Below are 57671 nucleotides of genomic sequence, written 5' to 3' on the forward strand. Positions count from 1 at the left end.
TTCATCGCACAGCTTTGCGTCGACGCGATCCGGCGACTGATCGGCAGCATGGGCACCGCCGTGGCATTCGACGCCCATCCTGCACAACGTCACTGGCGCGACCTGCAGGTCATGGCGGCGCACATCGACGTCGGCTGGGACGCGGCGGCTGTTGCGTATGGCGGCCACGCGATCGCGCATTCGACGGACACGTCCCGCGAGTCTCCGCCGGTGTATCAATGAATACCGCGATGCCGGACGACGAAACGGAGACGATCGACATGAACCGGGACGCGATATTCCGCGGCATTGCCGATGCGCTGGGACTCGCCGTGGACGAGGATTTTGGTGCGGCCGGGCGGTACGCGCCGCTCGTGCGCTGTGACAACCAGATCTTCGTCAGTGGACAAATTCCGAAGCTCAACGGCGAAATCGCCGTTCGCGGTTTGATCGGATCGGACGTGTCGGTGGACAGCGGTCGGCGCGGCGCGATGATCTGTGCCGCTCGCTGCATCGCGCTGTTACAACGGTCGCTCGGCACCCTCGAGCGGGTCCGGGCCGTTCCGCGCCTCGGCGTCTATATGCAAAGCGATCCTGAATTCGAAGAACACAGTGCCGTCGCCGATGGCGCGTCGGAGGTGGTGCATTCCGTGTTCGGCGAAGCGGGCGTGCACGCAAGAACGTCACTCAGTGCATTCCGGCTGCCTCGATACGCTGCGGTCGAAGTGGATCTGGTTGCGTTCGTCTGGCGGGATTCCGGCGGAGGGAGGGGTACGGCGAGGGGTAAGGGGCAGACGTAAAACTCCAAAAATTGCGGCGGTTAAAGCAGATTATTTCGAGGCGTTTTCATCATCAATTCAAAGACAACAGATTGGGACTGCGGACGCGCGTTCCCGTCCTTCTAGATTCGACGCTACGCGACGAACCGGATCGCGCCGTTCTCGATGGCAGCCTGGTTGCCGTATTGCCAAGTGATGTTGCGGTGTTCATGTCCGATCGGCAGACCCGAGTAGATCGGCAGGCCGAAGCCGCCCAGCACGTCGACAAGCATCTGCTCGAGCGTGAAATCCGCGCCATCCGGGATCGGGCAGCGCGTGAACTGCCCGAGCACGAACGCGCGGGCCCCGTCGAACGCGCCGCTCAGACGCAGTTGCGTCAGGCTGCGGTCGAGCCGGTAGCCGAATTCCGTCACGTCTTCCAGCAGTACGATCGCATCGCGTGAGCGAAGCGACCAGCGTGTACCCGCGACGCTCGCGAGCACCGTCACGTTGCCGCCGCACAGATGTCCCCGCACCGCATCAGGGGCGCCGGACACATGCCGCAGGCTCAGCGGTGCGCGTTTGCCACCGGTCAGCACGGCGCGCATGTCGGCACGCGTCGCGTCGTCGACCTTGGTCGCCAGGCTGTGGAATGTCGGACCATGCAACAAGCGCACGCCGGGCCGGTCTGCAAGCGCGCAGAATAGCGACGTCGCGTCGGAAAAACCGACGATCGTCTTCGGCGTCGCGATCTCGTCGGGCAGGCGCTCGAGCAGATGCGCGCAACCGAATCCCCCTCGCGCGAGCCAGACGATATCGATTGACGGATCCATCAAGGCGCGCCGCAGGTCGTCCGCGCGCTCCTCGGCGGTACCGGCAAAATAGCGGTACCGATTGCCGAGATGCGCGCCCGTCGTGACCTTGAAGCCCCAGCTTTCGACGAGCGCGATGCCGCGCGCTATTCCTTGCGGATCGGGCACACCTGCAGGCGCGACGACGCACACTGTCTTGCGTCTTGATTCCATTGAACGGATACCGTGAGGACAAGAACCCGCTGAATATACCTGATACCACTCGCGAGCCGCTCACACCTGCGAGGCGCCACGCTCTCGCACGCAGCAAGCGATCGCCGCCCCCTTCCCGTACCGGCATTCGTCACTCCAACTGTACCGGTACTGTACAGAAAACCGTCGCTACACTGACTCCATCCCAGCCTCGAACACAAATGGAGAATCCGCGATGGAATTCCTCACCGTCAGCGCGCTGCCGGCCGGCATGCTGTTCGCGCTCGTCACGTCGATCACGCCCGGCCCGAACAACACGATGCTGCTCGCGTCCGGCGTCAACTTCGGTTTCCGCCGCACGATGCCGCACCTGTTCGGCATCAGCATCGGCGTCGCGATCCTGATGCTCTGCGTCGGCTTCGGCCTCGGCGAGGCGTTCAAGCGCCTGCCGCTGCTGTACACGATCCTCGAAGCCGCGAGCGTCGCCTATCTGCTGTACCTCGCCTGGCGCATCGGCACGTCGGGCGAAGTGAAGGCACACGGCGCCAAGCCGCGGCCGATGACGTTCATCGAAGCCGCCGCGTTCCAGTGGGTCAATCCGAAAGCGTGGATGATGGTGCTGACCGCCGCGACGACGGTCCAGCTGTCCGCCGACTACGGGATGAACGCCGCATGGATGTCCGTCGTGTTCATCCTGATCGGCTTCCCGTGCATCTGCCTGTGGGCGGCATTCGGCCTCGGCTTGCGGCGCTTCCTGTCGAATCCCCGCGCGCTGCGCATCTTCAACGTGACGATGGCCGTGCTGCTGATCCTGTCGCTGTACCCGCTCGTCGCCCATCTGCTGCCGCAGTAAGCGCTCACCAGCGCGCCCGTTGAGCTTCGCGTGCGGCAGGCGTACCCTTTCGGTACGGGCGCGTGCGACCGCTTCGGCGGTTGCACCGCTGCTCTGCATGGAGATTGCTGATGAAGCCAATGCTGAGAGCGGGCGAGCACATCGAGGGCATGCACTGGATCGCCGAGTATCACCCGCTCACGCACGACATCCGCGTGCTGCGCGAGAACATCGAAGTCGGCACTTACTGCGCGCCGCCGACGCTGTTCGGCGACGAGGAGGAAATGGGCGCCGCGAACCACGACGATCATCGCAGCCGGGAAGCCGCGTTGCGCGCGTATCTGCGCAACTTCGTCAAGGAACACGACGCGGAGGAGTAACGGTGCGACGGCCGGAATGCCGACGGGCCGCGAAGGCGGCCCGGTCTGCTGTCGTGCGTCGGTCGATTGGCTTGCAACCGATCCGAATCCGTCATGCACTGGGCCGGCGCACCGCACCGGCCCGCACGCCGCTCAATGCCCGAGCGACTCGATCTTGCCTGCCGGCTGCGCGACGCCATGCGGCCGCGCCATCTGCTTGATCAGTAGCGCAGCGCAGGCCAGCACGCCCGCGACGGCGATCGTCGCGAACACGCCCGCGAACGAGAAGTGCCGGCGCGTCAGTTCGGCGACGAGGAACGACCCCGCGATCCCGCCGAAACGACCGACGCCGAGCATCCACGCGACGCCCGTGCCGCGCCCTTCGGTCGGATAGAACGCGGCGGCCAGCGCCGGCATCGACGATTGCGCGGTATTCATCAGCACGCCGGCCACGAACACGACCAGCACCAGCAACCCGACGTTGCCGGCCGCCTGCCCGATCGCATATACGCTCACAGCCGTCAGCGCGTAGCACACGGCGATCACGCGGTTCGCGTTGAAGCGGTCCATCAGCACGCCGCACAGCACCGCGCCCACGCCGCCGAGCGGGAACAGCGCGGAGATCAGCGTCGCGCTCTTCGGCGTCAGGCCCGCATCCTTCAGCAGAATCGGCATCCAGTTGATCGACGCGTAGAAGATCACGAGGCCCATGAAGTATGCGAGCCACAGCATCACCGAGCCGACGAGGTACGAGCGCGACAGCACGACGCCGAGGCCCTTGCCGCCGGTCTGCGGCGCGGCTTCGGTCAGCACGAACGAGCCGGCGTTCAGCGCGTCGCGCGAGATCCGTGCGAGCGTGGCGCGGATCTTGTCGATGGACCGGCCGCTCGCGACCATGAAGCGCACCGATTCCGGCATCTTCAGCAGCAACAGCACGCCGAGCAGCAGCGGCGTCACGCCGCCGAGCATCAGCACGCTGCGCCAGCCGAAATGCGGAATCATCCATGCGGCCAGGAAACCGCCGAACGCGGCGCCGAGCGGAAAGCCGCAGAACATCAGGTTGATCACGGTCGCGCGGCGCTTGTCCGGGCAGAATTCGCCCATCATCGTGACCGCGTTCGGCATCGCTGCGCCGAGCCCGACGCCGGTGATGAAGCGCAGGATCGTCAGGTGTCCGATCGTGTTCGAGAACGCGGACATCAGGCATGCGACCCCGAACAGGAACACTGAACCGAGCAGCAGCGAGCGGCGGCCGAGCCGGTCGGACAGCGGGCCCGACACGAGCGCGCCGCACGCCAGGCCGAACAGCGCGGCGCTGAGCACCGGCGCGAGATCGGGCTTCGTGAGGTTCCATTCGCCGAGCAGCGACGGCGCGATGAAGCCGATCGCGGCCGTATCGAAGCCGTCGAGCAGCACGATCACGAAACACATGAGGAATACGAGCCATTGAAAGCCGCCGAACGGCTGCTCGTTGATGAAGGTCTGGACATCGACCACGGGTGTGCGATTCATCGCTTGTCTCCTTGTCGGCCGGCGTGGGCGCGTCAGCGCTCGATCCGGTCGCATCCAACATTGATATAGATGCAACAAGCGCGGCCTCGTGGCCGCGCCTTTCCTTCGTTCACGCACCGATTCGCTGCCGGCGCGTTCTTCATCGACGACGGCCCGCCAACCTCGGCGGGCCAATCGATCAGATTACCGCCGGCACTTAACCGGCCCCATCTTGTTCCTTGAAGATCTTGTCCGCGAGATGGAACGCGGAATTCGCGGCCGGCACGCCGCAATAGATCGCGGTCTGCAGCAGCACTTCCTTGATCTCGTCGCGCGTCACGCCGTTGTTGCGCGCGGCGCGCAGGTGCAGCGCCAGCTCCTCGCCGCGGTTCAGCGCGACCATCATCGCGATGGTCAGCAGGCTGCGCGTATGGCGCGGCAGGCCGTCGCGCGTCCAGATCTCGCCCCACGCATAGCGCGTGATCAGGTTCTGAAATTCCTCCGTCACTTCGGTACGATTCTCGAGCGAACGGTCGACGTGCGCGTCGCCAAGCACCGCGCGACGCACCTTCATCCCTGCTTCATAACGTTCCTGGTCGTCCATCGCCGGTGCCTCACGCAGTCAGGAAATCGAGCAGCGCGCGGTTGAAACCGTCGGTGCACTCGATGTTCGAAATGTGCGCGGCGTCGAATTCGACGTGCAGCGCACCGCGAATCGCGGCGGCGAGCGCGCGGCCCTGGTCGGGCGGCGTCGACATGTCCTTCGCACCGGTCACGACAAGCACCGGCAGTGCGATGCCCTTCACTTCCTCGCGCAGGTCGGCCGCGTTCAGCGCGTCGCAGTTCGCCGCGTAGCCGTCCTTGTCGGTATGCACGAAGGTGTCGCGGATCGCGTCGAACAGGCGCGGCTCGCGGTCGACGAATGCGTCGGTGAACCAGCGCGGCAGCACGGCGTCGGCGAGCGCGGCCATCCCTTCGGCGCGCGCCTTCTGCGCACGCGGCGCCCACACTTCCGGCGAGCCGATCTTGGCCGAGGTATTCGACAGCACCGCGCGCACGATGCGCGACGGGTAGCGCGCGGCGAGCGCGGCGCCCGTCAATCCACCCATCGAGATCCCGCAGAAATGCGCGCAGTCGATGCCGACGTGGTCGAGCAGGCCGATCACGTCGCCGGCCAGCTGTTCGATCGTGTACGAACCGGCCGGCGCGTCGGAATGGCCGTGGCCGCGCGTGTCGTAGCGCAGGATATTGAAGTGCTGCGTGAGCGGGCGAATCTGCGGCGCCCACATCTGCAGGTCGGCGCCGAGCGAGTTCGAGAAGACGAGCCACGGCGCGTCGTCGCGTGCGGCACGGTCGATCCGGTAATGCAGTTTCACGCCGTTGACAGTGGCGAAAGGCATCAATGTTCTCCTGGTTGTTTCGCGCCCGCGTGCAGCGCGAGCACGGCGTCGACATAGGCCCGCGCCTCGCCGACGTAATGGGCGGGATCGAGCAGCCGCGCGAGCGCGTCGCGCGACAGGTGGGCCGACACGGTCGCATCGGCGGCGAGCACGTCGAACAGCGTCGCCCCGGTGCGCACGGCTTCCTTCGACGCATGCTCGACGACGTGGTGCGCATCGAGCCGGCCGATCTTGTCGCCGAGTGCGAGCATCACGGCTTCGCCGAGGATCAGCCCGTGCGTCAGGTCGAGGTTCGCGGCGAGGCGGTCGGTATTGACGTCGAGGCCCGCGACGATCTGCGCAATCTGCGCGAGCGCGCCGCCCGTCAGGCGCGCGAGATCGGGCAGCGCATCCCATTCGGCCTGCCAGCCGCCGAGGGCGCGCTCGTGCTCCTGCACCATCCCCGCGAACACGGTCGCGACGAGGTTCGGCGCACGCACGGCGGCCGTCAGCACGGCCGCGCAGCCGACCGGGTTGCGCTTGTGCGGCATCGTCGACGAGCCGCCCTTGCCGGCGGCCGCCGGTTCGCCGAGCTCGCCCACTTCGGTCTGCATCTGCAGCGACACGTCGCGTGCGATCTTGCCGAGCGTGCCGGTCAGCATCCCGAAGCACGACGCGGCTTCCGCGATGCGGTCACGCTGCGTATGCCACGGCACGGCCGGCAACGCGAGCTTCAGGTCGGCCGCGAGCGCGGCGCTCACGCCGGCCGCATGCTCGCGCAGGCTCGCGAGCGTGCCGGCTGCGCCGCCGAACTGCAGCACGAGCGCGCGCTCGCGCAACTCGACGAAGCGCGCGCGATGGCGCAGCAGCGCATCGAGCCATTGGGCGAATTTGAGGCCGAGCGTGATCGGCAGCGCCTGCTGCAGCCACGTGCGGCCGATCATCGGCGTCGCGCGGTGCGTGCGCGCGAGCGCCGCGAGCGACGCGCAGGCTTCGTCGAGCAGCGATTCGAGCACGTCGAGCGTGTCGCGCAACTGCAGCACGGTCGCGGTATCGATGATGTCCTGGCTCGTCGCGCCCCAGTGCACGAACTTCGCGGCCTCGGGGTCGTCGGCCTTCACTTGCGCGGTGAGTTGCTTGACGAGCGGAATCGCGAGATTGCCGCCGAGCGCAGCGCCTTGCGCAAGCGCATCGGCGTCGAGCAGAGCGGCATCGCACGCGCGTTCGATCGGGGCAACCGCGGTGGCGGGAATCACTTGCTGCGCGGCGAGCGCGCGCGCGAGCGCGGCCTCGACGTCGAGCATGCGCTGGATCGTCGCGCGGGGCGACCAGATCCGGTTGAGCGGCTCGGTGCCGCAGATCAGGGAGGTGAGGCGGGCGCTGTCTTCGAGCATGGCATCGGAATGGGGAAACGGCGTGCGCCTATTGTCTACCCAAGCGTGCCGGCGTGCGCACGAAAGCGCGCACCGGCACGCTTGCCGTTCAGGCGGCTGCCTTCTGCGTCGCGTCGATCAGCGGCACGCCGGTCAGCTTCTGCAACTCGTCGAACGACAGGTCGGTGAAGATCTCGCTCACCGCGAGGCCGTCGGCCGTCACGTCGAGCACGGCGAGATCCGTATAGATACGGCTCACGCATTGCACGCCGGTGACCGGATACGAGCACTGCGCGACGATCTTGCTCTCGCCCTGCTTCGTCAGGTGCTCCATCATCACGAACACCTGCTTCGCGCCGATCGCGAGGTCCATCGCGCCGCCGACGGCCGGAATCGCATCGGGCGCACCCGTATGCCAGTTCGCGAGGTCGCCGTTCGCCGATACCTGGAACGCGCCGAGCACGCAGTAGTCGAGATGGCCGCCGCGCATCATCGCGAACGAATCCGAGTGGTGGAAATACGCGCCGCCGGTGAGCAGCGTCACGTGCTGCTTGCCGGCGTTGATCAGCTCGTCGTCTTCCTCGCCGGGCGCGGGCGCCGGGCCCATGCCGAGCAGGCCGTTCTCGCTGTGCAGGAAGATCTCCTTGCTCGGGTCAAGGTGGTTCGCCACCAGCGTCGGCACGCCGATGCCGAGGTTCACGTACGCGCCTTCGGGGATGTCCTGGGCGACGCGCTTGGCCATTTCATCGCGGGTCAGTCGTTTCATGTCGGTTTTCCTCCAGGCGGTCAGGCGGCTTGCGATGCAGCGTGTTCGGCGGCCAGCTCGGCCGCGTGCGCGGCCTGCGGCACCTCGACGATCCGCTGCACGAAAATGCCCGGCGTCACGATGTGTTCCGGGTTCAGCCCGCCGAGCGGCACGACTTCCGACACCTGGACGATCGCGACCTTCGCCGCGCTGGCCATGATCGGCCCGAAGTTGCGCGCGGTCTTGCGATACACGAGGTTGCCCCAGCGATCGCCCTTGTACGCCTTCACGAGCGCGAAATCGGCGTGGATCGGCGTCTCGAACACGTACGGCTTGCCGTCGATCACGCGCGTTTCCTTGCCTTCCGCAAGCTTGGTGCCGTAGCCCGTCGGCGTGAAGAAGCCGCCGATGCCGGCGCCCGCCGCGCGGATGCGCTCCGCGAGGTTGCCCTGCGGCACGAGCTCCAGCTCGATCTCGCCCGCACGGTACAGCGCGTCGAACACCTGCGAGTCGCTCTGGCGCGGGAACGAGCAGATGATCTTGCGCACCTGCTTCGCCTTCAGCAGCGCCGCGAGACCCGTCTCGCCGTTGCCCGCGTTGTTGTTGACGATCGTCAGGTCGCGCGCGCCCTGTTCGATCAGCGCGTCGATCAGCTCGGACGGCATGCCGGCCGTGCCGAAGCCGCCGATCATGATTGTCGCGCCATCGTGGACGTCGGCAACCGCCGACTGAAGCGATTCGAAAATCTTGTTGACCATGTCTCTTCCTGATGCGAACCCGCGGCTCGTGCGCGGCCTGTCGAGGGGACACGCGCGTGCCGCGTGCCGCGCCGGAGGCCTTCGTCGACCCTCGGCTTTTGTTCGCTATTCGAACCTTGATTCGATTAGCGAACGATGGCCGATCATAGAGTCGCGCACAGCGCGTTGTCAAGGCGGGTTCGCTCGGGGGGCGTCGCGTCGTCGAACGGCAAGCCGACGTAGTTTTCGGCGAGCGACTGCGCGGCGGCCCGCGAACGCGTCACGTATTTCAGCTCGGCAAACTTCAGGCGATTGACGAACGGGGAGTCGTCCGGCGACGCATGCAGCATGTTCGTCATGAAGTAAGAAAAGTGCTCGGCGCGCCACACGCGTTCGAGGCAGGTCGCCGAATAGCGCTCGAGCGGCGTCGCGTCGCCCGTCCGGTAGCGCGCGCCGAGCGCGCGCGACAGCGCGCGGACGTCGGCCACCGCGAGGTTCATCCCCTTCGCGCCGGTCGGCGGCACGATGTGCGCGGCGTCGCCGGCGAGGAACAGGCGGCCGTGCTGCATCGTCTCCGACACGAAGCTGCGCATCGGCGTCACGCTCTTCTGCGTGATCCGGCCCTCGGTCGGCGTCCAGCCGGTGTCGTTCGAGAAACGCGTGTGCAGTTCGTCCCAGATCCGCGCGTCGGACCATTCGGCGAGGTCTTCATCCGGCTTGCACTGCAGGTACAGGCGCGTGACCGTCGGCGAGCGCATCGAGAACAACGCGAAACCGTTGTCGTGATGCGCATACACGAGCTCGTCGAGCGACGGCGCCGCGTCAGCGAGGATGCCGAGCCACGCGAACGGGTAGACGCGCTCGAACGTGTTCAGCCGCTCGGCGGGAATCGTCTGGCGTGCGATGCCGTGGAAGCCGTCGCAGCCGGCGATGTAATCGCAGTCGATGCGGTCCGCGCGGCCGTCCGCGTGCTTGAACGTGACGAACGGGTGCTCGCTTTCGACGTCGTGCAGCGCGACGTCGCTCACTTCGAAGTGCATCTGATGGCCGTGCTCGACGCCGGCCGCGATCAGGTCGCGCACGACTTCATGCTGGCTGTAGACGGTGATCGCGCGCCCGCCGGTCAGTTCGGACAGGTCGATGCGGTGGCGCTGGCCATCGAACAGCAGCTCGATGCCGTGATGTTCGAGCCCTTCGCGGCGCATCCGGTCGCCGAGGCCGGCTTCGTTCAGCGTGTCGACCGTGCCCTGCTCCAGCACACCGGCGCGGATGCGGTTCTCGCAGTATTCGCGCGAGCGCGCTTCGACGAGGATGGAATCGACGCCTTGCAGGCGCAGCAGGTGGGAAAGCAGAAGGCCGGACGGACCGGCGCCGATGATCGCGACTTGGGTGCGCATTGTTCGTCTCCAGAACTTTGGTTCGAATAATGGAACACATTTGAGCGCTTTCCCGACTATGCGGCAACGCGATTCAGGAGATATGTTGTATACGTTTTGAAGATACCGGCCCCGGCGATGGACCCGCTCGACCTGAACCTGATTCCCTACCTCGTCGCACTCGACGACACGCGCAACGTCAGCCGCGCGGGCGACCTGCTCGGCGTGAGCCAGCCGCGCGTGAGCACGGCGCTCGGCCGGCTGCGCGAATACTTCGGCGATCCGCTGTTCGTGCGCACGTCGCGCGGGATGGAGCCGACGCCGCGCGCGCTCGCGCTGCTGCCGGCCGCCCGCGACGCGCTCGCGCAGATCGAGCGCGGCCTCGTCGCGCCGCACGACTTCGACCCGGCCGCGAGCACGCATACGTTCTCGATCGCGCTGTCCGACGTCGGCGAGATCGTGTTCCTGCCGAAGCTGCTGCAGGCGTTCGCGACGCTTGCGCCGCACGCGAACCTGCGTTCGGTCTCGCTCGCGCACGACGAAGTCGGACGCGGCCTCGAAGCCGGGTCGATCGATCTCGCGGTCGGCTACTTCCCCGATCTCGACGGCAACAACTTCTTCCAGCAGCGGCTGTTCACGCACCGGTTCGTCTGCCTGATGCGGCGCGGCCATCCGTTCGAGCAGACGCCGCCGTTCACGGTCGAGCAGTTCCTCACGTGCGGCCACGCCGTCGTGCGCGCCGAAGGCCGCAGCCAGGAGGTGCTCGAGAAATATCTGGCGAAGCAGCGCATGCAGCGCCGCGCGGTGCTCGAAACGCCGCACTTCATGAGCCTGCCGTTCATCCTGAGCCGCACCGACCTGATCGCGACGGTGCCGCATGCGATCGGCTATGCGTACGCGGCCGAGCACGCGTTCATCGTGCCCGTCGAGCCGCCGCTCGCGCTGCCGCGCTTCGACCTGAAACAGCACTGGCATCGCAAGTACCACAACGATCCGCGCACCGCATGGCTGCGCGGCGTCGTCGCGTCGCTGTTCAACGACGAGCAGGACGAATGGCCGAAGTAAAGAAGCGGGCGCGGCGGCCCGCACACACGACCGGCGAAAGCATGAAACAATGGCCGGATATCGGCCGCCGCAGGCGGCCTTCGATGGAGCCACTACATGGGTAAGGGAAAGAAAACCACACAGCCCGAGCCGGTCGCCTCGCGGCCGAGCCGTGAAGAAGCAGAAGACGCCGTCCGCGTGCTGTTGCGCTGGGCCGGCGACGATCCCGCGCGCGAAGGCTTGCTCGACACGCCCGCACGCGTCGTGCGCGCCTACGAGCAGTTCTTCGCCGGCTATGCGCTGGAGCCGCGCGACATCCTCGCGCGCACGTTCAGCGAGGTCGACGGCTACGACGAAATGATCGTGCTGAAGGACATCCGCTTCGAGAGCTACTGCGAGCATCACATGGTGCCGATCATCGGCCGCGCGCACGTCGCGTATCTGCCGAACCATCGCGTCGTCGGCATTTCGAAGCTCGCGCGCCTCGTCGACGCATTCGCGAAGCGCCTGCAGATCCAGGAAAAGATGACCGTGCAGATCGCCGACACGCTGTTCGACGTGCTGCAGCCGAAGGGCGTCGGCGTGATCCTCGAAGCCGCGCACCAGTGCATCTCGACGCGCGGCGTGCACAAGCCGGGCGTCGAGATGGTCACGTCGCGCATGCTCGGTACGTTCCGCACCGATCCGTCGACGCGTCGCGAATTCCTGTCGATCGTCGCGAATCCTTCCTCGGTCAACCTGACGAATACCTGATGGAGCAGACGAAGCAAACGGCGCACGCGCCGGTCGTGCTCGTGACCGGCGCCGCGCGCCGGGCCGGGCGCGCGTTCGCCGAGTATTTCGCCGCGCACGGCTATCGCACCGCGGTGCACTACGACCGTTCGGCCGATGCCGCGCAGGCCGCTGCGCGAACGATCGCCGAACGCGGGCACGATTCGGTCGCGCTGCAGGCCGACCTGTCCGATGCCGCGCAGATCACCGCGCTGATCGACCAGGTGTATGCGCGCTTCGGGCGCCTCGACGTGCTGGTCAACAACGCGTCGGTGTTCTGGCAGGACCATTTCCCGAGCTTCGATCTCGCGGCGTTCGACCACGCGTGGGCCGTCAACTGCCGCGCGCCGATCCTGCTCACGCGCGCGTTCTACGAGCGGGCCCGCGCGGCCGGCACGCAGGGCGTCGTCGTGAACGTGGTCGACCAGAAGATCAAGGAAAACTTTCACCGCGACCATTTCAGCTACACGGTCGCGAAGGCCGCGCTCGGCAACCTCACGCAGATGCTCGCGCTGTCGTCCGCGCCGGTGTTGCGCGTGAATGCGGTGTTCCCGGGGCTGATGCTGCCGAGCGACGACCAGACGCAGGCCGACTTCGAACACGCGAGCCGCGCGTCGACGCCGCTCGCGCGCATCGCGGGCCCCGACGACGTCGCGAGCGCGATCCTGCTGCTGACGGGCAATGCATACAACGGCGTGGATTTCGTCGTCGATGCGGGCCAGAACCTGATCCGCGTCGATCAGGACGTGCTGTACAAGCACCGCTCGCCGGACGGCAAGCACTGACGCTTCGATGAACGAAGGCGGCTGCGCGCCGCCTTCGTGCGACGGGTCGAACAAGCTTCGCGCCGCTCACGCCCGATAACGCCCGACGGCGGGCCGGCCGCCGATCCATTACGCGTCATGCGCCGCGTTGTGCAGAACCACCCCCGCGCATTCGCCCGCCGCCACGTTACGGCTTCTCCGCGCTCCCGCCCTCGCGAACCTTGCCCTGCGCGACGCTCGTGCCGGGCGGCACGCTGTGCGTGAGCCACACGTTGCCGCCGATCACCGAGCCGCGCCCGATCGTCACGCGGCCGAGAATCGTCGCGCCCGCGTAGATCACCACGTCATCCTCGACGATCGGGTGCCGCGCATTGCCCTTCACCAGCGCGCCTTCGCCATCCGCCGGGAAACTCTTCGCGCCGAGCGTGACGGCCTGGTACACGCGCACGCGTTCGCCGATGATCGCGGTTTCGCCGATCACGACACCGGTGCCGTGGTCGATGAAGAAGCTCGGGCCGATCTGCGCGCCCGGATGAATGTCGATGCCGGTGGCCGAGTGCGCGATTTCATTGATGAACCGCGCGAGCAACGGCACGCCAAGCTGGTGCAGCGCGTGCGCGAGCCGATGGTGCATCATCGCGAACACGCCGGGGTAGCACAGCAGGATCTCGGTGATGTGCTGCGCGGCCGGATCGCCCGCGTACGCGGCCTGGATATCGCTGACGAGCAGCGCGCGGATCGCCGGCAACTGCCGGCCGAACTCGCGCGCGATCTCGAACGCGCGTTCGTCGAGCTCGGCGAACGGCGTGTCGACATGCTCGGGCAGGAACGGCAGCGCGCGGCGAATCTGCTCGGACAACACGCGCAGCGTGCTTTCGAGCGTGTGGCCGACGTAGTAGTCGACGCTTTCGTCGGTCAGGTCGGGCGCACCGTAGTGCGTCGGAAACATCGACGCGCGCAGGCCGGTCACAATCTTGCAGATTGCATCGCGCGACGGCAGCTCGCGGATGCCGCGCGGATGGCGCGTGCGATGGAGTTCCTCGCGCGACTCGCGCAAGCCGGCGACGATTTCTTCGAGGCCCCACTGACGGGCGGGTGATGTCGACATAGGCCAATGCAGACAGCCGAGCGCGGTTGCGCGGCCGCTAATAAAGTGACGGGTTCCGCAAGATTACCGCGTTTTTTGTCCGGGAGCGGCGCCCCCGGGGATCGGCCGGACGGCCGACGCTGCTCGCGGGCGACGGCGTCACATCGCGATGCTGCTCGCGTCGATCCAGCGCACGGCCCAGTCGCGCGCGTGCGCGATCGCGTCGCCTTCGTCGTTGAACTGGAGCTCGATCGGAAAAAACCGGTTCGCCACGAGTTCCCCGTCGCTCGATCGGGAGATCACGACGTAGGGCTTGAACGAACCGTCACTGGCGCGTGCGGGCGCGCAATTCAACAGATAACCGCGATGCGTGAAGGCAGTAGTCGCTTGCATGAGTCCGCCACCTCTAGTCCCTTGCTTTGTTGTTCGCTACCCGTCTTTAAGGGTGCTGCGGCGCCCCGGCGCGGGCAGAGGCGGCGAGACTTCATCCCCTGTCGCCGCTTCGCAGGAAAAGAATCATACTCTGTAGAAAACGCGTCTTCTAGCTGAAATAAATCATGACAAATCAGTGCGCGTCGCGCGACCGCGGCGATCGCCCGCGCGCCTTTTCCCGTCGTGCCCGGAACGGGATTTGCTTCGATCCGGAGCGTGTCGCCGCCAGGAGAGCCGCGATGGAATCGTCCGCTCAAACACGGGGTGCGCATCCGCGCAGCATCGAACTCGACAACGACGACACGCACGACAGCACGGTCGACACCGACGGCAAGCACCGCGAAGCGTCGCGCCTCGCCGGCGTCGGGCCGATCTCGCCCGACCAGATCACGCGCAGCAACGCGTCGCTCGTCAATGCGATGCCGGAAGCCGGCGACGGTTTGGCCGGATTCGACAGCCGCCCCGACGGCAACCATCCGGCGTTCGCGCTGCGCGCCGGCTACGTGGTGATCGAGAAAGGCTTCGACGCGCCGTCTGCAGGCGACACGCCGTTCGGTCCCGTTCACCGGATGTACGGCAGCGCGTACGGGCCCGGCCACGGCCGCCGGCCGGAGCGCGTCATCGAGTTGACCGTTGTGCCGGGATAGCCGGCGCGGCGTTTGAATCGATCGTTCGATTGGGAATCGCGATCGGTTGATGACGGTGATCGATGGCGGTGCATTCGCGCGCGCGACCGGACCGCGGGCCGGGACTCGTTCGCACGATGCAGCAGTGAACGATTCCGCGTATTGGTATCGGGATTCGCAATCATGCATGCCGTGCATCGTGTCGACGCGCATGCGTTGACCGAAGTCATCGCGTCACGGCGCGATTGCGATTCAATGGCGAGACGTACGGCGCATCGGCATGGTTGCCGGGCCGGGTCGATGCGCGCGCATGCGTTTTCGCCGACGACGCAGCCGAACCATACGACACCCATCGCGCGATGCAGCACGCGTTGCGCGCATGGCCACGCAGGGCCGGCACAGACAGCGACAGCGCGGTCGCACGGCCCGGCAGGCGCCTCGCTGCACGATCGCGACCGTTGGTTTACCCTGCCTCGCAGCGTTGCGTATTGCCCACCCCGATCGGCCATCCGGCCGACTTCGTTTCAACCCGCCACTCGGAGACACTATGTACAAGCGAATTCTGGTTGCCGTCGACGGCAGCGACACGTCCCGCCATGCGTTCGATGCCGCGCTGGCGCTCGCGAAATCGCACGGCGCGGAGCTGCAGCCGTTCTACGTCGTCGAGAACGCCGCGATCTACTACAACGTGCCCGGCTACGATCCGTCCGTGCTGCGCGATCAGCTCGTCGCGCAGGGCAACGCGCTCGCGCAGGATTTCGCGAAGCTGATGCAGGCCGCCGGCGTGAAAGGCGAAACGCGGCTGAACGAAGCGACGTCGCTCAACGACGTGTCGTCGCTGATCCTCGACGGCGCGAAAGCGTTCGGCGCCGATCTGCTCGTGCTCGGCACGCACGGCCGCCGCGGCTTCCGCCGCCTCGTGCTCGGCAGCATCGCCGAACAATGCGTGCGCCACGCGACGCTGCCGGTGCTGCTGATCCCGGCGGCCGCCAGCGCGGACGAGCCGGCTGCCTGAGCGGCGTTCGGCATGCGCGGCCGGTCGCGACGTTTTGTCACCCGACAGCGGCAACTTGCGGTGGGACAATGATTTCGTCGATCCAATGCCGGAGTAAACGATCATGCTGACGCCCGTCGCCACCCGCCCCGCCGCCGTGCCCCATACCGGTAGCTGGGCTCCCCGCCAGGCCGCACACTGCTCGTCGTGCGCGATGCGGCACCTGTGCATGCCGCAGGGCCTGGCGCCCGAAGCGCTCAGCCGCCTCGAGTCGGTCATCTGCGCGGCGCGCCCGGTCAAGCGCGGCGAAGCGCTGTTCCGCGAAGGCGACGCATTCGACAACCTGTACGCGGTGCGCTCGGGTTCGCTGAAAACCGTCGCGACGCGCCATGACGGCCGCGAACAGGTCACGGGCCTGCATCTCGCCGGCGAAGCGCTCGGCCTCGACGGCATCTGCGACGATACGCACCCGCGCACCGCGGTCGCGCTGGAAGACAGCTCGGTCTGCGTGATCCCGTACAGCGCGCTCAAGGCGCTGTGCTCGGAAGCCGGCTCGATGCAATTGCGCATGCACAAGCTGATGAGCGAACAGATCGTGCGCGAAACGTCGCAAACGATGCTGCTCGGTTCGCTGAATGCCGAAGAGCGCGTCGCCGCTTTCCTGCTCGACGTGTCGTCGCGCTACCTGAAGCGCGGCTACTCGCCGTCGGAATTCAACCTGCGGATGACGCGCGAGGACATCGGCAGCTATCTCGGCATGACGCTCGAAACGGTCAGCCGCACGCTGTCGAAATTCCAGAAGCGCGGCCTGATCGAAATGCAGGGCCGCCACGTGCAGATCGTCGACTTCGACGGCCTGCAACACGTCTGACGCCGCACGGCGCGCATCTCGCGCGCGCCGCCTGCATCATGTCGCGGGTCAATCGAGAAACAACGCGGCGCGCGCCTTCAGCGCCGCGCTGAAATCGTCGAGCCAGCCGATCGACAGACGCCAGCTCTGCCAGTACAGATCGATGTCGATGGTGCGCCCGCGCGACATGTCGATCAATTCACCCGCCGCCAGTTGGCGGTCGACCATCCGGTCCGGGCACATCCCCCATCCCAATCCCGTTTCGCATGCGCGCAGATAGCCCGCGACGTGCGGTATCCAGTGCTGCGGCGGATCGAGATCCGCGCGCGTCACGCGCCGGATGAAACGCGCCTGCAACCCGTCCTTCGGATTGAACATCACGCACGGCGCGCGGCGCAGCGCATCGCGCGTGATCCCCGCGTCGAAATAGCGCGCGTAAAACGCCGGCGAGCACACCGCACGATAACGGATCCGACCGAGCCGCTCCGACCGGCACCCCTGGATCGGCTCGGCCTGCGCGGTCACCGCGCCCTGCACGCTGCCGTCGCGGATGCGCGACGCCGTGTAATCCTGATCGTCGATCACGAGATCGAGCAGCGTCTCGCGCTCGGTGCAGAACGGGCCGACCGCGTCGATGAACCACGTCGCGACGCTGTCGTCGTTGACGGCCACGCGCAACGTCGGCCACGCGCTCGCGATCTGGCCCGGCAATGCGGGCATCCGGCCGCCCAGTTCGGCTTCCAGCAGTTGCACGCGTTCGGTATGCCGGCACAGCAGCGCGCCCGACGTGGTCGCGACACACGGCTGCCCGCGCTTGACGAGCACGCTGCCGACCCGCTCCTCCAGCAGCTTCACGCGCTGCGACACGGCCGACGGCGTGACGTTCAGCTCCTTGGCCGCCCGCTCGAACGAACCGTGCCGGATCACGGCCGCGAGGGCATCGAGCAACGCGTAGTCGAGCATTAGATTTCCTTAATCCGCATTAGGTGATTTAGCTTCTCTTATTTTCGTGCCGATCGCAGACTAGCGCTACCCGATTGATTCGTCTACTGCTTCCACGGCTGTCCCCTCATGAACTGGCTCGCTTTTTCCCACGGCGTCGCACTATGCGCGTCGCTCATCGTCACCATCGGCGCGCAGAACGCATTCGTGCTGCGCCAGGGCATCATGCGCTCGCACGTCGGCAAGATCGTGCTGCTGTGCGCGGTGTCCGACATGATCCTGATCGGCGCGGGCGTCGGCGGCGCTTCGGCGCTCGTCGAGCGCTATCCGACCTTCGTCCATGCGGTGCTGTACGTCGGCCTCGCGTATCTCGCGTGGTTCGGCATCAACGCGCTGCGCCGTGCGTTCAAGCCGGGCCACGACACGCTCGACGTGCGCGGCAACGCGGTCGCGCCGCCGCCGCAGGGCGCGCTCGCGATCGTGCTGATGACGCTCGCGTTCACTTGGCTCAACCCGCATGTGTATCTCGACACGTTCCTGCTGATCGGCACGGCCGGCGCGCGCGAGCCGGAAGGCGCGCGGCTCGCGTTCGCGATCGGCGCGATGACGGTCAGCGTCGTGTGGTTCCTCGGGCTCGGCTATGGCGCGCGATTGCTGGCGCCGTGGTTCCGCAAGGCGGTCGCGTGGCGCGTGCTGGATGGCGCGATCGGCAGCATGGTGCTGTTCCTCGCGGCGGTGCAGTTGCGCTGACCGAACCTTCTGCAAACGGGCGGCGCCCTGCCGCCCGGCTTTCCCTCCGCGTGGGCACCACGCCAGCGCAAGCTGCGTGATTCCCGTCGCGCACGTCGCCGCAAAATTCGCTCCCGATCCAACGCAACCGCACGGAATACGCATGCAGCGGACGCGGTCTCCGCCATCTGCCGCAAGCCGTCCACCATCGCGGCGTTACTGCGCCTGCACGAATCGAAACGATCGGCGAGAATGTCCGGTGTCCCGCGACCACGGCGGAACCGCACCGCGCATCCTGCCGTCCCGCCGGGATCGTCTCGACCCATCCCGCAGTTCAATCCCGTTACCTGCCGTTATCGGAGAGGAACGTGGCACATCGCACCCTCGGTACATCCAGCATCCAGGTTTCGCCGCTCGCGTTCGGCGGCAACGTCTTCGGCTGGACCGTCGACGAGAACGCATCGTTCGCATTGCTCGACGCACTCGCCGACACCGGCATCAACTTCATCGACACGGCCGACGTCTATTCGGCCTGGGCGCCCGGCAACCAAGGCGGCGAATCGGAAACGATCATCGGCAAGTGGCTGAAGCGCTCCGGCAAGCGCGAGCAGGTCGTGATCGCGACCAAGGTCGGCATGCTCGGCACGCGCGCGGGGCTGTCGAAAGACAACATCCTGAAGGCCGCCGACGATTCGCTGCGCCGCCTGCAGACCGACTACATCGACCTGTATTTCTCGCACCGCGATCTGGCCGACACGGCCCCGCTCGAAGAAACGCTCGGCGCGTATCAAACGCTGATCGACGCGGGCAAGGTACGCATCCTCGGCGCGTCGAACTACAGCGGCGCGCGCCTGCGCGAAGCCGCCGCCATCAGCGCGCGCGACGGGCTACCCGCGTACCAGGTCATCCAGCCCGAATACAACCTGCTCAACCGCGCCGACTACGAACGCGATCTCGAGCCGGTCGTGCGCGACCTGAAGCTCGGCGTCGTCAACTACTACGCGCTCGCGAGCGGGTTCCTGTCGGGCAAGTACCGCAGCGAGGCCGACCTGAAGAAGAGCGTGCGCGGCGATCGCGTCGCCGGCTATCTGAACGAACGCGGCCTGCGCATCCTCGCCGCGCTCGACGCCGTATCGGCGAAGCACGGCACGCAGCCGGCCGCGATCGCGCTCGCATGGCAGATCGCGCGGCCGACGATCACCGCGCCGATCGCGAGCGCGACGTCGCTCGAGCAGCTCGCGCTGCTCGGCGAAGCGATCCGCGTCACGCTCGATCGGGACGACATCCGCCGGATCGACGAAGCCAGCGCGCCTTGAAGCCGCCGGCGGCAGGCCGACGGAATCGCACGGGCAGGCGGTTCCGCGGCTTGCCTGCGAGTCATGCAGGACGGATGGATGCAATGGCGAGCATCCGATGGCCGCGGGGCTCGACCGGGCTTCTTCGCGCCGAATCAAAACCACACATAAAAACCGCCGATGAACCACCTTGCCCGCCGTTCCCGTTACGTCCGTCATGGCCGTCCGCTCGTCGCAACGATCGCCGCGCTGCTCGCCTGCGCACCGGCCGTATCCTTCGCGGGCTGGTACGAAGTCGCGAACTACACCGGCACGATCGGCAACGCGCCGGTGCACGTGTCCGTGCAGACCTACGACGCGATCAACCACAACGACGCGGGCCGCTGGCGCGTCGACGGCAGCTACTACTACGACGCGCATCGCAAACCGATCCCGTTGCGCGGCCACCGCGAGCCCGACGGCCGCCTGACGCTGTGCGAAGCGTCATCGCCCGCATCGAATGCCGACTCGCCGGTCGTGCCGGCCGCGGCGCCGTCACGGCCGAAGCCCTGCCCGATCGCGCTCGTCGTCGTCGGGAAAACGGCAACCGGCACGTGGGACGACGGCCGCAAGACGCTGCCGATCACGCTGAACGAAGTCGGCCGGCTGAACGACACCGATACGCAGCACCTGCAACTCGACGGCAGCGTCGATATCCCGATGTGGTATCGCACGAAGACGCACATGCTGGTCGGCGTCTACGCGCTGTCCGACAAGTGCGGCATCGCGATGCGGTCGCTGCGGGCCGTGAACATCGCGACGGGCCGCATCGATCGCACGATCGCGCTCGACTGCGACGCGGGCATGGTGATGACGTCGATCTACGCGAATGTCGCCGACACGCGGCGGGCAGGTTACGTGAGCGTCGAATTCCGTGGCGGCAAGATGGGCTATCAGGAGGACGTGTCGCTCGGGCTGCCGTCGTCTTCATCGAAGTCGAAGTAGGCCGGTCACGCTTACCCCAAAGCCGCATACGTGTCTTGACTCGCCCAGCCGCGTTCGTTGACCCGGACGGACATCGACCGCGCAATCGCCCGCCGCGCCCCGCTGCAAGCGCGTCACGCGCGTGCCCCGGGTCTTTCACGGATTGACCGCGGCGTTCGGCGTGCCCGAGACTGCCCCGCTCGGGCCGTCATCGGGAGAACGTCATGCCGGACACCAGCACGGAGATCGCCACGATCTCGACGCGCGCCGTACGCGGCGCCGAGCGCGTCGACTTCTGGGTCGACCATGTCGCGCGCACGCTCGTGCGGATCGAATGCAGCGGAAGGTCGTCCGAAGGGATCGATGCGTCGCTGCGCAAACGCGATCTCAGGTTGTTCCGAGCGTGCGACATCGTCGCGAACCGGCACGCGGTCGTGCGCACGCCGCACAACATCCACGCGGACCAGCGCGACGCCGTGTTCATCTGCGTGATGCACGAGGGGCACGGCTATACGTTCCAGGACGTCGACTGCATGCAGCACGGGCCCGGCGACCTCGTGCTGTACGACACGTCGATGCCGTACGGTCACGGCTTTCCCGCCAACATGGCGATGACCGTGCTCGACGTGCCGCGCGACGTATTCGAGGCGCGCGTCGGCCCGTGGCGCTACCGCAGCCTCGTCAAGATCGACCGCGGCGACGGCGTCGCGTCGTGGGCCGTGCGGCAGGTGGTTGCGCTGCTCGCCGCGCCGTCCGAGCCGACGCCCGACGCGCGCGAACGGCGCGCCGCCGCGATCCTCGACCTCGTGCAATCGATGCTGCGGCTGCACGACGGTGACGCGTCACCGACGAAGTCGACGGTCCACACGCTGTCGCGCGCGAAGGCGTTCATCGACAGCCATCTCGCCGACGACGACCTCGACAGCCGATTGGTCAGCCGTGCGATCAACCTGTCGCCGCGCCAGCTCGCGCGCATCTTCGAGATCGAGGGGATGCCGCTCACGCGCTACATTCTCGCGCGGCGGCTCGAACGCTGCCGCGCCGATCTGCGCGACCGATCGCTGAAGCACCTGACGGTCAGCGAGATCGCGTTCCGCTGGGGCTTCAACAACAGCGCGCACTTCAGCCGCAGCTATCGCGCGCGGTTCGGCGAGACGCCGAGCGACACGCGCGCGCCGGCCGGAGCGTGCTAGGGCGTGTTCACGCCCTAGGCCGATACTCGCCGCTGCCACCGCCACTCCCTGCGATGTCCCGGCGAGGCAAGCACGGCGTCCGCCTCGGTCAAATAGGGCCCCAACCTGCTCGCTAAGCTGGCTTCGTGCGCGGCGGCATCCGTTCCGCCGCCCGACAGCCAGGAGAAGAAGCGGGATGGAGACGTACGACCACATCGTCGTCGGCGGCGGGTCGGCCGGCTGCGCGGTTGCGCACCGGCTGGTGAAGGCCGGCCGGCGCGTGCTGCTGCTCGAGGACGGCCCGAAGGACGACAGCCTGTTCATCCGGATTCCGGCGACGTTCATCCGCGTGCTCGGCACGCAGCGCACGGTCACGTTCGAGAGCGAGCCGCAGCCGGGCGCGGCGGGACGCAAGACCTACGTGCCGCAAGGCCGCACGCTCGGCGGCGGCAGCTCGGTCAACGCGATGCTGTACGTGCGCGGCACGCGCGACGACTACGACGACTGGGCCGCGCTCGGCTGCACCGGCTGGGGTTGGGACGACGTGCTGCCCGTGTTCAAGCGCGCCGAATCGCATCTGCGGCTCTCGGAGCCGTACCACGGCACCGACGGGCCGTTGAAGGTCGGCGACACGCGCTTCCGGCATCCGCTGAGCCTCGCGTTCGTGAAGGCCGCGCAGGAAGCCGGCATCGCGTACAACGACGATTTCAACGGCGCCGCGCAGCATGGCGTCGGCTTCTATCACACGACGATCTTCGACGGGCAGCGCGGCAGCACCGCGGCCACCTATCTGGCCGACGTGATCGCCGATCCGAACCTGCGCGTGCTGACCGGCTGCCGCGTGACGCGCATCCGGTTCGACGGCCGCCGCGCGAGCGGCGTCGAATGGCGCACCGCGAGCGGCGCGACGGGCTTGGCCGCCGCGCGCGCCGACGTCGTGCTCGCGGCCGGCGCACTGAGCACGCCGAAGCTGCTGATGCTGTCGGGCATCGGGCCCGGCGCGCATCTGCACGCACATGGCATCGACGTGCTGCACGACAGCCCGGAAGTCGGCGCGAACTATCAGGACCATCTTGAAGTGTCGATCTACGGCCGCAGCGATGCGCCCGTCAGCCTGCTGGGCGAGGATCGCGGGTGGAAGGCCCTGCGGCACGGGCTGCAATGGATGCTGTGCCGCTCGGGCCTGCTGACGTCGAACGTCGTCGAATCGGGCGCATTCGTCGACACGACGGGCAGCGGCCGCCCGGACATCCAGTTCCACGTGCTGCCGACGCTGGTCGGCGACGTCGATCGCGAACCGCTGCCCGGCCACGGCCTGTCGATCAATCCGTGCCTGCTCCGGCCGCGTTCGCGCGGCCGCGTGCAACTGCGCGGCAACGATCCGGCCGCGCCGATCCGGTTCGACAGCGGCGCGCTGTCCGATCCGGCCGACGTCGACGGCCTCGTGCGCGGCGTCGCGCTCGCGCGGCGGATCCTGCGCGCACCGTCGCTCGCGCGCATCGTCCGCGAAGCCGAGCCGCTGACCGATGCCACGCTCGCCGACTACGTGCGGCGTCGCGCGAAAACCGTCTATCACCCGGCCGGCACGTGCCGCATGGGCAGCGACGCGCACGCGGTCGTCACGCCGCGTCTCGCGGTGCAGGGCGTCGACGGATTGCGGATCTGCGATGCGTCGGTGATGCCGCGCATCGTGTCCGGCAACACGAACGCGCCGACGATCATGATCGCGGAGCGCTGTGCGGCGTTCATGCTGGCGGAGTGACGCGATGCGCGCTACATCGCCCCGAAAACGAAAGCGGCGCGTCATGCGCGCGCCGCTGCCGCCGAACCCACCGGAAAACCGGCGTCAACTGCCGGCCTCACGCGCCGCATCGCGCAGCGTCATCGGCGACGCGCCATAGCGCTCGCGGATCGCGCGGCTGAAGTGTGCCTGGCTCGAAAATCCCCAGCGAAACGCGATCTCGCCGATGCTCGTCTTGCGCAGCCGTGCGTCGGTCAGCTCGCGGTGCGCGTGCGACAGCCGTTCCGACCAGATGTGCTGCGTGATCGATTCGCCTTCCGCCGCGAACAGGCGGCCCAGATGCCGCAGCGACAGCCCGACCGCATCGGCGACGGCTTGCGGCGCGAGCTCCGGCTCGCCGAGATGCGTCGCGATGTACTGCTTCGCGGTCAGCAGGTACGACAGCGACGCGCGCGATGTGCCCGCGCCGTTCACTTCCGTGTCGACGAGTTCCGCGATCAGCGTGCGCGTGTGCTCGGCGAACCGCGCGGCGTCGCGCTCGACCGGCGCCTTCATGAACCGCTCGACGCTCGCGCGCAACGTCGCGCCGAGCATCGCGCCCGCGCCCGGCTTCGGCGCGATCCGCAGCGGCAGCGCGGCCAGCGCCGCATCGAGGCGATCGTCGAACGTGGTGATCGGGATATCGATCAGCAGCTGCCGCATCGGCGTCAGGAATCCGAACAGATAGGGCACGCGCGTGTCGTAGACGACCACATCGCCGGCTTCCGCGAGCAGACACCGGTCGTGCTGGATGAAATAGGCGCGCCCGCTCACGATCTGGCACGCGAACAGCGACTCCTTCGGCAACTGGCGCACCAGCGCGGGGCTGCGTTCGATCACGTGGTCCTGCCCGCTGATGTCGGCGATGCCGAGGCCCGGCAGCGCGATGTCGGTCTTCTCGGCTTCGAGCCCGGCCGGCGACAGCGACGAGCAGCGCAGGCCGACCAGCGTCGCCGCGTTGAATGCATCCCAGTACGCCATCCTGTCGCGCGCCGGCACGTCGGCCGTCGAGCCTCGCGTGCATGAAAGAACGGTCGAATTCGTCACATCGCCTCCTGCGGGCGCCTGTCGTGCGGAGCGGCACGGATTGGGGGATGGTTCGTCTGGATTTTTGGTGCGCTGCAATGTCCGGCGCGGTCAAGCAATTCGTCCAGCCCAGTCAAGAGCGGCGCACACCGGCTGGCTAAAGTCGAGCCCACGACAACCCATACAAGGAGACAACCGTGGTCGACAAAGCCGTATCCGAATTCTGGCAAAACATCCCGGCGATTGCCAATCCGTTCAAGCCCGATGCGCTGCCCGAGGCCTACATCCCGAACGCGGCCACCGACGACGAGCGCTATTACGTTCCGTTCACCGAAACGGTTTCGTCGCGGCCGCTGTGGATCTCGCCGTCGCAGAACAAATGGTGCGACATCCTGATGGCGAAGGAAGCGGGGCTCGTGAACCGGCACTATCACCCGCACGAGGTGTTCGCGTACACGCTGTCGGGGAAATGGGGCTACCTGGAGCACGAATGGACCGCGACGCGCGGCGATTTCGTGTACGAGACGCCGGGCGAAGGCCACACGCTCGTCGCGTTCGATCACCCCGAGCCGATGCGCGCGTTCTTCATCGTCACGGGCCCGCTGATCTGGCTCGACGACGAAGGCAATCCCGACGGCTACTTCGACGTGCATTCGTACATCGCGATGTGCAAGGCGCATTACGAGAAGGTCGGCCTCGGCGCGCAAGCGATCGAGAAGCTGTTCCGCTGACGCGCGGCGAGGCTCACGATGACGTCCCCTTCCTTTTGCAGACCCGCCTTGACGTACGAGAACCGGCTGCTGCTGATCCTGTTCATGACGTTCGGCTTCGTGTTCTTCGACCGCCTCGCGCTGTCGTTTTTGTTCCCGTTCATGTCGGCCGAGTTGCACCTGACGAACACGCAGCTCGGCATGGTGTCGTCCGCGCTCGCGCTCACGTGGGCGCTGTCGGGCGCCGCCACCGGCGCGTGGTCCGACGCGCGCGGCACCCGCAAGCCGCTGCTGGTCGCGGCCGTGCTCGGCTTTTCCGTGTGCTCGGCGCTGTCGGGCCTCGTCGGCGGCTTCGCGAGCCTGATCGCATTTCGCGCGCTGATGGGCATCGCCGAAGGCCCCGTGCTGCCGCTGTCGCAATCGCTGATGGTCGAGAGTTCGACGCCGAGCCGCCGCGGGCTGAACATGGGCCTGCTGCAAGGCTCGGCCGCCGGCCTGCTCGGCGCGATGATCGGCCCGCCGGTCGTGATCGGCATCGCCACCGCGTACGGCTGGCGCGAGGCGTTCTACGTGTCATGCATCCCGGGCTTCCTGATCGCGTTCTGCATCTGGCGCTGGGTGCGCGAAGTACCGCCCGGCGGCGTGCGCCACACGCAGGCGGATACCACTGCAATACCGGCCGCAAGCGGCGCGGCGGTCAGCCGCTGGGCGCTGCTGAAGGAGCGCAACATCCTGCTGTGCGTGCTGATCAGTTGCTTCTTCCTCACGTGGTTCGTCGTGATCATCTCGTTCGCGCCGGTGTTCCTCGTCGAAAGCCGCCACCTGTCGCCGTCCGCCATGGGCGCCGTGATGACCTGCCTCGGCGCCGCGTGGGTGTTCTGGGGCTTCGCGGTGCCGGCGATCTCCGACCGGATCGGCCGCAAGCCGACGATGATCGTGTTCGCGCTGGTCGCGGCCGCGTGCCCGGTCGTGCTGATCCACGTCGGCTCGGTGTGGGCGCTCGGCGCACTCGTGTTCGCCACGTACACGGGGCTCGGCTGCTTCACGCTGTTCATGGCGACGATTCCGGCCGAAACGGTGCCGCCGCGCGCGATCGCGAGCGCGCTCGGGCTGATCATGGGCGCCGGCGAGCTGATCGGCGGCTTCGTCGCGCCGACCGTCGCCGGCTTCGCGGCGGACCGATACGGCCTGCAGTTCGCGATGTGGACGTCGGCTGCCGGCGCGATCCTCGCGTGCGTGCTGTCGTTCGGCCTCGTCGAAACCGCACCGGCCGTGCTGCGCAAGCGCGCGCTCGCAGGCGCTGCCGCAGGCCGTCTCGACACGCAGAACCTCGGAGGACGCTGACATGCGCGCACTTCAATGGCATGGCCCGCGCGACGTCCGTCTCGTGGAAATCGACACGCCGCGCGTCGGCCCCGGCGACGTGCGCATCGCGGTCGCGTATTGCGGCATCTGCGGCAGCGACCTGCACGAATACGCGGACGGCCCGCACGCGATTCCGGTCGATGCGCCGCATCCGCTGTCGCGCCGCACCGCGCCGCTGACGCTCGGCCACGAGTTCTGTGGAACCGTCGTCGAAGTCGGCGAACGCGTGACGACGCTGCGCGCGGGCGACCCCGTCGCGGTCGAGCCCGAGTATCGCTGCAGCCAGTGCGCGTACTGCCGCTCCGGGTCGTACAACCTGTGCGTGTCGATGGGCTTCGCCGGGCTGATGGGCGACGGCGGGATGGCCGACTTCGCGGTCGTGCCGGCCTACATGCTGCATCGCCTGCCGGACGGCGTGAGCCTCGAACAGGCCGCGGTGATGGAGCCGGCCGCCGTGGCGCTGCACGCGCTGCGGCGCGGCGAACTGCGGCTCGGCGACACCTGCGCGGTGTTCGGGCTCGGGCCGATCGGCCTGCTGCTGATCATGCTCGCGAAGCTGCAGGGCGCGACGACGATCGTCGCCGTCGACGTGTCGCCCGAACGGCTCGCGGCCGCCACGCGCTTCGGTGCGACCCATGCGTTCGACGCGCGCGAGCTCGAAGCGGCCGCGTTGCAGGACGCGATTCGCGCGGCCACGGGCGGCCTCGGCGTCGATACGAGCTTCGAAGCGGCCGGCTTGCAGGCCACGTTCGAATCGGCGATGCGGGCATTGCGCAAGGGCGGTCGCGTCGTGATGGTCGGCCTGATGCCGCACGCCGGATTCGACGCGTTCCGCGCGGTCAACGACGAGCTTACCTTCACCGCGAGCGTCGGCTACCGGCATGCGTACGAAGACCTGCTGCGCATCGTCGCGTCGGGCGCGCTCGATCTCACGTCGATCGTCACGCGCACGGTCGCGCTCGAAGATGCCGTCGCCGACGGCTTCGACGCGCTGCTCGCCGACCGCACGCAGATCAAGATCCTCGTTTCACCCGCGCAGCGGCCGGCCCGCCGCGCCACCACCATCGGGAGTGTCCAGCATGAGTCGTCTGTGGACGTTTGAAGGGCAGTCCGTCGTCGTGACGGGCGGCACGTCGGGCATCGGCGCGCGCACCGCGCTGCGGTTCGCGCAGGCCGGCGCATCGGTCGTCGCATTCGGGCTCGACGCAACCGGCCCGCATGCGCCCGTGCATGCCGGCATCCGTTGCGTGGAGCTCGACGTGGCCGACAGCGCGGCACTGACGCGCACGATCGCCGCGCTGCCGCGGCTCGACGTGCTCGTCAACGGCGTCGGCATCAGCCGCCACGCGGACGAATACCGGATGGATCAGTTCGAGCACGTGCTGAACGTGAACCTGACGTCGGTGATGCGGGCATCCGACGCCGCGCAGCCCGCGCTGGCGGCGCACGGCGGCAGCATCGTCAATATCGCGTCGATGTACACGTACTTCGGCAGCAAGGACCGGCCCGCGTACAGCGCGAGCAAGGGCGGCATCGCACAGCTCACGCGTTCGCTCGCGCAAGCGTGGGCCGATCACGCGATCCGCGTGAACGCGGTCGCACCGGGCTGGATCGACACGCCGCTCAGCAGCGGGCTGATGGCCGACACGCTGGCGTCGCGTCGCATCCTCGAGCGCACGCCGCTCGGGCGCTGGGGCACGGCCGACGAAGTCGCGGAAGTGATCCTGTTCCTGTGCTCGTCCGGCGCGTCGTTCGTCACCGGCGCGGTCGTGCCGGTGGACGGCGGGTATTCGACGGTCTAGCGCATGGCGCGCGGCGCATCGGAGGATCGACGAGGCCTGCTGATGCCCGTTGCGCGCCACGGCTTGCTTTGACTGTCGCTGAACCGGGTTCGCCCGGTTCATGTTTCTTCATATCAATCAGTAGTCCGACTAAAAATATTCCGGCTCGATCGGATCATGTGAGGAGCACTTTGGAGATGACGAAAAAGACCTTTCTGGCGGTCGCGGCCTGCGCACTTCCGGCGGCGGCGTTCGCCCAGAGCAGCGTGACGATGTTCGGGCTGATGGATGCCGGCATCAGCTACGTCAGCAACCAGGGCGACCACGGCGCCGCGAAATTCGACGACAACATCTTCTTTCCGAACCTGCTCGGCTTCGAGGGCAAGGAGGATCTCGGCGCGGGCACGCGCGCGATCTTCCGGCTCGTCAACCAGTATTCGCTCGGCAACGGCTCGATCATCGGCGGCGGGCTGTTTGCGCGCACGGCCTATGTCGGGTTGCAGAACGACCGGTACGGCACGCTGACGCTCGGCAACCAGTACGAGTTCATGGTCGATGCGCTGGCCGCCAGCGGCAACGAGATCGCGCAGGATCTCGTCGGCCTGTACGGCTTTCGCAACGGGCCGTTCGACCGGCTCGCGCTGCCGAACAATCCGACCGGCGCATTCGACTGGGACCGCGTCGCCGGCAGCAATCGCGTCGCGAATTCGATCAAGTACACGAGCCCGTCGCTGTCGGGCCTGAGCTTCGGCGCGCTGTACGGCTTCGGCAACGTCGCGGGGTCGATCGGCGCGAACAACACGGTCAGCGTCGGCGCAAGCTACGACCACGGCCCGTTCGGCGCGGGCGCCGCCTATACGAACCAGAAATACGGCGCGGCCGACGGGCTGCCGCCCACCAGCGTGCGCAACTGGGGCGCGGGCGTGCACTACACGGTCGGCACGGTCACCGGGAAGGCGCTCTTCACGACCGTGCACAACGCGCGGAATGGCGCGCTCGCGTGGTCGGCGGAAGCCGGTGCCGCGTGGCGGCCGTCGCCGGTATGGGTGATCGGCGCGAGCTACACGTACATGAAGGGCAACGACACGCTCGACAACGCGCATGCGCACCAGGTGCTCGCCGCCGTCCAGTACTGGCTGTCAAAGCGCACGATGGTGTACGTCGCGGGCGTGCATCAGCGCGCAGGCCACGGCAGCCACGCGCAGATCAACGGCGTGATGGATGCGAACGGCGCGTCGAGCGGCGCGTTGCAGTCGATCGCGCGCATCGGCTTCAGTACGCGGTTCTGATGCGGCGCGGGTTGTCGGCGTTGGGCAGCCCGCGCCGTTCGCCGACCACAGGATTCCGCAGTCAAGGTCACAGAAACAGCAGCGCCGGATTCAGCGCCGTTTCGTCGCACGGCTGCGTGCGCCAACCCCGCTCCACCGGAACCGAATACAGCCGTCGCGCGCCGAAACGCGGCCAGAAATGGCACAGCCCCGGCGCGATTACCTGCACCACGGACAAGCCGATGTCGGGCCGCGTCTTGTCGACGACGAGCACGTCCATCCCGGCCGCCGCGATGCGCCCGACGCACTGCGCGATCGCCGCCGGCAACGACGCGGCATCGGCCAGTTGCCACGTCGAATGCGTCGTGGCGGGCGTGCCTGCCGCCGGATACAGAAATCCGGTCGACGAAAGCTTGTCGCGATCCCATGGATCGGGCGCATCCGCCGCGATATCGAGCAACTGGTTGACCTCGGTCAGCGCCCGCTGCACCGCGATCCGGCCGTCCGGATGGCAACCGAAACCGATCGAGAAACGCCCGTCACGCGGATTCTCCGCGAGCGCGACCACGGTCGGCACCGCGAGATCGGTGGTGATGTCGAGCGCCCACACCCGCCATCCGAACGTCGCGTATTCGTGCACGAGCGCGTCGAAATACGGATCGTCGAAACTCGCGAGATCGATGCCGGGGCGTTCGATCCGGTTGTACCACCAGATCGCGACCGCATCGCGCTCGATCAATTCGAGCATGCCCTGCAGAATCGCTTCGTCGAGGCTCGACCCGGCCGCGCAGCCGTTCGGGTTGTGCACGCAGGCGGCCGGTACCCGCGCACTGTCGGGCGTTTCCGCGTAGCAGTAGCTCAGCGGCACGAGACGGCGCCGGCCGGTCACGAGCGACCACGCAGGCGTCCAGTCGATCGCGTCGCACGACGTGAAGCGCGGCGGCACCTGCTTGCGGACATCGCGTGTCAATGCGTTGATCGCGTCGCGCGTGTCGAATTGCCGTTCGCTGAATTGCTGAAGATCGTTCACATGGATCGGCTCGGCGTCGCAAGCCGGATCGGCACGCAGGCTGTCGATGCTGCCGGTCACCGTCGCCTCGTCGCCCTGGTACACGCTGCTGAACCGTTCGAGCGCTTCGCACAGCGCACTCGTGCGAGCCTGCTCGTCGGTGCGGCCCTTGCCGGAGCAGAGCCTGTCGAACCGGTTGCCGTCCGGTACGGCAGCCGGGCACACGAGAAAACCCGATGCATAGACCTTGCGCAGGCCCGCGTGCCGCTTCGGCATCGGATGCAGATACGCGATTGCGCCGCTGACCGGCGAAATCAGATGCGCGTGGCGCGCGAACACCTGCTGCGGCTCGGCGGCCCGGTAGCCACCGTCGGCGCGCGCCAACGGCACCGACCCGGCGAGCCGCGGCGCACGCGCCGCCTGCTCGCGCATCCACGCGGGATTCCCGCAGCACGGGCATTGCGGTCGCCGGATCACGCGGTGCGGTTCGACGGCCAGCGTGTCGAGGCGATGCGCGACGATGTGCGTTTGCGCACGTTCCGCGATCGCGCGATTGACGGCGATCTGCTCGACCGTCGCGGCCAGGAGCGCCGCGGCCGCCGCGGCCCCCGCACGCGAGGTGGCCGGCGGCACATGCGTCGCGTCGCTGCCATGATGGCGCGCCAGCAGCGCCTCGACCGGCCGGTTGATGCGAATCCAGTAGCGCACGCATTCGATGCACGGCGCATCGGCGAGCGCGCCGACGCCACTGCCGTTACCGCTGCCGGCCAGCAACGGCCCGATCAGCGTCTGCACGCCGCCGGTCGCCACGACGAGCAGCGCACCGCCGCGCGCCGCCACGCGGGCGGCGCACGCGGCGAGATCGTCACGGTCGTGCGTATCGACGATCGCGACGGTCAGTTCGGCATCCTTCACGACGCCGATGCCGGCCGTGTCGAGTGCGCGCCGGAGCGCCGCGCCGTCCGCGCCGAACGTCTCCACCGCGACACGCAGTTGCGCCACGCGCGCGCACGCGGCGTCGCCGTCGAGCCCGGCGCGCTCGAAGAAACCGCGCGCCGCGTCGTCGCCGTGCGGCGGATCGGCGCGCACGTAGCCGCGCCGCACCAGATGGTCGAGCCGCGCAAGCACCTCCCATTCGCCGAACGTGCGGGCAAGCGACGTCACGATCTCGGCAGTCGTCATGCGCGCCCGCAGGCACGCGGCGATCCGCACGAAGATTGCGCCGGACAGCATCGCGCGCTTGAATTCGTCGACGACGAACAGGGTCTCGGGCCCGGCATCGAGCACGAGCAAATGCGGCTTGAAGCGCAATACGCGCGAGAGATCATCGAGCATCGTCGGGTTCCGTGCGACGGGGTCGGACAAACGTCGCGCGGCCCGGCAACCCTCCCGGGCCGCGCGACGGTGCGCGGGTCGGCCGCGCCCGGTCAGCAGCAGGTGAACAGGTAGCACGGCCCCGCGTCGCAGTAGGCCGCGAGCGCCACCGCCTCCTCGTCCAGGCGTGCCGGCTGCGCCGGTATGCCGACGGTCATCACGTTGCGTGGCAGGTTCCAGCTCCCGCCGCCTTTCCCGTCGCTCGTCCAGCCATGATCGGCGCCCGTCTTCTCGATGTCGATGTCGATGATCCACGGACACTGATAGCCGAAGTATTTCGCGAGCGTATCCAGCGGCCGGTCCAGCAATTCGGCCTTGAACGCCGGATCGCGCCACGAAAGCGCGATCGCACGCAGATAGATCTTCTGAAACTCCAGCATCGATTCGAGCGTCGGATTGGCGTTGTCCTTTGCCATGTCGGTTTCTCCGGAGTCATTCCATGATGGTGATGTGGTCCGCGTTGTACGCGGCCAGCGCCTGCGCGAACTGCGTCTCGTCGGCCGGCGCGGGCGGCAGGTACAGCGTCAGCTTGTTTTTCTGGCCGGCCGTCCAGTCGCCGTTGACGGTTGGCGTCCATTCCGACGATTTGACCTGCACCTTCAGGTCGAGCTTGAACGGAAAGTGATAGTCGAACTGCTCGCGCAACGCATGGACCGGATCGGCCTCGAGCTTGTCGAGAAACGCCGGCGAATGCCAGGCGAGGGCGATCGCCCGAATGACGGTCGCGCGGTATTCGAGAAACTGTTCGTACGTCGGCAATCGAAGATCCTTGCTCATCGGTCTGTTCTCCTGAATGACGGTTTGAACTGCTTACGGCAACGACTGCAACATCGCTTCGGCGAGCCTGGCGATCCGGCCCATGCCCGCCGTCCTTGCAATTTCGACTGCGCGCCGGCACGCGTCCAGCGCGGCCACCCCGCCGCAACGCGGATCGGCACGGCGCAAGTACTCGCTCCGCTTCAGCCACAGCTGGGCTTCGTAATACCGTTCGCCGCTCGAATTGCACCAGGCGAGGCACGCCCCGATCTGCGCGAGCGCCGCGTCGTAGTCGCCGCGTTCGGCATCCAGCTCCGCAAGCAGCGACGCGTAGTAGGTCAGCCCGAGCAGGCCGCCCGACTGCCGCTGCGCGTCGAGATGCGCGACGACGCCCGCGCGATCGCGTTGCGTCCACGCGTGAATGATCGCGGCGTAGTGCCCGACCGCGCGCAGCCGGTGCGCGTCCGCCAGCCGGAGAATCGCTTCCGACACGGATCGCGCCGCATCGCGGTCGCCCGCGAGCTGATGCGTGCGTGCGAGGTACATCATCGTGACGCCCAGCGTCGGCAGATGATCGAGGCAGGTCGCGCAATACACGGCTTCGCGCGCCATCGCGAGCGACGGCTGGGGATCGTCGTCCATGCACCAGCGCACGCTGGCGAGCGACGCCATCGTCCACGCGCGCGTATCGAGCCCGAGGATGCGCCGGTGCCCCGCGTCGCGTCGCACGTCGTAGCCGGCCAGCACCGCGTCGAACGCGACACGGGCGCGCGCATAGTCGCCATCGACCCACAGGCTCATGCCGCGCATCGCGTCCGCCGCCACCTGCACGCCCGCATCGCCGCGCTCGGTCGCGAGCGTGTCGAGCCGCTTGCCGATCCGGCGCACGGTCGGGCGGTCACCGGCGACGTGGTAGCACGTCGACAGCGTCCACAACGCGCTGATCTCGAGTTCGGGATCGTCGAGCGTCTGCGTCTGCCGCAGCAACTGCTCCGCATGCTCGCGTACCTGCGGATCGGCCCAGCCGAATCGCGCCATCGTCGCGTGCGTCAACGTGGCGCGGATGCGCGCGCTGTCGTGCTCGCGCTGCGCGTGGTCGGCGGTGGCAAGCCAGTCGAACACGGCCTGCCCGTAGCGGATCGCGTCGTCGTATCGCGACCGTTCGAGCGCGCGACGCGCCGCGTCGATGCCGTGCGCGATCGCGTCCGCGCATGCGCCTGCCCGCGCGAAGTGCCCGGCGATGCCGAACGCATGCGCACCGGCGCCGCGATCGGCGTGCGCGAGCAGCGCGCGGCCGACACGCGCATGGTTGCCGCGCCGCACGGCAGGCGGCATCGATTCGTATGCGGCGTCGCGAATCAGCGCATGGCGAAACGCATAGAACACGCGATCGCGCCGATGTTGCGCATACACGATCCGTTCTTCGAGCAGGAGCCGCAGATGGGCGTCGAGTGTGGCCCGGTCGTGCGGCGACGCATCGGCGAGCAGTTGCGCATCCACTTCGAGCCCGATGGTCGCGGCGAGCTGCGCGGTACCGCGCGCATCGTCGAGCCGGTCGAACGCCAGACCGAGCATGCCGCCGAGACTGAGCGGCAACGGATACGGGTCCGTTGCCGATGGCTCGATGAGCAGACCATCCGCGCCGCTCACCGCCAGTTCGCGCGCGACAGCCTCGATGAACAGCGGGATGCCCGCCGTGCGATCGGCGAGCCGGTCGAGCCACGCCGGATCGGCCGCGCCCGGGCCCAGATGCGCCGACATCAGGCGCTGCGCGTCGTCGCGCGGCAGGCGGCGCAGCACCACGCGGTCGGTCGCGCCGCGCCAGCGCGCGAGCTTGTCGGGGCGCGACGTGAGCACGATGCACAGTGCCGCTGCGCGCGGCGAGCGGTGCAGATACGCGAGAAAATCCTCGGTCGAGCGATCGAGCCACTGAACGTCCTCGATCACGAGCAGCACCGGCGCGCCGTTGCCGAGCGACACGATCAGTTGTTCGAGGACGTCGAACAGTGCGTGCTGCTCGCGCGCGCTCGACCACAGCAGCCCATTCGCATCGCAGGGCAGCCCGAGCCAGGTCGCGAGCGCGACACGCGCCGCCGCATGATCGCAATCGAGCGGCGCGATCATCGCGTCGATCGCCGCGAGCGCCATGCCGGGCGCGCGCTCGGCATCGACATGCCAGTGCGCGGCAATGAACCGCAGGATCGGGAACAACGCATGATTCTCGCGTTCGGGCAGGCACCCGCACTGCGCGAACGCGTGGCCGCGTGTCCGCACGGCCTCGCACAGCTCGTGCACGAGCCGCGACTTGCCGAAGCCCGCGTCGCCGACGACGAGCCTCGGCACACCGAGCGGTACCGGCTCGCCACGCGCCGCGCGGCGATGCCGCCCATGCGTGTCCTGCCACGCGCGCAGCAGTGCGTCGAGCTCGCGTGCGCGGCCGACCATGGGCGTCCGCCTGTCGGCATCGAGCGAATCGAACGGCGTATCGGCATGCCGCTCGCCGAGCAATTCATGAACCGGCTGCGACACGAGGCCCGCCCGCGCCAGCCGCAACGCGGTCGGCCGGGCATCGGCATGCCGTTCGAGCACGAGCCGCGCATCGTCGCTGATCAGGATCTGTCCGGGGCCTGCCAGCCGGAGCAGCCGCGACGCCGCGGCGGCCGTCGATACGCCCGACATGTGCGACGCATGCGCGAGCACCCGCCCGACATGAATCGCGGCCGCCACTTCGACCCGCCAACCTTCTGCCGCGCCGGCCGCATGCCCGCCGGCAGCCGTCAGCGCCGGCAACCGCGCGCGCTCGGCCACGCGCACCATGTCGAGCGCCGCCCGCGCCGCACGGCGGGCGGGCCGGTCAATGTCGCCCTGCAGACCGAAATGAAACAGCAGCGTGTCGCCGAGCTGTCCGCCCGCATGCGCGCCATACCCGACCGCGATATCGGCGCACTTCGTCAGCCACTGCTCCTCGTAGCCGTCGAGCGCGATGCCGTGCTCGGTTCCGGCATGGCGTTCGCGGCCCTCTCCGGCAATCGTCACGCAGCAGCACAGCGTGGTGATCTGCCGATACTCGCCCGCCTCGACGATCGTTTCGCCGCGCGGCGCGAGCGGGCGCGAGCGCGTCTGCCGGCCGGCGCGAGCGGTGTCGAACTGGCCGACGAGCGCGGCGAAGTTGAGCGCACGAAACCGCGCCGCGAGCGCCTCGGCCGACGCGGCGCGCTGGCGCGGATTCTTGTTCAGCGCATCCCGCAATACCGCGCCAAGCGGAAGCGACGCGATCGACGGCGGAAGCGCGACATCCACCGGGCTCAGTTGTCGATAGACGATCTCGGCCACACTGGCGCCCTGCATGACCACCTCGCCCGTCAGGCATTCGATCACGATCAGGCCCCACGCATACAGATCGCTGGCGGGCGTCGGCGGCTCGTTGCGCAATTGCTCCGGCGCGCAGTAAGGCGGCGAGCCGAGCACCTCGGTCGCGAGCGTCGCCGTCTCGCGCGCGATGTCTTCGGCACCGGGCAGCAATGCACCGATGCCGAAATCGAGCAGCTTCGCGTGCGGCCCGTCGTCGGCCATCGCGATCACGATGTTCTGCGGCTTCAGATCGCGATGCACGATGCCGCGCCGATGGGCGGCCGCGAGCGCGTCGAGCACCTCCGTCATCAGCCGCCCGGTATCGACGGCCGACAGCGGCCCGTCCACCGCGAGCCGGTCGCGCACCGTCCGGCCTTCGACCAGTTCGAATACGGCGAACAGCCGCCCGTCCGGCGCTTCCCCCTGGTCCAGCAGCGCCACGATGTTCGGATGCCGCAGCGCCTCGCACAGGCTCGTCTCGCGCCTGAAGCGCGCGCGCCGGCGCATGCGCTCCCGCGCGATCAGCGCGGCGTCGTCGCGCATCAGCTTGATCGCGACGGCTTGCCCCGTCTCGTCGCAGGTCGCGCGAAACACCACACCGTTGCCGCCTTCGCCGAGCAGCGCGCCGAGCCGGTAATGCCATTTACCGGCAAGCGTCGCGAAAGGCACCGCGTGCCGCTGCGGTTCACGCGCGAGTGGTCCCGCGGCGGTGCGGGGTGCGCTCGTCAGCACGGCCGGTTCTCCCGCGTTCACGAGCACTGGACGACCGGGGCCGGCACCGCGCGCGGCAGGCCGATACGCGGCCCGACGGCCGGCACCGACTCGCATTCGAGATGCTCGCCGCGCATGATCCGGAACGGAACATCGCCGAAGCGGACGCTGCCGCGCCGACGCTCGACGAGCTGGCTCGCGCCCAGCCCGGGCAGCGCCGCGAACTGGCTTCGGGCGCGATGAATCTGCACGTTGACATGGGACGCGTCGATGCCGAGCATGCGCGCGAGCCGGTCGAGTTCGATCCATCCCTGCGTGGCGGCGTCGTACCCGGCCTGCATGTCGGCCGAGCGGGCGCGGGCAAGCGTGACGAGACCATAGTGATGGGCGCGCTCGCCGAGGTCGACCACGCCGCCGCGGACATGCAGCAGCATGCGCACGTGCTCCTCGTTCCGGCTGACGAAGAATTCGAGCAATTGCGCCGGCACGGCCGGATCGGCGCGGGCGGCGAGCATCACCGTCGAGCCGTGGCGCGCGAGGGCGAGGCGCCATGCGAAGTCGCCGGTCGACACTTCGTCACCGTCATGGAGCGCGCGCGGCGGCAATGTGTCGTCGCATAGCCATTCGCCGGCCGGCGAACGGACGATCGTGACCGGCTGCGCGGCGGGGGGCGGCAGGATCTGGCGCGGCGCGAGCACGATCGGCGCGGCGGCGCCGCGTATCGGCCACAGTGTATCGGCCGGATCGTCGAGCGACTCGACGCGCCACGGCGCGACACCGGCCCTGCCGAAGCGGATCACGTCGCCCCGCTGCAGCACCGCATGCTCGCCGTCGCGCAGCGATACGCCTGATACCGATGTGCCGTTGCTGCTGTGATCGTGGAGCTCCCAGCACCCGCCGATCCAGCGGATATGGGCATGGACGCGGGACACCGAGCCGTCCCGGATGACCGTGTCGCAGCGTGCGTCGTCGCGACCGAACACGTGATACGCGCGGAGCAGGCATGCTTCTCCGGACGCGTCTTTCTTGAGTATCGCCATGGCCGCCCCGTGTCGGATTCGCCCGGCTCGTTCGAGTGACGCATCGACGCTGCCGGACAAGCGATTGATTCAATGATCGCGAACGGTGCCGCCCGTTCGCCGTCTCGTTACCTGTTTTTCTAGCCAGCTTCCCTGCCACGGGGTGCCAAGCGTCGCGCGTTATTTCGGTAAATTGAATTGTCGACCGCTTTGTTGTTTTAAAATCGTGCCCCTCGATGAAAATCCTGCCAAATAAAATCACGCGTCGCAATCGGAATTCGCGGATCATGGTTTTATATTGCAATACTTTACATTTTCGATGAATTTTCGGGGTGTGAATAAAGGGTCACGCCTCTTGCCTCCGCTAGAATCTGCGCCAGTCATAAATCACACAAACATCATGACATTGAACGATGGGGTGGATCTAATGGGTTTTGGTGCTGCGGACATCTTGTTTGATCGAGCGAAAATAAAATCGAACAATTTCTATTATTTAAATAATTTTCATCGTCGTTCTTACAAACGACGCTGTTTAACTTATTCAGGAATCACGTGCCGGCGGAATAGCCAGCGATTAATCGCAAACGCAGACGGGCCGGCACGACCATGCGCAGAGGCCAATGGCTGCGCGGCACGCGTCAGACGGAGCACGACGGGTCGTGCCGATCTTTCGCACCAGGACCGACGGGAAACTTCATCGCGCCGTCGAAGGGATTTTTCTATCTTGGGTTACCACTGCGCGAGGCACCCGACCATAGCAACGCAAGCAATTGCCGCGAAGACAGAACCGGCTCGTCAGACGCACGCAATTCGGGCAGGCGATGCCACGCCACGCCGGGTTCGCGATGATGTTGTTGGTGATAGTTAATGTTGTACGGCCAGATAAAGAAGCGGCCAAGTAACCCGACGCGCCACGAATAAGTCCAGTCATTCCAGCCAGCCGTGGCACCAGGCCCACCACTGTGCTCTGCAATACTACGGATCTTCTGCACTAACGCCCCGATTGTCACGAGAGGGACGAACCAAAGCGCCGCAAGCGTCAACAGTTCGCGTACTGTGCATGCATGCACGAGCGACAAAAGCAGGATACCCCACGTCGCTATCGCCGTAAGCAGCGGCAGTGACATGGATGCACCACGCCCGTTCGCACGCCGATATGCGCGCATGTTTTTCACCATGTTGACCAGGAGCAAATCACCGAGCAGTTGCCGGACGAGGGGGAGTGTGTCGAGTGGCTCGAATTTCCATGGCTGCGCGTGGTACAGATAATTCCGCTCAGGATCTTCCGCCGTCCCGACATGTCGATGGTGGGCAAGATGCAGCGGGCGATAAAATTCGATGGGCACGAGCCCCGGTACGCCAATTGCCAAGTTGATCAGAAAGTCGTTCGCGGAACGGCGGCGGGTTAAGTGATAGTGGGTCGCGTCGTGATACAGAATGAATAATGCGTGTTGCCGAGTCGCGACAACAACGGCGGCGACAAGGTAGCCCCCCCAATGCCCCACCGATAACGCAACTCGAAGCGCAACTACGATACATAGCCATTCAAGCAGTAATGCGGCGGCCGTACGCAGGTCGACGTCGAGACGAATGAGTACGGTCGTCGCACAGCCGACGCCGATGCCGAGTGCGAGTCCCACGAGCATGTCCGCGAGCAAATGCTGTCCGGTCGTTAAGACGGTGATCGCCAGCATCGTGCTCCACGCAGCGTAATAGCGCGCTGCCCGGACGCGTAGCGCAGCCAGCACCACGGTTACAGCCACAGGCAGCGCAACATGCCCGCAGGGACTCGCCGCGAGCGGCGTGTCGATCCGATACAGCCACGCGATCCATCCTGCCGCTGCCGGCGACCGGCTCACGGCAGTCGGCCATAACAGATGACAGACGATACACAGGCCTGCGGCAAGTGCCCCGGCGAAAAATGCGGGCAGCAGCCAATTTCGGCTGCGGCCGAACCAGACAATCGACGGCATCACGAGCGCGTAGCTCAAATAAAGCGGTACGCTGGCAGACACACGCGGAATGACCGCATCGTACGGTCCCGGACGCAACAGCGTCACGGGTGCCATCGGCGCGTGTGTGACCCAGAAGTACAGTGCACCCGACACGACGACATAGATCGCGAGCCAGCGCCACGCGTCGAACGCCGACGGTATATAGGAGACGGAAACAGGAGGTATGGCACGCATGTGAAAAAAGGAGCGGCTCAATCGCGTATCATGATAAATCGTTTCAGCTCGCATGAATAACGACGCTATGCCGCTTCGAGCCAGTTCCATGACACGTGCGCAGCTGCGCGACGTCGATGTTGCACATATGTACGCGCTCTACTCGACCTGTTACCGGGATACGGAACAGGCACGCTTCGAACACGATCTCGACGACAAGACACATTGCGTCATCATGCGTGACGACACCGGCAAGCTACGCGGCTTCTCCACGTTGAAACTATATGAACAGCAGTGGCAAGACACTACACTGCGCATCCTGTTTTCCGGTGACACGATTGTGGATCCGGCCTGTTGGGGCAGTCAGCAACTCGCGTTTTGCTGGATTCGACTCGCCGGTGAACTCAAACGCAACGTGCCTGACGTCGCACTATACTGGTTTCTAATCTGCAAGGGGCATCGTACGTACCGCTACTTGCGAGCGTTCGCACATGATTTCACCCCGCGATTCGACCGACCGACTGAACCCGTAAATCAGGCGCTACTGGATCATCTGGCAATTGAGCGCTTCGGGTACGCATACGACGCCGCGTCCGGCGTGCTCAAGTTTCCGGTACCGCAAGGCCGCCTCGCCCCAGCCCTCGCCGAAGTGCCGGACGCGCATCGACGGCTGCCGGATGTCGCCTATTTTCTGAAGCGCAATCCAGAATACGCGTGCGGCAACGAGCTCGTATGCCTGTGCGAACTGACGCCGGAAAACCTACGCCCGATGGCAAGACGAATCTTCACCGGTGAATGAGCCAATGACGCGGATCCGGCTAGCCACAGCGGTCGACAACGAACGGCTCCTCGCGTTTCAAACACGTTACGCGATGCTCAGCGGGATGCCACTTCGCTTCGATCGTTCACCGGATTACTTCGCACTGCATCGGTGTCATTCGAACGACTGTCGAACGTGGCTCGCGGAGGACAGCGCAGGGCGCGTCAAGGGAATAGCCAGCATGGTCGTTCGCGACGGCTACCTCGCCGGCGAGAAACAGCGCATCGCTTACCTCGGCGACTTGCGCATCGCACCCGATCGCGAACTAGCGCACACTTGGGTCGACTATGTCGTCGACCGCCTCGCCGATCTCGCCCGACACGAAGGCGTACAGCATACGTACTGCTGCATCATTCGCGACAACCGGATCGCGACGCAATCGCTATTCAGGACAGGCAAGCGGCCCCGGCTCGGATTTCGACATTGGCGCGGCTACAGTAACGTATCGATCTATGCGCGGCGTATTGCTGCGCGGAGCGCCGGCTTGGTCAAGATCACGAACGCGTCGGCTGCCGATGCCGACGCACTCCGCGCATTCCTGGACCAAGAGTCTCGTTCCCAACCCTTCGGTTGCGTCTTTACGGCGGACGAATTCGCGCGCCGCCTGAACACCTGGCCCGACTTCGGAATCGAGCGCTTTCTGGTCGCACGTAACGCGCAGCGGCGTATCGTGGGCTGCGTTGCTCCGTGGGATGCAGAGCGTATCAAACGCATCGTGCTGGAACGTCTGCCGCGCTCGCTCGGTGCGCTGCGTCACAGCTTCAACGCCATCGCACCCTTGCTCGGCCGCCCTCCCATCACAGCTCCCGGCCAGCCGCTCCGGGATATCTACCTGACTCATCTGCATGTGAGCGGACGCGACCCGGACATTGCACAGGCGTTGCTCGATGCGGTCTGGCAACAAGAGCGGAGCCGCTATGCCTTGCTGCAGCTTTGCCTGTACGATCACGATCCGCTATGGCCCGCCTTGCAGGGTTATCGATACACCGCATTACCGATGGATCTATACACGCTATCCGCGCCCGGCACGAGCGCACTCGATTCGGGCGCCACCGAAGCAATCCCCGGGTTCGAGATCTATCTCGTCTGACCGCTTGCGACCGCTGCCGCCCGCGCGTCGTTCAGGAGCGCAACGAGTGCAAGCCAGAAACGCCCCGCATCGAAGCCGGCGCCGCCGAGCACAGGCTGGCCATGGTCGAGATGTGGCATGCAAACTCGCGGTATGCCGCGAAACGTCTGGTGGTCGAGGTAGAACTGTCCGTCATGCGCACAGCCGGGACGGTAGCGGTCGAGGCGTGAGTGATGTGCATCGAACCGCGACGTGCGTTCTATCGACCAGCTTACGACATGCACACAGTGCAGGCCACCGGGCACCGCAGACAACAGATTCGCGATGTCGGCGCCGCGCCCGCTGCCGATATCGCGCGAGCCTGCATACAACCAGCGTGTGCGCAGCAATCTCCCGGCGGCTCGACCCAACCATGCGGGATCGATGCGCGCCCCCCGTTGCTCGAGCAAGCCATCGATGATCGCACTCGGACCGACGGGCGGCTGAACGAGTGCGATACCGTCGCAGCGAGCACGAAGCCCTGAATCCGCATGCAGCGCCGCCAATGCATCGAGTCCCCCTTTGCTGTGGGCAAGGACGATAAAGCGGCGATCAGCGGGTAAGCGCGCATACAGATTGCGAACGATATGCGCGCCCTGCTCGGCAACCGCGCGCGACGAGCGGACCGGCACACGCAGGACTGAGTACCGCGCGGCACGCAACGCCTGCGCAGCATGCCGGAAGCAGGCGGGTATCCACTCGGAATAGAGTCCCGCAATCAGCACGATGACGATGTTCGAGGATGCATGGGCGTCATGCGCGTGCCAACATTCGATGAAGCGCTCGGTCCAGTCGAGTGCTGTGGGCGCCGGTTCGAACGGCGTCAATGGGTAGTGTTGCCGCCACTCGTCGAAGCCGGACGGCGACCATGCCGGATACCGTGCACTCATGCCGGCTCCGTTGTCACGCCATCGGCAGCGAGCGCCGCGCGGGCAGCAGCCAGCGTGGCTGGATTCCCGATTCGGTCAGGGTGAAAACGCGGCGAGAACCATGCCAGCCACGCGGGTAGCACGCGGGTAACGATGCCCCGCGCGCCGAACAGCCACCAGCCAAGCTGTGCCCAGCTTCGCCAATTGCCGGCGTCGCGGTCGGCACGCGCGAGACGGACGATGAAATACCCCAGATCGACGATGAAGCATGCCGTGACACCGAGCATCGCCGCCGCCCGTATGACATAGCGCTTGATCGCGCCGCCGCCGCAAGCGCGAAATACGTCGAACGCGACAGACTTGTGTTCGGTTTCCTCTATCGCATGCCACCGCCAGATCGCGGCCATCGATGGGTCGGCACCGTCGAAAATGGCGGGGTCGCGCAACAGCAGATCGGCCAGAATGGCGGTGTAGTGCTCAAGACATGCGGTGAAGGTCAATTGAAGCAGCGGCGACGCGACACGCCGGCATTGTTCCTGCCGTCTCCTCATCAGCGCCTCGAGTGCGTCGACCGGCATGCCTTGGCGAGCCAGGCGTCGGTTGTACGCGCGGTGCTCGCGGATATGAGTGGCTTCCTGGTACAGGAATGCATCCACTTGCGCGGCGAGCGTGCCGTCGGCCGGCAGCGCGTCGCAGTACTGCCTCACGCTATCGACAAAGAACTTCTCGCCAAGCGGAAACATGATCGAGAACGCGTCGAAAAAGCGCGTCACCCTGCGGTTGTCACGATACCAATAGCGCGGAATGTCGTCGGCAAAACGAAACCGCGGATTGCGCCGACGGATGTCTGCCGCGTCGTTGCGGCGTTCATGCATTGAATCGTCGGTTCGTTTGGCGTACATGGTCGTGGCCGATCGTGGCGTAACGCGCAGGGTCAGCGCAGGCGGGCGTATTGTTCGACGATGGCGATCGAAGGTATGCTCTGCGTCGCTGCCACCATCCATGTCCGAATTGTATGTTCGATGCCAATGCAAGCGCCATAGATAATCGTTCGCGACGGTTCGATCGGCTGAATCTCTGCGTGCTCGCGCTACAGAGCGTTATATGGGCGGGCATCCTGACGTGGCTGTCGCACGGTACGAGCCCGTGGCGCTGGGGGGCGCTCGTACCGTTCTGCCTGATCATGCAAGGCGTGTTTTCGATGATGCACGAAACATTCCACGGTTTCGGGCATCGGCGCGGGAAAATCAACTACTTGATGATGTGGTGGGCATCGACGATGTTCGGCGCCGCGGCAACGCTGATTCACGTGAATCATCTCGGTCACCACGTGCGAAATCGAACGCCTGCGGAGCGGGTGGACTTCGTCGAGCCGGATGCTTCGCTGTGGCGCAAGCGAGTCGCATACTACGCGGCGATCGTCGGCGGCATCTGGTTCGCGAGTTTCGCGGGCAGCTTCGTCCTGGCCGTGCTTCCGAGTCGCATTCCGTATGGTTGGGCCAAGTACGGACACGACAACACCTATGCGGCCGCGTTCAGAGACTTCGGCCACGCGGAATTCCGACGAATTCGATACGAAACCCTCGCAGGCGCGGCCGTATGGATTGCACTGGGGACATTGCTGGACTGGCGCGTGCTCGACATCTCGCTTGCCTACCTCGCATTCGCGTTTTCGTGGTCGTCGCTCCAATGGGTTTATCACATGCACACGCCGCTCGACGTTGTGGAGGGCACATACAATATGCGTGCCCCCATACTGATCCGCTGGGCATTCCTCAACTTCAACTACAACCTGACGCATCACCGGCGTCCGAGCCTGCGCTGGCAGGAGCTTCATGCGTGCTCCGACGCGGCGGAGACGCGGCCGCTGTGGTACGGTTGGCTGCATGTGTTCGAAGCGCCCCGGCGTTTGCCGAGCGATCCGACACAACTCGAAAAAACCTATTTCTAACGAGAGGACGCACGTGCGTGCACAGGATGCGTGGGCCGCGTTCGGCGCTGCTGCAGAACCCTTTCGCCGCGTGTGGCTCACGGCGCTCGACGCGCCGGGTGACGCGCAGGCGACCTATCTGTCACGCTTGCTCGCCGCCAATCGGAACACGGCGTTCGGCATCGCCCACGGGTTTGCCGATATCGCGGATCCGGCACAATTTCGCGAACGCGTGCCGGTTGCCCCCTACGCTGGCGTGTCCCGATGGATCGATCGTGCACTCCAGGAGTCCACTCCGATCCTGACCGCGCAACCGCCACGTTTCTTCGAGCGCACAAGCGGCGGCAGCGAGCAGCAAAAGCTCATTCCCTATACGCCGGCCTTTCTCGAAGAATTGCAGTTCGCACTGGTCGTCTGGCTCTCCGATCTGCATCACGCCGTGCCCGGCGTCGCAGCCGGCCGCGCGTACTGGTCGATGTCGCCTCCGCTGCAAGCGCGCGGCCGCGCTCCCAACGGCATCATGATCGGGTCGGACAGCGATCTCGATTATCTGGCCGACAGCCCGCTCGTCGATCTGCTGCCGACGCTCGTCGTACCATCGCTATCGGGTGATGCTCGCACGTGGCGCACCGAAACGTTGCGCGCGTTGATCGCCGCTCATGATCTGGCCTTCATCAGCGTATGGAGCCCAACCTTCCTGACCAGTCTGCTTCGTCCGCTGTTCGACAACGCCGAACCGCAACGCCGCGACACACTCACCTTCCTGTTCGATTCGCTGCCGCCGAATCGTACGGCCGCGCTGCGGCGCGCACTCGACGATGGTCACTGCGGCCGGCTGTGGCCTCAACTCGCGGCAGTGAGTTGTTGGATGGACGGTCCAAGCAAACACTACGCCGCACATGCCCGCACCTTGTTACCCCAGGCCGCATGGTTTCCGAAAGGCTTGTTTTCCACCGAGGCAGTGGTCAGCCTGCCGTTCGGCGATACGGCCGGCTGTCCCCTCGCCGTCTGCAGCCACTTCCTCGAGTTCCTGCTCGATGATGGAACCGCGATAGGCGTGGAAGAACTGAAGCCGGGCGACACGGTCGAGGTCGTCGTGACGACCGGAGGCGGCCTGTACCGCTATCGGCTCGGCGATCGGGTCCGTGTGACCGGATATGCGGGACGAACGCCATGCGTGACCTTCGTCGGGCGGGCGGACACGCAAAGCGATCTGGTCGGTGAAAAGCTGGACGAAGCCTATCTGGCCGCGTCGCTTTCCAAGTTACTGCAACCAGGCGACGAAGGTTGCGTGATTCCGTGCGCGGACGCGGATCCACCCCATTACCTGCTGTTGCTTGCAAGCGATACGCCGGACGTCGCCACCTTGGGCGTTGCGCTGGAACAGGCTCTCGCCCGCGCTTTTCACTACCGGCACGCACGCACGGTCGGCCAGCTTGGCCCGTTGCGCGCGGTTCGCATACGTGGGGGTGCCGCCCAGCTGGCGGATCTCGTCCAGCGAGCCCACGAGCGTGCATGCATCCGGGCTGGGGATGTCAAACCCCGCGCTCTGGTGGCCAAGCCCGCCGTGGCGAACGCACTCCGCGCATTTATCGAGGACGCGTGCTCATGTTGAACATATCGATCGCATCAACGTGTTCGCCGTGCGACGAATCCGCGCCGGATGCCGATGGCGAAGCCTTCGGCGCACTCGTCGAGCAATGGTATGTCGCGAGCACCGAAGCCGAGGTCAAGCGGGACAAACCGTTCGGTACTCGCGTACTGGGCCTCGGCATCGTGCTATTCCGGGCGGCCGACGGCGAGATCGTCGCGCTCGTCGATCAATGTGTGCATCGCGGCACCCGGTTGTCGGCCGGGAAAGTCGTCGACGGCTGCCTCGTCTGTCCGTATCACGGCTGGCATTACGACCAGCACGGCAGCGTCACCCGAATTCCCAGCATCGACAGCGCAAGCGCCGAATCGACCGGTACGACCTACCCATATCGTCAGCGCAGATTGCCGGTGTTGACTCGGCACGGTCTCGTCTGGGTCTACCGCGGGCGAGGCGATCCAGCGCTGAAGCGACCGTTCGACATGCCACACCACGGCGAACGGCCGTGGCAGTCGTACTATATGATCAATACGTTCGATGGCGATCTCGGTGCACTGGTCGAGAACTTCATGGACGTCCCGCATACGGTGTTCGTGCACGACCGGATTTTTCGTTCATCCACTGGGCGGCGACTACGGGCGACCGTCGAACTGAAGCAGCAAAGCGTCGAGGTCACGTATCACGATGACGGCGACAAGATCGGCATGCTGGATTGGCTGACCAATCCATCCAGGGAACCGCTTCGGCATACCGATCATTTTTATGCACCGAACGTCACGCGATGCGACTATCACTGGGGGAGCCGCTCGAGTTTTCTGATCATCAGCCAGATCACACCGCTCGACACTCGTCGATCGCGTGTCTATACCTACATCGCCTATCGCTTTGCGTTGCCGGCCGCGCTGCTGCGCGCGCTGAAACCACTGCTGCACCTCTACACGCATTCCGTGATCCAGCAAGACGTGCGAATCATGCGTGCGCACCGCGAGGGACTCGACAACGCCGCAGGCTTCACGCCGTCGAGCGTGCGCGCCGATGTGGTCCATATTGCGATCGGACGGTTGCTGGCCGCGACGCAGCGTGGCGAGCCGTTGCCGGATGCGCAATGCGGCACGAAGCCGATGGAATTCGTGATCTGAGCGTGACCAGCGTGATCAGCCGATGCCCGCCGGCTCGAGGCGCACCGCTCACGCGCACCGTATTTCCGTTAGCCTCCTGTCTGGTGCTGGCTCGCGATCAGGCGTGCTCCGCATGCCAGCAAGTCGCCGTCGCATGCGGCGACTTGCCCGTCGAATCGGGCGTGGCCCGACACCGTCGCAATGAAGGTCAGGCCGTGAATCTCGCAGATCGCGGGATCGTGCAAGCGTGCGATTGCGCGCCCGTTGATTCGCGAGTTCGGTGCCCCGGACACAACGCGTCCGCCGTGACTATGCACATCGCCTTCGATGATGTATCGCTTTTGACCCATGACGTGTCGATCCGGTCCGTCAGTAATCCCAGTTGAAGGTCTGCGGATGCGCCTGCCGCGACGCGGCGTCCGGCGGCGTCAGCATGACGATCGTGGCATGCAGCGGGTCCCTCAGGTTGATCAGTGCGCTCGTCTTCCCGTCACCATAACCCATCATCAGCGCCAGTGCGCTCTGAACCCAGATCGAACTCGTTCCGGTGTCGCCGCCTATACGACGCTGCATGTCGAATGCGTCTTTCGGGTCGTCAATATCGATATGCTGCGGATTGTCGTGCAGCGACTGCACCAGCAACGCGAGATTGGCGGTCGAGGTGCCGGTATCGTAGAACATCCGTCCCGGCTGCTCGCCGGGCGCAAGCGTGCCCACTGCCTGCTGCCAGCCGGCGCGGATCTTTTCGATTCGCTGGCCCTTCTTCAACGGCGCCCCGTGGCCGTTGCTCAGATCGACTCGCACCGGCCGATGCAGATTGGCCAGAACCGGCCATTTGTCGTACTCCTTCAATTGCCACGTCGTCCACGGAATCGGCACCCACGGGTTCGGCTTGAAGCCGTCCGGCATCTTCAGCGCTGCGGTCTTCCAGAACTCGGGGAGCTTCGCGTGCCAATAGTCCCAAGACATTTCATAAACACCGGGCGCTGGCCTGGGATAGGATTTCTGCTGTGCCCAGAAGTAGTTCCACAGCTTGATGACATCAAATTGTGTCTTGGTCTTGTCGATCGCCTCCGGCGCATCGACAACATATGGTCGAATCGTCCGATCGACGCGATCCTTGCGCGTCACCAGCATCGCAACCAAACTATCCGGATATTGCGGAACGAAATTGCCGTTCGCGTTCGACTTGTCCAGATAATCACCGTGTGGCGTGCGCATGTAGCCTCGCGTCACAAGACCATCTTCGGCAAGCACCACGACAGCTGGCAAATCCGGATGCTGGTCGAAGAAATCGAACAGGCGCGCTACCGCCGTGTCGCCATGTTCGCCGTGAATCTCGTCGAGTCTGATGTATAGCGTGTTACCAATGCCCGCGCCGTTATCAGCGCTATTGATGTGGGTCGCCATGCGATCGGCATGCGGATCGGCGACGTTACGGGGCGGTCCCAGCACGACAACGGGAATAGGCCAGTAATCCACCCAGTTGCGCAATGCATAGCCGAACACGTTGTTCTGGCGCTTGGCGTATTCCGAATCGCGCGTATCACTTGACCAGGGATATTGCTTGGGATCTTGCAGCAGCAGCGTTCCGCTCGTCCCAGTTTCATCCAGGCGCATCAATAGTGCCCGTTGCCGGAAGCGGTCAACCGTCACGCCGATACGCCGAATCTCCAATGTGAATTGAGAATCCTGCGATCCCGCTCCGGCCGATGCCACACTCAGAGCAGACTGTGCGGTACTGGCTCCCTCTGGACGTGACGAGTCCTTGCGCAGCGATGCGCCATAGGTAAGGCTCACGCCAGCAGCCAGTAACAGTGGCGGCAGGATCAACAATAGCAATCGCCTTATCATCGTCATATTTTCCAGAAACGAAAATCCATATCTCGCAGTCAACTCGAATGCCACGAGCCAAATCAAAGTGAGGCTCGCGAACAAAAAAATAAATACTCGCGATCCTGATAGACGCGGGACCGATGTTGTCGTCATGTAGCGTCAACCGTGCATATGGTGGGGTGAACGAGCTCGAACCTGCTTGTTGATTTCATCGGTTCTCATCTCGATGGTTTCGCTGACTACGCCTGCAGGAAAGGCCTTGGGAATGACGTCTTCCCCAGGGAAATTCCCTTGGTCGTAATATTCGCAGTTCGCCCTGATGATGTGCAGCGTCTGCTCGTCCAGGTTCGTATGGGCTTTCGTCAATTTGTCGATCCTGCTCATTGGTGTACGCCAGTCGGCGACAGCACGCAGCAGCGTCGCCCAGTCCGGATCGTCCAGCGCACGCGCCTGGCCTACCGACACATCGAACGCAGTCGCACAGCGGTGATTTCTGCGACCACTCATGACCGCCGAGTGATATGAGCTTTCTCCCTTATGCTGATTCATCAGCCGAACCTTGGCTTCATTGAGCGTCTCCTGCCGATAGACGACGATGTGCCCGGGCGACGGCGGTACCGTCGATACGACCCGGCTTACCTTGCACTGATCGTCGGGACCCTTGCCAGCGTTCAGCGACGCCTCGACCTCGGTAGAGGTCGGCAGCGTCCCATCCTCACTCGTTGGCCAGTCGATGGTTTGTGCAGGCAATGCCTGCAACGCACCTTCGCCACTGTTCGTGCTCAATGCAATTTCCGCTTCAAGCTGGTCAATGGCTTGCTTGCCGGGCGCAAACTCGCCGTCATTATTTTTCGAGAGCGGCGTCGCTGCGGTTCCCGGCAGCACATTGCCTTCCATTTCGGGATCGAATGGTGGCGTCAATGCTTCGCCATTGATATTGCGCTGGGTACCCACGCTTATCTGCGCCGATTTGATCCACGTCGTAAAGCCACCGGGCAAGCCATGGGATGTTTCGCCCTTTTCCCGTATCGTAAAGTTTCCGGGCGGCGTACCAACCTGAACCGGCTTGCCCTGTCGCAGACGCCGGGTAAAGACGCGCTGCCGAAAAGCCGCCGACAGCAAATTGATAGTCTCCGGCTTGCCTCCCTGCTGCGCCGCACGCACGTCGATTGAGTCGGGCAGGCCCGAGCAACCCATGCCATTGACGCCGCTCAGCCCGACGGTCGCATCCTCCGGGCTGAAGTACATATACACTTTGCCGCGATTGTCGCGCTCGGCGAACACGACGCATTCATTGCCTTGCGGCCCGCTCAGGCGCCTCGCCTGCGCGGGATCCCACGTCGGCCCGACGACGCCAAAATTGTCCCGGCCCGGCTCGTACTTCAATTGATCGAATGGTGGCGTCGGATATTTGCCGCTCGCCACATGCCCGACCAGGTTTGCCAGGGTCTTTGCACGCGCATAACTCGTCTGCTGCTGATCCCCACGTTGCAGCAGCCGATCCATGAACTCCTCGCTCAAGCTGTAGGGCGAGTCGATCAGAACCAACGTGTCGGCAGGGCGGTCAGCGGGACCACATTGGTTCGGAATCAGTCCCTCGACGAGATAGGCCTGGGCAAGCAGCGATATCAGCGTGCCCTGACTGTGCGCAATGATATTGACCGTCCCGTCCGCGTCGATAAGGCGAATTTGCCGCACCAATGCCGCGAGCCGCCGTGCTGCCAGCACCATGTAATGCCGATTTTCCGCCTCGCGAAGCGGATGCGTCGGGTCACCCTGCATCCTGTCGAGAATTTTCGTCGCCATTCCCCCTTTGAAATTCGAGTCGAACATGTCGGGAATGTTGTTGGTCGCATTGGCGAAGAATCCGCCGTTGCGCGCACGGTGCTCATCGAGGCGATTGCCGAACCGGTCGACGTACTGGCCGTTGACGGTTTCCTTATTGGGGTCCCGGGGCAAATCCTCCTTCCCGACGCGCAATCCCCAATAAAACGGAATCAACGGACTCCTCGTCTCTTCGCTTTCCTGCCGACGATAGATGACGTCGTCCATGTTCTTCATCATGTCGGCAACGCTCACTTGGCTCGGGTCGTTCGCCATGCGGCCGTGCGAGTACTCCGCGCCCTTGAAATCGGTGCGACCGAGGCGGTCGTTCAATCCCTCGCACAGTCCGCCTTCGACCGTGCCGAAATCCGTTCCCAGGTCGTTCACGCCATGGATCAGGATCGTCGTGCACGGGAAACGATTTTGTACGTCGGTATTGACGAACGCATTCTGTGGCCGGTTGCAATTGAGAATCGCCTGATGCTCGCCGACGATCCGGGGCGAAGAGGTTGTGGTATCGGACATGATCGCCTGCCTTAAGCGTCGAAAACCTGAATGTGTGCAATGTGCATCGCGTCGCTCGATGCAAGCTCCGTCAACCCGTGTGCATCCGAGACACCATTAATGACCTGGCCATTGCGCAGCGTGATCTTGTACGGACGATTCGGCACGGGATGCGTACCATCGTCACCGTCGGTGCCCGGGTACCGCAAGCGGAACTTCTGATCGGCTCCTCCGCGATTGAACGCCGGCGGCGCAACGTGGTCCGTCTTCGGACCGACGAAATCATGTCCCGCCGTGTGTGCGGTGAACGCACCGTCGGAACCGACCTCGACGCCGCCACCGACCTTCACGTAGCTTCCGTCTTCCGCGACGAACCGGATCGACTTACCCGAGATCAACACTTCGTCGCCGACCGACATGATCTGTATCCCCTTCTGCGCGGTCGCCGCGAGCGTGTCCTGTTGCGCCTGCAAGACAACGGGGCCTTCGCCGGCAATCGCGCGGACGCCTTCCCCGCGCCCGAACAGGTGGATTCCCTTGCCAGCCGTCGTGATCACGCGCTGCCCCCCGGCGAATTGCAGGTTCTGCTGCGCGATCTGATCGATGTTCTCGCCAGCGTAGGTCACGTAAGTCTTGGGAGTGATATTGAGCGCACCGGCCTTTGCGCCAAATGCCATCAGCGCCTGAGAATCGCCTGCGTCAGCGTTCGGCGCACGATCGCCGCCTGACGCATGACCGCCTGGCGTCCAACCCTTGAAGGCGGTCACGACAGCTTGCTGCCCCGTCGCATCGGTCGCCGTGCCACCGTGCTGTCCGGCGTAATCTCCCAACGCCTTGAACAGCTCCGCGCACTCGCCGAGCAATTCGACGAGTTCATCGCGATCAAGCTGTCCGCCGCTCGCCTGAGTACGCGCGTAGGTGGTCAAAAGCATCCCTTGCGCCGCGCGCAACGCGGCTGCCGCGTCGGTGCGCAATTCGGCACCTTGGCCGCGGTCAGCACCCTGTCCGTTATCACGCGGTTGCGTCAGATAGCCGAGATTCAACTGACTATGCGCGTGCTCCGATGCAAGCTGCGCGCTGATTTGTTGCGGTGTGTCGTCGAGACGAAGTTGGTTGTAGCGCTGCCCCTTGATTTCCTTCGTCTTGATACCGGAAAGAAAGCGATTGCCGGGCAAACTGCCGGTATGAGTGAAACTCGCCGGCATGTTCGCGCCGTTTGCCAGTACGCCGATGATGACCAACCTGTCCGGATCTCCGCCGAGGCTCCCGAGCAGAACTTCGGTGCCCACCCGCGGCAAGAACGTCTCGCCGAAATTCGGCCCGGCCAGACTGGATGCCACGCGAATCGGTGCGCTGTCGCTCTCGTTGCTGTTTGTCCCGGCACCCTGCGCGTGCGCATGATCGCGGGAATCCTGCCCGAGAATCTGCACGAACACGCAGCCATTCTCGTCGCAACTGACTTCCTCGCCATCGGCCCCGACCACGCGCCCGGTAATCAACGGCGTCGGCGGAAGGTCAGTCTTGGGATCGTAAGGCGGCGTGAGAGGCGTGCCACGCGGCACGCACGAGAACGTATTTTCGTAGCGCGTATCCTGACCAGACGGATCTCCATCGCTCAGCGACTGTGGTTGCTGAAGCGTGTGGCTGGTGGCGAACAGTGCCTGCGCGCGCTCGCTCAACCCTTTGGGCAGATTGTTCCAGATCTCGTGGTGCAATGATGTAATCACGAATTGCTGCTTGTCGGACGGGAGCGCGCCCCACTCGTCCTCTCCGGCGATCGTGATCCATGCGCCGACTGCAAGGTCGCGAATTCCGCTCACGCCGTCGTATCGCACCGCCTGCGCTTCATGAGCCAGAATGCGATCTTCCGTCATCCGTTCGTGGTCTGCCCACGAGTCCGCCATATGCGGGACGTCGATCACGATGTCCGTCAGCAATTTCGCGAGATCGTTACCCGATTCGCCTTGATCGATCCTTGTCGATGCACTGGACTGGTCCACGCGGGCATATCGATAGTCCCACGAAGGGCGCCCCGATTCCCCCGAAATCAGTTGCTGACGCATCGTCAGAGCGGTGATGGTATCGCGCTGTTCCGTTCCAGCGTCTCGTGGATGAACCCGCACTATACCCGCGGCGGACTCGCCCAGTTTCCGAGGGTCATCGCAGAACACCAGCGCATGCACGGGAGAATCGCCGTCTTTCGTCTCCCCGCTTACCCGTCCGGCGCGCACGAACAGCGTGATGCCGTCGCGACGCGCAATCCGGGAGATGAAACGGGCATCAGATTCGTTGACCTGACGTACGAAAGAGCGAACCGGATAGCGGGATCTATCGAGTTGCGACAGGTCGAACTCGAACGCCTGCGCAAGGGCCACACTACGCTGTCGCCATTCGCTCAGGACGACGCCAAGTACATCGACCACGCTCACGTTACGAAAGATGCGAGAGTTGGTGCGCTTGTGCAGCAGGTTCAACGCGTCAGTCACGGCGAACTGGTAAACCGTCAACTCCCCGTCGGTCCGTCCGACCTGAACGGCGCTAATAATTGCGTTGATGGCATGCACTTGGCCGCGGTCCGTGACGATACCGATTGAGACCGGCGCTCCAATGAAAAGCTTCGGAGGCAGATCGCCCTGCTGAGAAATGCAGGTCAAATGACCGCTGATGCCTGTCATCATGCTTTCACGAATGCTCGCGTGCTGCAACGCGATCTTCGACCCCAGCGCGTGCTGCGCCTTACCCCAATTCAGCACGACTGGCCGGCGATTCGCATCGATTCCCGATACGAAATTGCGGAATGACTCTCGGATATTCACGACCGTCTCTCAGTTTGATTCATTATGATCCGCCGGATGTTGCTGTTCTAAATAGCGGGCGGCTGCGCGCGAGTTTACCAAAATGTGACACACAGGTAACAAATCGGTATGCCGATTAGCAATTTTTCATGTTATTTGACGAAAAACACTTTCCGTCGCTCTATCTGAAGCGACGGGAATGCTCGAATGCCGGCTATCCCCCAATCTCTCGACGCAGAGCATTTTTCAAAGCCCACCGCACGCGGACCGGAACCGAGATTACGCGCATGTAGGTGCCAATCTGCTACGTTCGAGTTCGCCGCCTCACTCCCCAGCGATCAGGCAGGACCGCTGCCCGCAAGCCCTCCACCACAGCTCGGTCCCCCATCCCGCCCCCAATTAATCGCCTTGACACCCTATCTTTCGATATATATCTTTAGATATGTTTTACGAAATATAGGATACGATCATGCGACACAATCACTTCCGCGGCCATGCCCGATGCGACGGTCATGGTGCGCATGCCGGCCCTGACTGGTTTGCCGGCGTCTTGCACGCGATCGGCCGCCATCGCCGCGGCCACGATCCGTTTGGCGGCGGCAACCCGTTCGGCGGCCGGGGCGGGCGCGGCGGCTTTGGCGATTTCGGCGACGACGCGATGCCGCGCGGCCGCCAGTTCAGCTCCGACGATCTCCAGCTGCTGCTGCTCGCGCTAGTGGCCGAACAACCGAGCCACGGCTACGAACTGATCAAGGCGCTCGACACGCGCTCGAACGGTTTCTACAGCCCGAGCCCCGGCATGGTGTATCCGGCGCTCACGTATCTCGACGAAGTCGGCTTCGTCGCGTCGCAGGCGGAAGGCAACCGCAAGCGCTATGCGCTGACCGACGCCGGCCGCGTGCATCTCGACGCCCAGCGCGAAAGAGTCGACACGCTGTTCGCGCGTCTCACGCACCTCGCCCGCAAGATGGAATTCATGCGCCGCGCGTTCGCCGGGGAATCGGCGGGCGCCGACGCGCAGGACGAATCGCAGGCCGGTTGGCTGCCGGAATTCGTCGAGGCGCGTCTCGCGCTCAAGCGCGCGCTGCTGCACAAGAGCGCCGCCGATGCCGACGAACAGCGCCGCATCGCGGCCATCATGCGCCGCGCGACGGCTGAAATCGAAGGCGGCGCCGGCGCGTGATCCGCGCCGCCCCGTCACCACCCAAGGAGAACGGATCGATGCAGAACACGTCCGAACGCACCGTCACCCGCGTGCGCCACACCCTCAAGTTCCGCCTGCTGCAGGTGCTGCGCGTGCATACCGTGACGCCGCACCTGCTGCGCGTCACGCTCGGCGGCCCCGATCTCGCGGATTTCGAATCCGCGTCGTTCGACGATCACGTGAAGGTCTTTTTCCCGCCGCCCGGCGCGGAACGGCCCGCGCTGCCGACGCTCGGCGCGAACGGCCCCGAATTTCCGGAAGGCGAACCGAAGCCGGTCGCGCGCGACTTCACGCCGCGCCGCTTCGATCGTGCCGCCGGAGAACTCGATCTGGAATTCGTGCTGAACCATCCCGGCCCCGCATCGCAGTGGGCCGCGCAAGCGCGTGTCGGCCAATGGCTCGGCATCGGCGGCCCGCGCGGTTCGTTCGTGGTCCCAACCGATTTCGACTGGCATTTGCTGATCGGCGACGATACGGCGCTGCCGGCCATCGCACGACGCCTCGAGGAACTGCCGGCCGGTGCGCGCGCGGCGGTCGTGCTGGAAGTCGCGGATCGCACCGCGCAGATCTCGTTCGAGACGCGCGCCGACGTGCATGAAATCTGGCGCTTCCGCGCCGAAGCCGACACGGCGAACGGCGACACGCTGCTGAACGCCGTCCGCGATCTGCCGCTGCCGCCGTCCGGCGACGGCTACGTGTGGGCGGCCGGCGAAGCGCTGTCGATGCGCGCGGTGCGCCAGCACCTGACCGGCGAACGCGGCATCGACAAGTCGCGCATCCGCGCGGCGGCCTACTGGAAGCGCGGCGCGGCGGCCGTGCACGAAACGCTGGAAGATTGAGCGGAGGCGCCCGGTTGCCGGGCGGTTGCAACAATCGTGGCGCCCGCGCAGCAGCGGGCTTGGCACCGGCATCGCGGCTGGTATATATCTATGTCTGCGCGCCGCTGTCGGGCGACAGCCGCCGCAGCCCGCCCAGGAGCGCCCGGTCATGACAAAAGAAAGCCACGCTTCGCCCTTCCTTCGCCACCTGAAGATCGCCGGCTATTGCGGCCTCGCCGCGGTCGTCGTCGTGCTGTTCGTCGCGATGTGCGCGATCCTCACGGAAAGCGCCCTCGACCGCGATACCGCGCGGCATCCGGCCGATACACCCGAGCTGCGCGACGCGGGTGGCGGTCCATCCGCCTCGGCCGAATCGGCCCGCACACCGGGCTCGTCCGGCTGACGGCGTCCTGCCGGTTTCCTTCCGCTTACGGCGCCTGCCGGCGCCCCATCACGACCGCATGCACCGAATCGCCGAGCCGTTCGAGCAGCGCGGTCACGCGGTGCCCGTACAGGTGCGCGACCAGCGCGCCGACCGTGCCGACCAGCACGCCGCCCGCCATGTCGAACGGCCAGTGCACGCCCGCATAGACGCGTCCCCATGCGATCGCCACGGCCATCGCGGCCATCACGAAACCGGTGACCCGCGTCGTGCCGCCGAGCAGTAGGCCGACCGCCATGCTCCACGCGAACGTCATGTGATCGCTCGGAAACGAGCTGTCCGGCGCATGCGGAATCAACTGCGTGCCGACGCCGGCCATGAACGGGCGCGGCGAGAACCAGACATGCCCGAGCGCCTGCGCGAGCACGAGCGCCACGCAGACGCCGACGCCGGCTTCGATCGCCTGGCGCCGCGCGGGGCGCGCACCGAAGATCCAGGTCAGCAGCAGCATCGCGGGCAGCGCATAGACGAGCCAGTCGGCGGCGAAGATCGCGAGGCGGGCAACGCCCGGGTGCGGCGCACCCCCGGCGTTGATGGCGGAAAAGAGGGCGAGATTGAGGTTCTGCATGAATCCGGTTGCGTGAGGCATGAATGATCGGCCAGTGGCCCGGCCAGAAACGAACGATGCTAGGACGTGACCGCTTAGGCGGTGCTTAAGGCGGCAGCCGCCCAGACGAGGACCGCGCGGCGAACGCACTTAGAACCTGCACTGCAACACAAGTTCACACAATTGTCATATTCCCGCGCCGGGCTTCCCGCAAAAGCTCACCCTGCTTCCCGTAAAGACTCACC

Annotated in this window: 53 protein-coding genes (1 of these 53 cut by a window edge); 28 read left to right on the top strand and 25 right to left on the bottom strand. The window is 65.8% G+C overall.

Annotation, left to right across the window (positions count from 1 at the left end; translation table 11 throughout):
- A protein-coding gene (locus tag HWX76_RS29605) for an acyl-CoA dehydrogenase family protein (protein ID WP_244138033.1) crosses the window boundary here: on the top strand, window positions 1–222 show its final stretch. It extends 963 nt beyond the left edge of the window; 222 of the gene's 1185 nt are visible here — the last part of the coding sequence; the start codon falls outside the window, past its left edge; its stop codon occupies window positions 220–222.
- Window positions 219–779 carry a RidA family protein gene (locus tag HWX76_RS29610; RefSeq protein WP_089489956.1) on the top strand — a complete coding sequence of 187 codons (561 nt, stop codon included), beginning with the start codon at window positions 219–221 and terminating at the stop codon, window positions 777–779. Before HWX76_RS29605 ends, HWX76_RS29610 begins: the two co-directional genes overlap by 4 nt.
- A gap of 113 nt (window positions 780–892) precedes the next feature.
- Here the strand turns inward: HWX76_RS29610 and HWX76_RS29615 are convergent, their stop codons facing one another.
- Window positions 893–1762, bottom strand: coding sequence for an LD-carboxypeptidase (locus tag HWX76_RS29615; protein ID WP_050017172.1), 870 nt, complete (start codon window positions 1760–1762; stop codon window positions 893–895).
- Window positions 1763–1976: 214 nt separating this feature from the next.
- Between HWX76_RS29615 and HWX76_RS29620 the strand changes: the two genes are divergently transcribed.
- Complete coding sequence (locus HWX76_RS29620) at window positions 1977–2594, top strand: LysE family translocator (protein WP_050017177.1); 618 nt, start codon at window positions 1977–1979, stop codon at window positions 2592–2594.
- A 110-nt stretch (window positions 2595–2704) separates the two neighbouring features.
- Window positions 2705–2953, top strand: coding sequence for a hypothetical protein (locus HWX76_RS29625; protein ID WP_050017178.1), 249 nt, complete (start codon window positions 2705–2707; stop codon window positions 2951–2953).
- A gap of 132 nt (window positions 2954–3085) precedes the next feature.
- On the opposite strand, the gene HWX76_RS29630 is transcribed toward HWX76_RS29625, so the two are convergent.
- From HWX76_RS29630 to pobA, 7 genes are all read right to left on the bottom strand, one after another.
- Window positions 3086–4444, bottom strand: coding sequence for an MFS transporter (locus HWX76_RS29630; protein ID WP_050017179.1), 1359 nt, complete (start codon window positions 4442–4444; stop codon window positions 3086–3088).
- A 196-nt stretch (window positions 4445–4640) separates the two neighbouring features.
- Window positions 4641–5027: a 4-carboxymuconolactone decarboxylase gene (gene pcaC, locus HWX76_RS29635; RefSeq protein ID WP_050017180.1), complete on the bottom strand. Its 387-nt coding sequence runs from the start codon at window positions 5025–5027 to the stop codon at window positions 4641–4643.
- 10 nt (window positions 5028–5037) lie between these two features.
- A complete protein-coding gene (gene pcaD / locus HWX76_RS29640) occupies window positions 5038–5823 on the bottom strand; it encodes a 3-oxoadipate enol-lactonase (RefSeq protein WP_176016751.1) in 786 nt (261 codons plus the stop codon).
- Entirely contained in the window at window positions 5823–7196 is a 1374-nt protein-coding gene (locus tag HWX76_RS29645) for a 3-carboxy-cis,cis-muconate cycloisomerase (protein ID WP_176016752.1), read from the bottom strand. Before HWX76_RS29645 ends, pcaD begins: the two co-directional genes overlap by 1 nt.
- A gap of 88 nt (window positions 7197–7284) precedes the next feature.
- The gene (locus HWX76_RS29650) at window positions 7285–7941 is read right to left on the bottom strand and encodes a CoA transferase subunit B (protein ID WP_006482308.1); all 657 of its coding nucleotides are present in this window, start codon (window positions 7939–7941) and stop codon (window positions 7285–7287) included.
- Window positions 7942–7961: 20 nt separating this feature from the next.
- Window positions 7962–8678, bottom strand: a complete 717-nt coding sequence (locus tag HWX76_RS29655; RefSeq protein WP_006480132.1) for a 3-oxoacid CoA-transferase subunit A — start codon at window positions 8676–8678, stop codon at window positions 7962–7964.
- A gap of 143 nt (window positions 8679–8821) precedes the next feature.
- Window positions 8822–10054, bottom strand: a complete 1233-nt coding sequence (gene pobA, locus HWX76_RS29660) for a 4-hydroxybenzoate 3-monooxygenase (protein WP_050017183.1) — start codon at window positions 10052–10054, stop codon at window positions 8822–8824.
- A 117-nt stretch (window positions 10055–10171) separates the two neighbouring features.
- Here pobA and HWX76_RS29665 point away from each other — a divergent pair, with 117 nt between their 5' ends.
- The 3 genes from HWX76_RS29665 (at window position 10172) to HWX76_RS29675 (ending at window position 12633) form a co-directional block, all read left to right on the top strand.
- The gene (locus tag HWX76_RS29665) at window positions 10172–11098 is read left to right on the top strand and encodes a LysR family transcriptional regulator (protein WP_050017184.1); all 927 of its coding nucleotides are present in this window, start codon (window positions 10172–10174) and stop codon (window positions 11096–11098) included.
- Between the two features lie 96 nt (window positions 11099–11194).
- Window positions 11195–11830: a GTP cyclohydrolase I FolE gene (gene folE, locus HWX76_RS29670; RefSeq protein WP_050017185.1), complete on the top strand. Its 636-nt coding sequence runs from the start codon at window positions 11195–11197 to the stop codon at window positions 11828–11830.
- Window positions 11830–12633, top strand: coding sequence for an SDR family oxidoreductase (locus HWX76_RS29675; protein WP_050017186.1), 804 nt, complete (start codon window positions 11830–11832; stop codon window positions 12631–12633). The genes folE and HWX76_RS29675 overlap by 1 nt, the downstream gene beginning before the upstream one ends.
- A gap of 166 nt (window positions 12634–12799) precedes the next feature.
- Here HWX76_RS29675 and epsC read toward each other — a convergent pair whose 3' ends face one another.
- Both epsC and HWX76_RS29685 read right to left on the bottom strand, forming a co-directional pair.
- A complete protein-coding gene (gene epsC, locus HWX76_RS29680; RefSeq protein WP_050017187.1) occupies window positions 12800–13720 on the bottom strand; it encodes a serine O-acetyltransferase EpsC in 921 nt (306 codons plus the stop codon).
- 138 nt (window positions 13721–13858) lie between these two features.
- On the bottom strand, window positions 13859–14092 hold the full coding sequence (locus HWX76_RS29685) for a hypothetical protein (RefSeq protein WP_050017188.1): 234 nt from the start codon (window positions 14090–14092) through the stop codon (window positions 13859–13861).
- Window positions 14093–14370: 278 nt separating this feature from the next.
- On the opposite strand from HWX76_RS29685, the gene HWX76_RS29690 reads away from it, so the two are divergent.
- The 3 genes from HWX76_RS29690 (at window position 14371) to fnr (ending at window position 16622) form a co-directional block, all read left to right on the top strand.
- A complete protein-coding gene (locus tag HWX76_RS29690; protein ID WP_124595308.1) occupies window positions 14371–14778 on the top strand; it encodes a DUF3005 domain-containing protein in 408 nt (135 codons plus the stop codon).
- Between the two features lie 526 nt (window positions 14779–15304).
- The gene (locus tag HWX76_RS29695; protein ID WP_124557177.1) at window positions 15305–15772 is read left to right on the top strand and encodes a universal stress protein; all 468 of its coding nucleotides are present in this window, start codon (window positions 15305–15307) and stop codon (window positions 15770–15772) included.
- Between the two features lie 103 nt (window positions 15773–15875).
- Window positions 15876–16622: a fumarate/nitrate reduction transcriptional regulator Fnr gene (gene fnr / locus HWX76_RS29700; RefSeq protein WP_069621242.1), complete on the top strand. Its 747-nt coding sequence runs from the start codon at window positions 15876–15878 to the stop codon at window positions 16620–16622.
- Between the two features lie 48 nt (window positions 16623–16670).
- Here the strand turns inward: fnr and HWX76_RS29705 are convergent, their stop codons facing one another.
- Window positions 16671–17564, bottom strand: coding sequence for a LysR family transcriptional regulator ArgP (locus HWX76_RS29705; protein WP_006480142.1), 894 nt, complete (start codon window positions 17562–17564; stop codon window positions 16671–16673).
- Window positions 17565–17672: 108 nt separating this feature from the next.
- On the opposite strand from HWX76_RS29705, the gene HWX76_RS29710 reads away from it, so the two are divergent.
- The 5 genes from HWX76_RS29710 (at window position 17673) to HWX76_RS29730 (ending at window position 23464) form a co-directional block, all read left to right on the top strand.
- The gene (locus tag HWX76_RS29710; protein WP_124631482.1) at window positions 17673–18293 is read left to right on the top strand and encodes a LysE/ArgO family amino acid transporter; all 621 of its coding nucleotides are present in this window, start codon (window positions 17673–17675) and stop codon (window positions 18291–18293) included.
- A 347-nt stretch (window positions 18294–18640) separates the two neighbouring features.
- Window positions 18641–19588 (top strand): aldo/keto reductase, encoded by a 948-nt coding sequence (locus tag HWX76_RS29715; protein ID WP_050017195.1) that lies wholly within the window; start codon window positions 18641–18643, stop codon window positions 19586–19588.
- A gap of 159 nt (window positions 19589–19747) precedes the next feature.
- Window positions 19748–20551: a hypothetical protein gene (locus HWX76_RS29720; protein ID WP_176016753.1), complete on the top strand. Its 804-nt coding sequence runs from the start codon at window positions 19748–19750 to the stop codon at window positions 20549–20551.
- 203 nt (window positions 20552–20754) lie between these two features.
- Window positions 20755–21723, top strand: coding sequence for a helix-turn-helix domain-containing protein (locus tag HWX76_RS29725; protein ID WP_176016754.1), 969 nt, complete (start codon window positions 20755–20757; stop codon window positions 21721–21723).
- 175 nt (window positions 21724–21898) lie between these two features.
- Window positions 21899–23464 carry a GMC family oxidoreductase N-terminal domain-containing protein gene (locus HWX76_RS29730; protein ID WP_176016755.1) on the top strand — a complete coding sequence of 522 codons (1566 nt, stop codon included), beginning with the start codon at window positions 21899–21901 and terminating at the stop codon, window positions 23462–23464.
- An 84-nt stretch (window positions 23465–23548) separates the two neighbouring features.
- Here the strand turns inward: HWX76_RS29730 and HWX76_RS29735 are convergent, their stop codons facing one another.
- Window positions 23549–24529: a helix-turn-helix domain-containing protein gene (locus HWX76_RS29735; protein ID WP_050017199.1), complete on the bottom strand. Its 981-nt coding sequence runs from the start codon at window positions 24527–24529 to the stop codon at window positions 23549–23551.
- A 176-nt stretch (window positions 24530–24705) separates the two neighbouring features.
- On the opposite strand from HWX76_RS29735, the gene HWX76_RS29740 reads away from it, so the two are divergent.
- The 5 genes from HWX76_RS29740 (at window position 24706) to HWX76_RS29760 (ending at window position 29653) form a co-directional block, all read left to right on the top strand.
- Complete coding sequence (locus HWX76_RS29740; RefSeq protein WP_050017200.1) at window positions 24706–25239, top strand: 2,4'-dihydroxyacetophenone dioxygenase family protein; 534 nt, start codon at window positions 24706–24708, stop codon at window positions 25237–25239.
- Between the two features lie 18 nt (window positions 25240–25257).
- Window positions 25258–26562 (top strand): MFS transporter, encoded by a 1305-nt coding sequence (locus tag HWX76_RS29745; RefSeq protein ID WP_089489950.1) that lies wholly within the window; start codon window positions 25258–25260, stop codon window positions 26560–26562.
- 1 nt (window position 26563) lies between these two features.
- On the top strand, window positions 26564–27685 hold the full coding sequence (locus HWX76_RS29750) for a 2,3-butanediol dehydrogenase (protein ID WP_176016756.1): 1122 nt from the start codon (window positions 26564–26566) through the stop codon (window positions 27683–27685).
- Window positions 27663–28385, top strand: a complete 723-nt coding sequence (locus tag HWX76_RS29755; RefSeq protein WP_176016757.1) for an SDR family NAD(P)-dependent oxidoreductase — start codon at window positions 27663–27665, stop codon at window positions 28383–28385. Before HWX76_RS29750 ends, HWX76_RS29755 begins: the two co-directional genes overlap by 23 nt.
- A gap of 176 nt (window positions 28386–28561) precedes the next feature.
- Window positions 28562–29653 carry a porin gene (locus HWX76_RS29760; RefSeq protein ID WP_176016758.1) on the top strand — a complete coding sequence of 364 codons (1092 nt, stop codon included), beginning with the start codon at window positions 28562–28564 and terminating at the stop codon, window positions 29651–29653.
- Window positions 29654–29720: 67 nt separating this feature from the next.
- On the opposite strand, the gene HWX76_RS29765 is transcribed toward HWX76_RS29760, so the two are convergent.
- The 6 genes from HWX76_RS29765 to HWX76_RS29790 all read right to left on the bottom strand — a co-directional run bounded on the left by HWX76_RS29765 (window position 29721) and on the right by HWX76_RS29790 (window position 40131).
- Entirely contained in the window at window positions 29721–31976 is a 2256-nt protein-coding gene (locus HWX76_RS29765) for a TOMM precursor leader peptide-binding protein (RefSeq protein ID WP_176016759.1), read from the bottom strand.
- 92 nt (window positions 31977–32068) lie between these two features.
- Window positions 32069–32431, bottom strand: coding sequence for a BMA_0021/BMA_0022 family TOMM bacteriocin (locus HWX76_RS29770; RefSeq protein ID WP_050017206.1), 363 nt, complete (start codon window positions 32429–32431; stop codon window positions 32069–32071).
- 16 nt (window positions 32432–32447) lie between these two features.
- Window positions 32448–32792: a BMA_0021/BMA_0022 family TOMM bacteriocin gene (locus HWX76_RS29775; protein WP_050017207.1), complete on the bottom strand. Its 345-nt coding sequence runs from the start codon at window positions 32790–32792 to the stop codon at window positions 32448–32450.
- Between the two features lie 33 nt (window positions 32793–32825).
- On the bottom strand, window positions 32826–36875 hold the full coding sequence (locus HWX76_RS29780) for a TOMM system kinase/cyclase fusion protein (protein ID WP_176016760.1): 4050 nt from the start codon (window positions 36873–36875) through the stop codon (window positions 32826–32828).
- On the bottom strand, window positions 36872–37873 hold the full coding sequence (locus tag HWX76_RS29785) for an FHA domain-containing protein (protein WP_050017208.1): 1002 nt from the start codon (window positions 37871–37873) through the stop codon (window positions 36872–36874). Before HWX76_RS29785 ends, HWX76_RS29780 begins: the two co-directional genes overlap by 4 nt.
- A 698-nt stretch (window positions 37874–38571) precedes the next feature.
- Complete coding sequence (locus HWX76_RS29790; RefSeq protein WP_235356291.1) at window positions 38572–40131, bottom strand: fatty acid desaturase family protein; 1560 nt, start codon at window positions 40129–40131, stop codon at window positions 38572–38574.
- On the opposite strand from HWX76_RS29790, the gene HWX76_RS29795 reads away from it, so the two are divergent.
- Window positions 40130–40819 (top strand): hypothetical protein, encoded by a 690-nt coding sequence (locus HWX76_RS29795; RefSeq protein WP_235356292.1) that lies wholly within the window; start codon window positions 40130–40132, stop codon window positions 40817–40819. The two genes, HWX76_RS29790 and HWX76_RS29795, sit on opposite strands and share 2 nt — an antisense overlap.
- A gap of 4 nt (window positions 40820–40823) precedes the next feature.
- Window positions 40824–41930 (top strand): hypothetical protein, encoded by a 1107-nt coding sequence (locus HWX76_RS29800; protein WP_176016761.1) that lies wholly within the window; start codon window positions 40824–40826, stop codon window positions 41928–41930.
- On the opposite strand, the gene HWX76_RS29805 is transcribed toward HWX76_RS29800, so the two are convergent.
- Together HWX76_RS29805 and HWX76_RS29810 are read right to left on the bottom strand one after the other, a co-directional pair.
- Window positions 41918–42838, bottom strand: a complete 921-nt coding sequence (locus HWX76_RS29805; RefSeq protein WP_176016762.1) for a hypothetical protein — start codon at window positions 42836–42838, stop codon at window positions 41918–41920. The two genes, HWX76_RS29800 and HWX76_RS29805, sit on opposite strands and share 13 nt — an antisense overlap.
- Entirely contained in the window at window positions 42835–43821 is a 987-nt protein-coding gene (locus tag HWX76_RS29810; protein WP_239468945.1) for a metal-dependent hydrolase, read from the bottom strand. Before HWX76_RS29810 ends, HWX76_RS29805 begins: the two co-directional genes overlap by 4 nt.
- Before the next feature lie 11 nt (window positions 43822–43832).
- On the opposite strand from HWX76_RS29810, the gene HWX76_RS29815 reads away from it, so the two are divergent.
- The 3 genes from HWX76_RS29815 to HWX76_RS29825 are packed head-to-tail and all read left to right on the top strand — an operon-like array spanning window position 43833 to window position 47477.
- The gene (locus HWX76_RS29815; RefSeq protein WP_050017214.1) at window positions 43833–44768 is read left to right on the top strand and encodes a fatty acid desaturase; all 936 of its coding nucleotides are present in this window, start codon (window positions 43833–43835) and stop codon (window positions 44766–44768) included.
- Between the two features lie 13 nt (window positions 44769–44781).
- Window positions 44782–46362 (top strand): GH3 auxin-responsive promoter family protein, encoded by a 1581-nt coding sequence (locus HWX76_RS29820; protein WP_050017215.1) that lies wholly within the window; start codon window positions 44782–44784, stop codon window positions 46360–46362.
- Complete coding sequence (locus HWX76_RS29825) at window positions 46356–47477, top strand: aromatic ring-hydroxylating dioxygenase subunit alpha (protein ID WP_089489944.1); 1122 nt, start codon at window positions 46356–46358, stop codon at window positions 47475–47477. Before HWX76_RS29820 ends, HWX76_RS29825 begins: the two co-directional genes overlap by 7 nt.
- 68 nt (window positions 47478–47545) lie before the next feature.
- On the opposite strand, the gene HWX76_RS29830 is transcribed toward HWX76_RS29825, so the two are convergent.
- The 4 genes from HWX76_RS29830 to tssI form a co-directional block, all read right to left on the bottom strand.
- The gene (locus tag HWX76_RS29830) at window positions 47546–47806 is read right to left on the bottom strand and encodes a PAAR domain-containing protein (RefSeq protein WP_012339060.1); all 261 of its coding nucleotides are present in this window, start codon (window positions 47804–47806) and stop codon (window positions 47546–47548) included.
- A 19-nt stretch (window positions 47807–47825) separates the two neighbouring features.
- Window positions 47826–49364 (bottom strand): DUF2875 family protein, encoded by a 1539-nt coding sequence (locus HWX76_RS29835; protein ID WP_244138034.1) that lies wholly within the window; start codon window positions 49362–49364, stop codon window positions 47826–47828.
- Window positions 49365–49451: 87 nt separating this feature from the next.
- The gene (locus HWX76_RS29840) at window positions 49452–51641 is read right to left on the bottom strand and encodes a DUF3274 domain-containing protein (protein ID WP_176016763.1); all 2190 of its coding nucleotides are present in this window, start codon (window positions 51639–51641) and stop codon (window positions 49452–49454) included.
- 11 nt (window positions 51642–51652) lie between these two features.
- Window positions 51653–54436 carry a type VI secretion system tip protein TssI/VgrG gene (gene tssI, locus HWX76_RS29845; RefSeq protein ID WP_176016764.1) on the bottom strand — a complete coding sequence of 928 codons (2784 nt, stop codon included), beginning with the start codon at window positions 54434–54436 and terminating at the stop codon, window positions 51653–51655.
- Window positions 54437–54884: 448 nt separating this feature from the next.
- On the opposite strand from tssI, the gene HWX76_RS29850 reads away from it, so the two are divergent.
- The 3 genes from HWX76_RS29850 to HWX76_RS29860 all read left to right on the top strand — a co-directional run bounded on the left by HWX76_RS29850 (window position 54885) and on the right by HWX76_RS29860 (window position 56840).
- A complete protein-coding gene (locus HWX76_RS29850; protein WP_050017220.1) occupies window positions 54885–55598 on the top strand; it encodes a PadR family transcriptional regulator in 714 nt (237 codons plus the stop codon).
- 38 nt (window positions 55599–55636) lie between these two features.
- A complete protein-coding gene (locus tag HWX76_RS29855; protein WP_124557156.1) occupies window positions 55637–56458 on the top strand; it encodes a siderophore-interacting protein in 822 nt (273 codons plus the stop codon).
- Between the two features lie 148 nt (window positions 56459–56606).
- Complete coding sequence (locus HWX76_RS29860; RefSeq protein ID WP_089489939.1) at window positions 56607–56840, top strand: hypothetical protein; 234 nt, start codon at window positions 56607–56609, stop codon at window positions 56838–56840.
- A gap of 25 nt (window positions 56841–56865) precedes the next feature.
- On the opposite strand, the gene HWX76_RS29865 is transcribed toward HWX76_RS29860, so the two are convergent.
- Complete coding sequence (locus HWX76_RS29865; RefSeq protein WP_089489938.1) at window positions 56866–57447, bottom strand: phosphatase PAP2 family protein; 582 nt, start codon at window positions 57445–57447, stop codon at window positions 56866–56868.
- Window positions 57448–57671: the final 224 nt, after the last annotated feature.

The sequence above is a fragment of the Burkholderia sp. BCC0398 genome, from assembly GCF_902833245.1.
GTDB classification, from domain to species: domain Bacteria; phylum Pseudomonadota; class Gammaproteobacteria; order Burkholderiales; family Burkholderiaceae; genus Burkholderia; species Burkholderia sola.

Coding starts and splice junctions, on each gene's coding strand:
- HWX76_RS29755 (WP_176016757.1), top strand. CDS start 27,663: ATGAGTCGTCTGTGGACGTTTGAAGGGCAGTCCGTCGTCGTGACGGGC.
- HWX76_RS29800 (WP_176016761.1), top strand. CDS start 40,824: ATGACGCGGATCCGGCTAGCCACAGCGGTCGACAACGAACGGCTCCTC.
- HWX76_RS29655 (WP_006480132.1), bottom strand. CDS start 8,678: ATGGTCAACAAGATTTTCGAATCGCTTCAGTCGGCGGTTGCCGACGTC.
- HWX76_RS29815 (WP_050017214.1), top strand. CDS start 43,833: ATGTTCGATGCCAATGCAAGCGCCATAGATAATCGTTCGCGACGGTTC.
- HWX76_RS29760 (WP_176016758.1), top strand. CDS start 28,562: ATGACGAAAAAGACCTTTCTGGCGGTCGCGGCCTGCGCACTTCCGGCG.
- HWX76_RS29610 (WP_089489956.1), top strand. CDS start 219: ATGAATACCGCGATGCCGGACGACGAAACGGAGACGATCGACATGAAC.
- HWX76_RS29645 (WP_176016752.1), bottom strand. CDS start 7,196: ATGCTCGAAGACAGCGCCCGCCTCACCTCCCTGATCTGCGGCACCGAG.
- pcaC (WP_050017180.1), bottom strand. CDS start 5,027: ATGGACGACCAGGAACGTTATGAAGCAGGGATGAAGGTGCGTCGCGCG.
- HWX76_RS29810 (WP_239468945.1), bottom strand. CDS start 43,821: ATGGATGGTGGCAGCGACGCAGAGCATACCTTCGATCGCCATCGTCGA.
- HWX76_RS29765 (WP_176016759.1), bottom strand. CDS start 31,976: ATGCTCGATGATCTCTCGCGCGTATTGCGCTTCAAGCCGCATTTGCTC.
- HWX76_RS29785 (WP_050017208.1), bottom strand. CDS start 37,873: ATGGCGATACTCAAGAAAGACGCGTCCGGAGAAGCATGCCTGCTCCGC.
- HWX76_RS29630 (WP_050017179.1), bottom strand. CDS start 4,444: ATGAATCGCACACCCGTGGTCGATGTCCAGACCTTCATCAACGAGCAG.
- fnr (WP_069621242.1), top strand. CDS start 15,876: ATGCTGACGCCCGTCGCCACCCGCCCCGCCGCCGTGCCCCATACCGGT.
- HWX76_RS29685 (WP_050017188.1), bottom strand. CDS start 14,092: ATGCAAGCGACTACTGCCTTCACGCATCGCGGTTATCTGTTGAATTGC.
- HWX76_RS29705 (WP_006480142.1), bottom strand. CDS start 17,564: ATGCTCGACTACGCGTTGCTCGATGCCCTCGCGGCCGTGATCCGGCAC.
- HWX76_RS29675 (WP_050017186.1), top strand. CDS start 11,830: ATGGAGCAGACGAAGCAAACGGCGCACGCGCCGGTCGTGCTCGTGACC.
- pobA (WP_050017183.1), bottom strand. CDS start 10,054: ATGCGCACCCAAGTCGCGATCATCGGCGCCGGTCCGTCCGGCCTTCTG.
- HWX76_RS29805 (WP_176016762.1), bottom strand. CDS start 42,838: ATGAGTGCACGGTATCCGGCATGGTCGCCGTCCGGCTTCGACGAGTGG.
- pcaD (WP_176016751.1), bottom strand. CDS start 5,823: ATGCCTTTCGCCACTGTCAACGGCGTGAAACTGCATTACCGGATCGAC.
- HWX76_RS29625 (WP_050017178.1), top strand. CDS start 2,705: ATGAAGCCAATGCTGAGAGCGGGCGAGCACATCGAGGGCATGCACTGG.
- HWX76_RS29745 (WP_089489950.1), top strand. CDS start 25,258: ATGACGTCCCCTTCCTTTTGCAGACCCGCCTTGACGTACGAGAACCGG.
- folE (WP_050017185.1), top strand. CDS start 11,195: ATGGGTAAGGGAAAGAAAACCACACAGCCCGAGCCGGTCGCCTCGCGG.
- HWX76_RS29790 (WP_235356291.1), bottom strand. CDS start 40,131: ATGGAACTGGCTCGAAGCGGCATAGCGTCGTTATTCATGCGAGCTGAA.
- HWX76_RS29770 (WP_050017206.1), bottom strand. CDS start 32,431: ATGGCAAAGGACAACGCCAATCCGACGCTCGAATCGATGCTGGAGTTT.
- HWX76_RS29860 (WP_089489939.1), top strand. CDS start 56,607: ATGACAAAAGAAAGCCACGCTTCGCCCTTCCTTCGCCACCTGAAGATC.
- HWX76_RS29665 (WP_050017184.1), top strand. CDS start 10,172: ATGGACCCGCTCGACCTGAACCTGATTCCCTACCTCGTCGCACTCGAC.
- HWX76_RS29690 (WP_124595308.1), top strand. CDS start 14,371: ATGGAATCGTCCGCTCAAACACGGGGTGCGCATCCGCGCAGCATCGAA.
- HWX76_RS29855 (WP_124557156.1), top strand. CDS start 55,637: ATGCAGAACACGTCCGAACGCACCGTCACCCGCGTGCGCCACACCCTC.
- HWX76_RS29850 (WP_050017220.1), top strand. CDS start 54,885: ATGCGACACAATCACTTCCGCGGCCATGCCCGATGCGACGGTCATGGT.
- HWX76_RS29730 (WP_176016755.1), top strand. CDS start 21,899: ATGGAGACGTACGACCACATCGTCGTCGGCGGCGGGTCGGCCGGCTGC.
- HWX76_RS29750 (WP_176016756.1), top strand. CDS start 26,564: ATGCGCGCACTTCAATGGCATGGCCCGCGCGACGTCCGTCTCGTGGAA.
- HWX76_RS29710 (WP_124631482.1), top strand. CDS start 17,673: ATGAACTGGCTCGCTTTTTCCCACGGCGTCGCACTATGCGCGTCGCTC.
- HWX76_RS29840 (WP_176016763.1), bottom strand. CDS start 51,641: ATGTCCGATACCACAACCTCTTCGCCCCGGATCGTCGGCGAGCATCAG.
- epsC (WP_050017187.1), bottom strand. CDS start 13,720: ATGTCGACATCACCCGCCCGTCAGTGGGGCCTCGAAGAAATCGTCGCC.
- HWX76_RS29695 (WP_124557177.1), top strand. CDS start 15,305: ATGTACAAGCGAATTCTGGTTGCCGTCGACGGCAGCGACACGTCCCGC.
- HWX76_RS29775 (WP_050017207.1), bottom strand. CDS start 32,792: ATGAGCAAGGATCTTCGATTGCCGACGTACGAACAGTTTCTCGAATAC.
- HWX76_RS29795 (WP_235356292.1), top strand. CDS start 40,130: ATGACACGTGCGCAGCTGCGCGACGTCGATGTTGCACATATGTACGCG.
- HWX76_RS29720 (WP_176016753.1), top strand. CDS start 19,748: ATGAACCACCTTGCCCGCCGTTCCCGTTACGTCCGTCATGGCCGTCCG.
- HWX76_RS29865 (WP_089489938.1), bottom strand. CDS start 57,447: ATGCAGAACCTCAATCTCGCCCTCTTTTCCGCCATCAACGCCGGGGGT.
- HWX76_RS29650 (WP_006482308.1), bottom strand. CDS start 7,941: ATGAAACGACTGACCCGCGATGAAATGGCCAAGCGCGTCGCCCAGGAC.
- HWX76_RS29830 (WP_012339060.1), bottom strand. CDS start 47,806: ATGGGTCAAAAGCGATACATCATCGAAGGCGATGTGCATAGTCACGGC.
- HWX76_RS29615 (WP_050017172.1), bottom strand. CDS start 1,762: ATGGAATCAAGACGCAAGACAGTGTGCGTCGTCGCGCCTGCAGGTGTG.
- HWX76_RS29725 (WP_176016754.1), top strand. CDS start 20,755: ATGCCGGACACCAGCACGGAGATCGCCACGATCTCGACGCGCGCCGTA.
- HWX76_RS29620 (WP_050017177.1), top strand. CDS start 1,977: ATGGAATTCCTCACCGTCAGCGCGCTGCCGGCCGGCATGCTGTTCGCG.
- HWX76_RS29825 (WP_089489944.1), top strand. CDS start 46,356: ATGTTGAACATATCGATCGCATCAACGTGTTCGCCGTGCGACGAATCC.